Below are 43,355 nucleotides of genomic sequence, written 5' to 3'. Positions count from 1 at the left end.
GTGGCGTCCGCGGCTCTGGCTTTCTCCGGGGCGCTTTTCCTCGCCCCGTCCGCCCAGGCGGTTCACGAGCTCAACCTCATCGAGCTCGACGGCAATGCGGTCACCAACAACGCGGCCTTCGACGACTGGGACTCGGTCTGCAAGGCCGTCACCATCACCAACGACACGACGAGCTCCATCCCGGACCAGTGCGCGAGCGCGGGCGGCCTGCTGGCCAGCAACACCGCTGTCGCCTGGGCCAACGACGGAGCGCAGAACGCCACCATCTTCACCGGCGGCGGCTCCAAGGACCCGCTGACCCTCACCGGATGGCAGTGGAAGGACCAGGCCGGCGGACTGCCGGACAAGGACAACCTSCAGGACGCCTTCGCGGCCCGCTACTCCATCCCCAAGAACACGACGACCTGTCCAGCGCCGTCCACCGCAGCCAACTGTGAGGTCCTGTTCTTCGGGTCCGACCGCTTCGACAACAGCGGCGACGCCCAGCAAGGCTTCTGGTTCTTCCAGAACAAGGTCACGCTCGACCCGGYCACCGGCAAGTTCGTCGGCGTCCACAAGAACGGCGACCTGCTCATCCTCAGCGACTTCAGCAACGGCGGCCAGGTCTCCACGATCAACATCTACAAGTGGACCGGCACCGACGCCACGGGTGGCCTCACCTTCCTGACCGGCGGGTCGGCCTCCAAGTGCGGCGGAGGCGCCAACGACGCCTTCTGCGGCATCGTCAACGCTGCCAACGGCACCACGTCGCCATGGTCATTCACGGACAAGAGCGGCAACAGCACCTACCTCAACGGCGAGTTCTACGAGGGCGGCGTCAACCTGAGCGACCCGTCGATCAACCTCGGCGGCGAGTGCTTCTCGAGCTTCACGGCAGAGACACGGTCCTCCACGTCGACCACCGCGACCCTCAAGGACTTCGTCCTGGGCCAGTTCGCCCTCTGCAGCGCGTCCATGACTGGCAGAAGGGGGCCGAGGCCACCGTCACGNTGGCCCAGGACGAAGTCCTTGAGGGTCGCGGTGGTCAACCTGAGCGACCCGTCGATCAACCTCGGCGGCGAGTGCTTCTCGAGCTTCACGGCAGAGACACGGTCCTCCACGTCGACCACCGCGACCCTCAAGGACTTCGTCCTGGGCCAGTTCGCCCTCTGCAGCGCGTCCATGACGACGACACCGAGCGCTGACGAGACCGCAGCCGGTGCCGTCTCGCCCGGCACGCCGGTCACCGACAAGGCCGTCGTGTCGTTCAAGGGATCCACCGTGCTCCCCACCGGAAACGTCACGTTCTACCTGTGTGGCCCGATCGCGAGCGGCAACTGCGTCGCCCCGGCAGGCACCCAGGTCGGATCGCCCGTTCCGCTCGCCGCAGCCTCCCCGCCGGTCGCGGGACAGGTGCAGGCAGTGTCGTCCGCCGTCAACACGCCCGGAAGCCCCCTGCAACCAGGCAGATACTGCTTCAGGGCGAGCTACCCGGGTGACGCGAACTACCCCGATGCCCTGACCGAGACCAACTCGGCGCAGGAGTGCTTCGTCGTGAGGACCATCCCCACGACGACGGTCACGACGCCGACGGACGGGTCAGGCACGGCCATCCCCAACCCCACCACGACGGGCGTCGCACTCGGAACGACGTTGTTCGACAAGGCCGTCGTGACCGGGACCAGCGCCGGTGGCACGCCGACCGGCAACGTCAACTTCTTCGTCTGCAACCCGAACCAGCTGACTGGCGGCGTCTGCGCCGCGAACACGGGCACCGCGGTCACGGGCAACCCGAAGGCGCTGTCTCCCGTGGCTCTGAGCAACCCGCCCGCAGCCTCCGCACTCTCGGGTGGCGTTCTGGCGAACATCGCTGGAGTGTGGTGCTTCCGCGCCAACTACGTGCCGTCCGGATCGACGTATGACCCGTCCAACGACACCGGAAGTGCCACTGAGTGCGTCAAGGTGAACCCTGACAGCACGACCACCGTGACGACCCCGCAGGTGTCCGGATCGCCCATCTCGGGCACCGTCCCCGTCGGAACCTCCGTCACGGACCACGCAGTCGTGACCGGAACCGCGGCCGGTGGGTCCCCCACCGGTACCGTCGACTTCTTCGTCTGCAGCCCGAGCCAGCTCGACGCCAACCAGCTGTGCAGCACCGGCGGCTCGTCCGCAGGCGCTGGCAAGGCGCTGACGGCCGGGGCGGGCAACACCGCGACGGCGGACTCCGACGCGGTCAACGCCAACGTGGTCGGCAAGTGGTGCTTCCGCGCCGAGTACAAGTCGAACACGGTCAACTACACGAACTCGAGTGACTCGAGGGCCAACGAGTGCTTCACGGTGACGGACACGACGTCTGCCACCTCGGCACAGACCTGGCTCCCGAACGACTCCGCGACGATCACCTCGCTCGGCGGAACCGCACTCAAGGGTTCGATCGCCTTCACGCTCTACGACAGCGACGACTGCACCGGTTCGGTGCTGCGCTCGGCAGAGACCATCGCGGTCGACGACGCGTCACCTGTGACGAAGTCGACGAGCAACACGACGGTCTCGGTCACGACGTCGAAGACGGTCTCGTGGAAGGTCGAGTTCACGAGCACCAACGCGCTCGTGGGCAACAGCACCCACTGTGAGAAGACGGCCCTGACCATCACCAACTGAGTGATAGCGGTGCCCGGGAGCAGTCGCTCCCGGGCACCGTGTCCGGCTTCGTCCGGGGCTCAGCCCTCGACGTGGAAGGACGTCGTGGCCAAGGTGGGGAACTTGTTGTGACCCGCCGAGTAGTACAACGTCGCCGTGCAGTCGGCGGCCCCGCCCGTCCAGTAGTCCGACCGGAGTGTGAAGTCTCGCGCCCACGGCCAGGGGTAGTCGGGGAAGAACCCTGCGGACGACCAGTAGACCTCGGTTCCATCCTGGTAGCAGTACAGCTTGACCATCGGACGGTCCGTGACGGTGGTCGACACCGTGAACGTCACCTGGTCGCCGTAGTTGACCACGGGGTCGTCGACGTTCACGGGGACCATGGTCACGCTCGAGGACCGGCTCTGGCCACCCCGCTCGGCCAATGGTCCTGCGCCCGCCGTGCTCGGGGCGACGAGGACAAGACCGGCAGCTGCTGTGACGGCGAGTAAGGCGCTCGCGGCGCGGCGGTGACGTCGGACAGTGGTGGTGGAGGCCATGTAGTGGTTCCCTTTCGTGGGCCCGACCCGTGGGTCTGGGCATGGACGGCTCCCCTGCGACCGACACCTCCGCGGCGGAGGCCCGCCGAACGCTAGCCGGAGGCTGCGGGGTCTCGCAAGATTCCCCACACATCGGACGTCATGCATGCGTCTCTGACGTTCCGGGCATATGACACCGCTTTCGCGAGATGCGTATCGGGGCACCGGGTCTCGCCTCTGGAGCACGACGCGGGCCGATCAGGACCGCAGTCGTCTCAGACCCGAGCCGGGGGGTAGGGCACCACCACCCAGGAAAGAAGCACCACCATGAAGGTCATCAAGTCAGCCCTCACCACCCTCTTCGCCCTCGTCGTGGCCCTCGTCATGGCGAGCCCGGCCTCGGCCGTCGCGGCGAAGTTCCACTCCGTCAGTGCCTCGGTGTCCAACTCGGGCGCGCTGGTCGTGAGCTTCGACGAGCGGGGGCTCGGCAACGGCAACATCGACTACACGCTCGCCGCCGACTCGAGCGCGGTGTACGCCTGCATCAACGGCGGCGGGAACCACCCGCAGGCCGCCAACAAGGAGACCGTGAACGGCGACGTCTCGGCCGCCGGCAGCTTCGAGTCGAGGAACGGCCGCGTCCAGGCGAGCCTGTCCGCCGGCCCGATCTCGGCCGGCAGCTTCACCTGCCCCGGCGGTCAGCGTCTCGTCCTCGCCGCGGTCACCTACAGCAACATCGTGCTGACCGACACGACGAACGGCACGAGCGTGTCCGTCAACAGCATTACGCGCGTCTTCTTCGCCGTCTGAGCCTTTCCGGGCGGGCACGGCCCGACGAGCGCGCTCGTCGGGCCGTGTGCTCCGGGCAACAGGGGCCCGAGCAGCCGTATGCCGCACCGCCACCCTCCCCCGGCACCGCGGCATAGGCCCCGGGGGTGATCCGCATGGTCAGTGCTGATGCTCGAGCAGGTCCTGACGACCGGACCCCAGCACCGTGAGCGGCAGCAGGGTCTTGCCCGTGGGCCCGATCTCGATCTCGGTGCCCATCTGCGGGCAGACGCCGCAGTCGAAGCACGGCGTCCAGCGGCAGTCGTCGACCTCGGTCTCGTCGAGGGAGTCCTGCCAGTCCTCCCAGAGCCAGTCCTTGTCGAGACCGGAGTCGAGGTGGTCCCAGGGCAGCACCTCGGACTCGCCGCGCTCGCGCGTGGTGTACCAGGCGAGGTCGACCGGCACGTCGGCGAAGGCCTCGTCGGCACAGCGCATCCAGCGCTCGTAGGAGAAGTGCTCGCTCCAGCCGTCGAAGCGGCCGCCGTCGCGCCACACGGCCTCGATGACCTTGCCGACGCGGCGGTCACCGCGTGAGAGGAGCCCCTCCACGATGCCGGGCTGGCCGTCGTGGTAGCGGAAGCCGATGGACGAGCCGTAGCGCTTGTCGGCGCGGATCGCCTCACGGAGCTTGGCCAGGCGCGCGTCGGTCTCCTCGACACCGAGCTGCGAGGCCCACTGGAACGGCGTGTGCGGCTTGGGCACGAAGCCGCCGATCGAGACGGTGCAGCGGATGTCGCGGCGACCCGAGACCTGCCGCCCGGTCTCGATGACCTTCTTGGCGAGCTCGGCGATCTGGAGCACGTCCTCGTCGGTCTCGGTGGGCAGCCCGCACATGAAGTAGAGCTTGACCTGCCTCCAGCCGGCGCCGTAGGCCGCGGCGACGGTCTGGATGAGGTCCTCCTCGGACACCATCTTGTTGATGACCTTGCGGATGCGCTCGGAGCCGCCCTCGGGCGCGAACGTCAGGCCCGAGCGTCGACCGTTGCGGGTCAGCTCGTTGGCGAGGTCGATGTTGAAGGCGTCGACGCGGGTCGACGGCAGCGAGAGACCCGTCTGGGTGCCCTCGTAGCGGTCGGCGAGACCCTTGGTCAGGTCGGCGATCTCGGAGTGGTCGGCCGAGCTCAGCGAGAGCAGCCCCACCTCCTCGAATCCCGTTGCGGCCAGGCCGCGCTCGACCATCTCACCGATGCCGGTGATCGACCGTTCGCGCACCGGACGCGTGATCATGCCGGCCTGGCAGAAGCGGCAGCCGCGCGTGCAGCCGCGGAAGATCTCGACCGACATGCGCTCGTGCACCGACTCGGCGAGCGGCACGAGGGGCTGCTTGGGGTAGGGCCACGCGTCGAGGTCCATGACGGTGTGCTTGGCCACGCGCCACGGCACACCCGCGGCGTCGGCCGCCGGCGCCACGCGCTGGATGCGCCCGTCGGGCAGGTAGGAGACCTCGTAGAAGGCCGGGACGTAGACGCCGCCGGTGCGAGCGAGGCGCAGCAGCACCTCGCGGCGACCACCGGGACGGCCCTGGGCCTTCCACTCCCCCACGATGTCGGTGACCGTGAGGACGGCCTGCTCACCGTCGCCGACGATGGCGGCGTCGATGAAGGACGCGACCGGCTCGGGGTTGAAGGCCGCATGGCCGCCCGCGATGACGATCGGGTCGTCGAGGCCGCGGTCGACCGCGTGCAGCGGGATGCCGGCGAGGTCGAGAGCGGTGAGCATGTTGGTGTAGCCGAGCTCGGTCGAGAAGCTGAGTCCGAAGAGGTCGAAGTCGCGCACCGAACGGTGGGCGTCCACGGTGAACTGCGGCAGGTCCGCCTCCCGCAGCTGCGCCTCCATGTCGGGCCACACGGCATACGTGCGCTCGGCAAGAGCGTCCGCCCGCTCGTTGAGGACCTCGTAGAGGATCATGACGCCCTGGTTGGGGACGCCGACCTCGTACGCGTCGGGGTACATGAGCGCCCACCGCGTGGTCAGCTCCTCGCCGTCGGGGCCGTGGCCGCCGACGTGCCAGTCCTTGACCGTGGAGTTGAGCTCGCCGCCGACGTACTGGATGGGCTTGTTGACCCGCTCCAGCAGGGGCTCGAGGGCGTTGAACAGGGACTCTCCGGGCATCCCGCCATGGTACGTGTGGTCGGGCGGACACCGAAACACGACCAACCGGGCCCCCTCGCCGAAGCGCCGGACACCGGCAGGCCCCCGCCCTAGTCTGGGTGGGCGGAGGTGGGATGGTGGCGACGGTGCCGACGGCGATCCACGTGGAGGTGCTGCCCGCGCGACTGGGCGACTGCCTGCTCGTCGAGTGCCCCCGCCCAGACGGCACGACGTGGCGGATGCTCGTGGACGGGGGCCCTCCGGACACGTGGCCGCTCCTCGAGGCGCGGCTGCGCCGCCTCGACCCGGATGACCGCCACATCGACGTCGCGGTCATCACGCACATCGACAGCGACCACATCGGCGGCATGCTGCCGTTCCTCGCGAGCGACCTGGCCGCGGACGTCCGAGACTTCTGGTTCAACGGGCGCACGCACCTTCCGGTGACCGGGCCCGGCCGGCCACGGAGCGTCGACCAGGGCGAGAGCCTCGTCGCCGCGCTCCGCGGCCCCGACGAGGATCCGCTGGCCGGCGGTCCCTCGGCGCTGCAGTCACGTCGCCGAGCCCTGCCGTGGAACGTCGCGTTCGGTGGCGGGCCCGTCGACACGGGCGCGGCGGGCGGCTTCGTCGAGGTTGCGGTGCCGGGTGGACCGACCGTCACGGTGCTCTCCCCGACGACGAAGCGCCTCATGCGGCTGGCCGACTCGTGGTCGAGGAGCCTGCGCGACGCGCTGGGCGACCACGCCCGCGAGGTGGCGCTCGACGTGCCCGAGCCTCTCGCCGACCTGCAGCACCTGGCCGACGAGCGGACGCCTCGGGACACGTCGGTGCCCAACGGGAGCAGCATCGCCCTGCTCGTCGAGCACCGCGGGGCGAGCGTCGTGCTCGGGGCGGACGCCTTCGGGAGCGTCCTCACCGCGGCCTTGCAGGGTGTGGCCCGCGCCCGCGGGGGTGAGACCCTCACCGTCGACGCGCTGAAGCTGCCTCACCACGGGAGCGACGCCAACGTCGTCGCGGCGCTGCTCGAGGTGGCGCCGGCCAGTCACTACCTCGTCTCGACCAACGGTGATGTCTTCCACCACCCGGACGACGCCGCCATGGCCCGGGTCGTGCTCGGCGCCCCGGCCGGGCCGACCCTGTGGTTCAACTACCGCACCCCACGGACCGAGCGGTGGGCCGACCCGAGGCTCGTCCAAGCGCACGGGCACCGCGTCGCCTTCCCCGAGCCGGGGCACGCCGGCGCCGGGGCGGTCATCGACCTCCCGGCCCGGCGCTGAGCCCCGGGCGTCAGGACCCGTCGTACATCGCGTCGAGCTCGGCGCGGTGCTTCTCGGTGACGGCCTTGCGGCGCAGCTTCATGCTCGGCGTGAGGTCGCCCTCCTCGACCGTGAGGTCCTTGTCGAGGATGGTGAACTTCTTGATCGTCTCCCAGCGGTTGAGGCCGTCGTTGAGCTGGTCGACGTAGCGCTGGACGAGGGCGTGCGCCTGCGGCGAGGCCACCACCTCGGCGTACGACTTGCCGTCGAGCCCGACGGTCGGCGCCCAGCCGACGATGGCGTCGGGGTCGAGGGTCACGAGTGCCGTCGCGTAGTTGTGGCCGGCCCCGTGCACGAGGAACTGGCTGACAAAGGGGCACAGGCCCTTGAACCGCGCCTCGATCTCTGCCGGGGCGATGTACTTGCCGCCCGAGGTCTTGAAGACGTCCTTCTTGCGGTCGGTGACGTAGAGGAAGCCGCGCTCGTCGATGCGCCCGATGTCGCCGGTGTGGAACCACCCGTCCTCGGTGAGCACCTCGGCCGTCGCCTCGGGGTTGTTGTGGTAGCCGCGCATGACGCCGGGTCCCTTGACGAGGATCTCGCCGTCCTCGTCGGCGATGCGGACCTCCGTGCCGGGCAGCGGCCAGCCGACGGAGCCGTAGTGGTACGCGCCGTGCTCGGGCGCGTTGACCGTCGTGCCCGACGACGTCTCGGTGAGGCCGTAGCCCTCCTGGACGAGCAGGCCCACCGACCCGAACCAGCGCGCGACCTCGGCGTTGAGCGGCGCCGAGCCGCTGATCATGAAGCGGACCCGGCCGCCGAAGCGCTCCTGCACCTTGTGCAGCACGAGCTTCGTCGCGAGCGCGTGCCGCCGCGTAAGGGACGCCGAGGGCTGGTCTCCGCGGGCCCGGACGTCGCGCATCTCGCCACCGACCTTGAGGGCCCAGTCGATGAGCTTCTTCTTGACGCCCTTCTCCCCCGCGAACATCAGGGCGATGCGCCCGTGCGCCTTCTCGAAGATGCGCGGCGGGCCGGCCATGAAGGTCGGTTTGATGACGGCCATGTTCTCGACGATCTTGTCGACACGGCCGTCGACGGCGGTCGGGAAGCCGATCTGGAGCCCCGTCGCGACGAGCATCTTGCCGAAGACGTGCGAGAGCGGCAGCCAGAGGAACTGCAGGTCGTCCCCGGTGAAGGTGCCGATGGCGTCGATGACGGCGCCCTCGTAGACGACGCTGTCCTGGACGAGGCGCACGCCCTTGGGGCGGCCGGTCGTGCCGGACGTGTAGATGACGACGGCGAGGGACTCAGGCGTGAGCTGGTCGATGCGCGAGTCGACGAGGTCCGGCGTCGCCGCCAGCCACTCGCGACCACGCTCGGCGAGCTGGTCGGTGGTGATGACCCACCCGTCCTCGCTGCCCGGTCCCGTCAGGGCGATGACCTGCCGGACCCCGGGCACCTCCGAGCGGACGTGCTGGAGCTTGGCGACCTGCTCCTCGTTCTCGGCGAAGACGATGCCGCTGCCCGAGTCGGTGAGGATGTAGGCGACGTCCTCGGCGATCGTCGTGGGGTAGACCGTCGTCGTCGCGCCCCCGGCGCAGATGACGGCGAGGTCGGCGAGGATCCACTCGACGCGCGTCGTCGAGGCGATGGCGACGCGGTCCTCCAGCTGCACCCCGAGGCTGACGAGTCCGGCGGCCCACTGCTCGACGACCTCGTGGGTCTGCCTCCACGTCAGGGTGGTGAGCTCGCTCGACCCCTCCGCGAAGTAGAGGTAGGCCGGCGCGTCGGGCGTGGCCCGGACCCGGCTGCGGAAGAGCGCGCCCACGCTGGGGGCGCGGCCGTCGAGGATGTTCTGGTCGACGTCCCGGTCGGCGAGTGCCTGGAGGGGCATGTGGACTCCTTTGTCACTGCGGTTGCCCGTCATCGGCGTCTGCGGGCGACCGCGCCATGCCGGGATGATGTCAACAATCGACCCGCCAGTCACGCATCCGTCGGCGTCGTCGGCGAAACGTGACCCGTCGGTAACCGGACTCGGGGGTCACCCGCGCGCGGGCTCACCCCCACAGGGCGCGGGCCGTCACGTGGCGTCCGCCTCGCCGCTGCGAGGCGGACGCCACGTTGCCGACGAGGCCGATCGCGATCCACGAGGCGATGAGGGACGAGCCGCCGCTCGACACGAAGGGCAGCGGCAGGCCCGTCACCGGCATGAGGCCGAGGTTCATCCCGATGTTCTCGAAGGCCTGCACCCCGAGCCAGACGGCGACGCCGATCGCGACGAGGCGGCCGAACGCGTCGGCACGGCGTGCCACGACGACGCACCGCACGACGATGAAGCCGATGAGCACGACGAGCCCCGCCGCCCCGAGGAAGCCGAGCTCCTCCCCCGCCACGGAGAAGACGAAGTCGGTCTCCTGGAACGGGATGAAGCCGCCCTGGGTCTGGCGACCCTCGAAGAGACCCTGTCCACCGAGGCCGCCCGAGCCGATCGCGATGCGCACCTGACGCGTCTGGTAGCCGATGCCCTGCGGGTCGAGCGAGGGGTCGAGGAAGGCCCGCAACCGGTTGCGCTGGTAGCCCGAGAGGACGGGCGTCACAAACGCCGCGCCGACGGTGGCCGCGCCGACGACGACGACGCCGAGCGTCCACAGGGCGGGGGCTCCGGCGGCGGCGATGATGACGACCGACATCGCGACGAGCACGAGGGCGGACCCGAGGTCGGGCTGCGCCAGCACGAGCACGACGGGGATGCCGGCCACGACCCACGCGAGCGCCACGTCCCGGTGACGCTGGCGCAGCCCGCGCTCGGCCCGCTCGGCGAGGAGCATGGCCAGGCCGATCGCCAGGGCCACCTTCATGAGCTCCGAGGGCTGCAGGCTCATCCCTCCGGGCAGCCGGATCCAGGAGCGCGACCCGTTGACCGTCGACCCGAGCGGCGAGACGACCGCCGCCAGACCGAGCACGGCGAGCACGTAGACGACGGGCGCGGCCGCGCGGACGACCCGCACGTCGAGCCGCGTCACCACCGCAGCGCAGGCGATGCCGACGCCGAGCGCGACGAGCTGCTTGAGCGCCGCGGTGCCGCCCACGGACGCGCGGGTCGCGGACCACACGAGGACGACTCCGACGACCGACAGGCCGAAGGCGCCGATGAGCAGCCCGAGGTCCACGCGCAGCCACGACGGACCGCCATCGCGCAGCCCCGACGAGGCTCGCAGGGACGGCCGGCCACGAGCGCTCCGCGGAGGCGTCGGCCGCAGCAGCGGCCCGGCTACGACGGGACGATCGCCGAGAGGATCTCGCGACACCGGACCACGTCCTGGGCCATCTGCTCGACGAGCGTGTCGATCGACTCGAACTTCAGGGTCGGGCGCAGGTGCGAGACGAACTCCACCGCGACGCGCTCACCGTAGAGGTCGAGGTCGGTGCGGTCGAGCACGTAGGCCTCGACGCGGCGCTGGTGACCGTCGAACGTCGGGTTGGTGCCCACCGAGAGGGCTGCGGGGAGCGTGCGGTCAGGCGCACCCTCGTGGAGGTCGAGACGGACGAGCCACCCGGCATACACCCCGTCGGCCGGCACGAGGCCCTCGTGGTCCTGCGAGAGGTTGGCCGTGGGGTAGCCGAGCTCGCGGCCGCGGTGGTCACCGTGCACGACGGTGCCGGTGACCCGGTGGGGGCGACCGAGGATCTGGGCGGCGTGGTCGACGTTGCCGGCGAGCAGCTCGGACCGCAGCTGCGTCGAGCTCCAGCGGGCGCCCTCGTCGGCGCCCTCGCCGATGTCGTCGAGGGCGATGACCTCGAACCCGTGCGACGCGCCGAGCTCGCGCAGCGTGCCGACGTCACCGGAGTTGCGCACGCCGAAGCGGGTGTCCTTGCCCACGACGACGGCGCACGCACCGAGGGCGTCGACGAACGTGCCGCGGACGAACTCCTCGGGGGTCTGCTGCGCGAACTCGCGCGTGAACTCGATGACGAGCACGGCCCCCAGACCGACCGAGGCGAGCGCGTCGAGGCGCTGCTCGAGCGACATGACGACCGCCGGAGCGCGGTCGGGGTAGAGCACGGCGATCGGATGCGGCTCGAAGGTGACGGCGACGGGGATCGCGTCGCGGTCGGCGGCCTCGCGCACGACACGCGTCAGGACCTCGCGGTGGCCGCGGTGCACCCCGTCGAAGTTGCCGAGGGTGACGACGGTGGGCCCGAGGTCGGCCGGGATGTCGTCGAGTCCGTACCAGCGCTGCACGGCGACCACTGTAGTGGCCGTGCCGGAGCGGACGTCCGAGGGCTCGGGCACGAGGCTCAGGCCCCCGCCCCGGTCGCGGCGAAGACCACCTTGGCCCGGGCCGTCGGACGCGTCTCGTCGAGCACGGCAACGAGGCGCCCGTCCGGGTCGATCGCGGCCACGGCGTCAGCGCCGGCCACGGCGCTCGGGATGCGCTGGCCGTAGCCGAGGGCGACGGCCTCCTCGGCGGTCACCTCGTGCACGGGCAGCTGCGCCCGCGCCGCCTCGGCGATGGGGAGCAGGGGTATGCCGTCGGGCCCGTCGGCCTCCGACGTGGCCGTGAGGTCGTCGAGCGACGCGGCATCGTCGAGCCCGAAGCGGCCCACGCGCGTACGCCGGAGCGCCGTCAGGTGCCCGCCGACGCCGAGCGCCTCGCCGAGGTCGCGGGCGAGCGCGCGGACGTAGGTGCCCGACGAGACGTCGACCTCGACCTCGACGTCGACGACGTCGATGGGCGGACCGACCTCGACCGTCGCGGTGCCGGGACGCACGGAGAGCATGTCGAAGCGGCTCACCGTGACCGGCCGCGCGGGCAGGTCGACCGTGTCGCCCTGCCGGACGCGGGTGTAGCTGCGTACGCCCTTGACCTTGATGGCGCTGACGGCGCTCGGCACCTGCTGGATCTCCCCGGTCAGGGCGGCGACGGCGGCCGGCAGCGCGGCCTCCAGGGCCAGCACGTCCTCGACGCCGAGCGCCTGGGTGGTCTCACCCTCGGCGTCGTCGGTGAGGGTGGCCATCCCGAGACGGATCGTGGCGGCATACGACTTGTCGCAGCCGACGAGGAAGGTGAGCAGCTTCGTGCCCCGATCGACGCCGAGCACGAGGACACCGGTCGCCATGGGGTCGAGCGTGCCGGCGTGCCCGACCCGGCGGGTGCCGCAGAGCCGGCGGGCGCGCGCCACGACGTCATGGCTCGTCCAGCCGGCCGGCTTGTCGACGACGAGCAGGCCACCCGAGCGGTCGGTCATCGGGCGTCGACGTCCGCGTCCACCTCGGCGTCCACGGTGTCGTCGCTGGCGTCGTCCTCGGAGCGGTCGACCGGCTTGCGGTAGGGGTCGGCGTCGCCGGCCGGCGTGGCGTTCGCCGCGGCGCGCGCCAGCTCCTCGTCGCGAGCACGGGTCTGGGCCACCAGGTCCTCGAGGTGGGCAGCACCCTCGGGCAGCGCGTCGGCGATGAACTCGATCGACGGGGTCAGGCGGATGCCGATGCCCTTGCCGACGGCCGAGCGGATACGGCCCTTGTTGGCCTCGAGCACCTCGGCCGTGGCCTGGCGGTCCTCGTTGCTGCCGAAGACGGTGTAGAAGACGGAGGCCTGCTGGAGGTCGCCGGTGACGCGGGCGTCGGTGATGGTGACGAACCCGAGGCGTTCGTCCTTGAGCCGGAACTCGAGGTACTCGGCGACGATGACCTTGATCCGGTCGGCGATCTTGCGGGCGCGGGCGGGGTCAGCCATGACTACCTCTGCTTTCGTGTGCGTGCGGTCGGACCAGCCGACGTGGTGATCACCCTAGTAGCGGCGCGGGGACGCTGCGCATTCCCGTCCGGGCGTCCGCGGGTCGGGTGGGACCCCGCAGACGGCGACGGCGCCGACCCCCGTGGGGGGCCGGCGCCGTCGCACCTGTCGAGCTCAGGCGCGCGGCTTCTCGCGCATCTCGAACGTCTCGATGACGTCGTCGATCTCGATGTTGTTGAAGTTGCCGAGGTTGATACCGCACTCGAAGCCCTCGCGGACCTCGGTGACGTCGTCCTTGAAACGACGCAGACCGGTGATCTCGATGCCCTCGCCGATGACGGTGCCGTCGCGGATGATCCGCGCACGGGTCCCGCGCTTGATCTCGCCGGAGCGCACGAGCGAACCCGCGACGTTGCCGAACTTGCTCGACTTGAAGACCTCGCGGACCTCGGCCGTGCCCAGCTGGACCTCTTCGTACTCCGGCTTGAGCATGCCCTTGAGCGCTGCCTCGACGTCGTCGATCGCCTGGTAGATGACCGAGTAGAAGCGCATGTCGACGCCCTCCCGGTCGGCCAGCTCGGCGACACGCTCCGCGGGGCGGACGTTGAAGCCGATGATGATCGCGTTGTCGACCGTCGCGAGGTTGACGTCGTTCTGCGTGATGGCACCCACACCGCGGTGGATGATCCGCAGGTCGACCTCGTCGCCCACGTCGATCTTGAGCAGCGCGTCCTCGAGCGCCTCGACCGAACCCGACACGTCACCCTTGAGGATGAGGTTGAGGGTGTCGACCTTGCCCGCGGCGAGAGCCTCGTTGAGGTCCTCGAGCGAGATGCGCTTGCGGCGCTTGGCGAGGCTCGCCGCACGCGACGCCGCCTCACGACGCTCGGCGATCTGACGGGCCGTGCGGTCGTCGGGGGCCACGAGGAACGTGTCACCGGCGCCGGGGACCGACGTCAGACCGAGCACCATGACGGGCCGCGAGGGTCCGGCCTGCTCGACGTTGTTGCCGTGCTCGTCGAGCATGGCACGCACGCGGCCGTGACCGCTGCCGGCCACGATCGAGTCACCGACGCTGAGCGTTCCCGACTGGACGAGGACGGTCGCGACCGGGCCGCGGCCCTTGTCGAGGTGCGCCTCGATGGCGACACCACGGGCGTCCTTGTCGGGGTTGGCGCGCAGGTCGAGGGCCGCGTCGGCGGTGAGCAGGACGGCCTCGAGGAGCCCGTCGATGTTCGTGCCGTTCTTGGCCGAGACGTCGACGAACATCGTGTCGCCGCCGTACTCCTCCGCGATGAGGTTGTACTCGGTCAGCTGCTGGCGGATCTTCGCCGGGTTGGCGTCCGGCTTGTCCACCTTGTTGACGGCCACGACGATCGGCACGTTGGCCGCCTGGGCGTGGTTGAGCGCCTCGATGGTCTGCGGCATGACGCCGTCGTCGGCGGCGACGACGAGGATCGCGATGTCCGTCACCGACGCACCACGGGCACGCATGGCCGTGAAGGCCTCGTGACCGGGGGTGTCGATGAACGTGATGGCGCGCTTCTCGCCCTCGTGCGTCGTGGCGACCTGGTAGGCACCGATGTGCTGGGTGATGCCACCGGCCTCGCCCTCGGCGACCTCCTCGGAGCGGATCGCGTCGAGGAGCTTCGTCTTGCCGTGGTCGACGTGGCCCATGACGGTCACGACCGGCGGACGCGCCTCGAGGTCCTCGTCCTCCTCGGCCTCGAGCTCGGCGTCGAGGTCGATGTTGAACGAGCCGAGCAGCTCGCGCTCCTCGTCCTCGGGCGACACGACCTCGATCTCGTAGCCGAGCTCGGCGCCGAGCACCTTGAAGGTCTCCTCGTCGAGGGACTGCGTGGCCGTGGCCATCTCGCCGAGGTGGAAAAGCACGGTGACGAGCGACGCCGGGTTGGCGTTGATCTTGTCGGCGAAGTCGGTCAGTGAGGCACCACGACGGACGCGGATGGTCGTCTTGCCGTCACCACGGGGGACGCTGACGCCACCCAGGCTCGGGGCCTGCATCTGCTCGAACTCCTGGCGCTTCGCGCGCTTGGACTTGCGGCCTCGGACCGGGCGACCGCCGCCACGACCGAAGGCACCAGCCGTCGAGCCACGACCGCCGCCGCCACCGCGGGGACCGCCGAAGCCGCCGGGACGACCGCCGCCGGGGGCGCCGCCGGGGCCACCACCGAAGCCGCCACGGCCACCGCCGCCACCCGGGCCACCACGGCCGGGGCCGCCGGCCGGGCGCTGGCCCGGACGGCCGACGGTGCTGCGCTCGGGCATCATGCCCGGGCTGGGACGCGGACCACCGGGACGCGGGGCGCCACCGGGAGCACCGGGACGACCGCCCGCTGCGGGGGCACCGGGACGCGGGGCGCCACCGGGAGCACCGGGACGCTGGCCGCCCTGACCACCCTGACCACCCTGGCGCTGCTGCGGACGCGGCATGCCCTGGCTGGGGCTGAACGGGTTGTTGCCCGGACGCGGGCCGGCGTCGCCACCGGGACGCGGGGCGCGGGACTGGCCCATGCCCTGGCTCGGGGCGAACGGGTTGTTGCCCGGACGCGGCTGACCCGGACGGGGAGCCGGACGCGGGGAGGCCGGGACGCCGGAGGTCTGCTGACCACCGTCACGGCTGGACTGCACGCGCGCCGGGGCCGACGCCGCGGGAGCGGCGGGGGCCGGAGCAGCCGGGGCCGGAGCCTTCGGTGCCGGGGCGGCGGGCGCGGGAGCTGCCTTGGCGGGCGCCGGAGCGGCCTCCCGGGCGGCAGGTGCTGCGGGAGCAGCCGGGGCGGGGGCCGCCGGCGCTGCGGCTGCGGGGGCGGCCGGCGCGGGGGCCGACGGCGCCGGAGCAGCCTTCTGGGGCGCGGCGGGGGCCGCGCTGGTGGGGGCGGCCTTGGGGGCCGCCGGCTTCTTGTCTCCGCTGGACGAGCCTTCCCGGGGGAAGGTCTCGATGATCTTGCGGACGACGGGGGGCTCGATGGTCGACGATGCCGACCGGACGAACTCTCCCTGGCTCTTCAAGTGTGCGAGCAGTGTCTTGCTCTCGACTCCGAGCTCCTTTGCGAGCTCGTAGACCCGGACCTTAGCCACATCTCTCCTGTTCCTGGTCCGGCCTGAACAGGGAGTGGCCGAACCGTGGGTTATTGCTGGGGCTTGCTCATCGCTGAGTACTCATCGGGTGCTCATAGCGTTTTCAACCCGCCTTGTGGTTCGTTGACTGATCTCTGACTGATCCGGTGCTCCCCCGTCGTGGGCGGGCACCGGTGCGTGCTACTCGTGCTGGACCCCGAGCTGTCGTGCCACCGCGCTCACGTCGAGCGCCGCCTGCAGTCGCAGGGCACGCCCGAACGCCTTGCGGCGCACTGCCAGCTCGAAGCATTCGGGCGTCGGGTGCAACCACGCACCACGTCCCGGCATCCGGTGTCTCGGGTCGGGACGGAGCGTGACCGGGGAGGTGTCCCCAGCGTCTCTGTCCGTCGCCGCGACCACTCGCAGCAGGGCCGACCAGCTATCCATTCCTCGACATCCCACACAGGTGCGGGACGGCTCAGCACGGAGTCCAGTCCGGTCGGCCACAGACAAGTCTACCGCGTTCGCGCCGCTCCCCGCTCCACGGGGTGCGCCGGGCCGGGCGCTCAGCGCCCGTCAGGCGCCACCTCGACACCGCCCCCCGTCGCACCGGAGGCCTCGGGCGCCTCGGTGTCCGGGCGGATGTCGATGCGCCATCCGGTGAGCTTGGCGGCGAGGCGGGCGTTCTGCCCCTCCTTGCCGATCGCGAGGCTCAGCTGGTAGTCCGGGACGACGACGCGAGCCGTGCGCGCCGACGCGTCGACGATCTCGACGGACTGCACGCGGGCCGGCGACAGCGCGGCCGCCACGAAGGTCGCCGGGTCGTCGGCGTAGTCGACGATGTCGATCTTCTCGCCGCGCAGCTCGGTCATGACGGCCCGCACGCGCGCCCCCATCGGGCCGATGCACGCGCCCTTGGCGTTGACGCCGGAGACCCGGCTGTGGACCGCGATCTTCGTGCGGTGCCCGGCCTCGCGGGCCAGGGCGGCGATCTCGACGGTGCCGTCGGCGATCTCGGGCACCTCGAACTTGAAGAGCGTGCGCACGAGGTTGGGGTGGGTGCGGCTCAGACCGACCTGCGGGCCCTTGGGTCCGCGCTTGACGCTGACGACGAAGCAGCGCAGGCGCTCGCCGTGGACGTAGCGCTCGCCCGGTACCTGCTCGGCCAGGGGCAGGATGCCCTCGACCGTGCCGAAGTCGACGAGGACGTTCCGGGGGTCCTGGCTCTGCTGGATGATGCCGGAGATGACGTCGCCCTCGCGGCCCTTGAAGTCGCCGAGGATGGCCTCGTCCTCGAGGTCGCGCAGTCGCTGGACGATGACCTGACGTGCCGTCGAGGCGGCGATGCGGCCGAAGCCCACCGGGGTGTCGTCGAACTCGGGGCCGGGCTCGCCACGCTGCGGACGCTCACCCTCCTCGGTGACCGGCAGGAGGTCGCCCTCCTCCCGGGCCCACACGATGACGTGGCCCGTCTTGCGGTCCAGCTCGACCCGCGCGATGCGCTGGCTGCCGTCGGTGCGGTGGTAGGCGACGAGGAGCGCCTGCTCGATCGCCGGGATGAGCACGTCGAGGCTGATGTCGCGCTCCCGTTCGAGGGCGCGCAGGGCTGCGAGGTCGATGTCCATCAGTGGTCCCCTTCCAGGGCGGACGTCTCGTCCGGGTCGTGGGTGTCGTCATGGGCGTCGTCGGTGCCGCCGGAGCCGTCGTGAGGCTCGTCGTGAGCCTCGTCGTGCGCGTCGTCGGCCGTCTCGACCCGCTTGAACTCGACCTGCACGGTGCCCCGCTGGACGGTGTCGAGGTCGAGCGTCACGTGGCGCGCCGGTGTCTTCTTCGTGGCGGCGACCTCGAGGATGAGGGAGTCCGAGCCCACCGCGGTGAGGCGCCCGGTGTCGGTGCCGCCCTGGTGGACGACCTCGACGAGGCGGCCGACCTGACGGCGGAGCTGGTCGCGCGAGGCGAGCGGCCGGCCCACCCCCGGCGAGGACACCTCGAGCACGTAGGGCGCCTGCCCCATGACGTCGCTGGCGTCGAGCTCATCGCTCACGGCACGCGTGGCGTCGGCGACGGCGTCGAGGGACAGCGGCGGGACGGCGCTCGTGGTGTCGGCGACGTCGAGGTCGGCGATGTCGGAGTCGACGAGCACGCGCACGAGACGGCGCTTGCCGGCAGGAGACACGGAGACGTCCTCGACGACGAGCCCGAGGGGCGCGAGCACCGGCTCGAGCGTCGCTCTGATCTCCTGCACCGTGCTCATCAGTCGACGCCTCCTGCTCTTCTCGAATGTCCGGTGCCCACACCCCGAGGGGGCGCGACGGGCACCGCGTGCCCACCACTCTATCGGCGCCGGGGGGTCGTCGCAGACCGCCGCCCGCGTGCGAAGATCTCGGCATGGACGGCGACACCCGTGGGCTCGGGTCACGGGTGATGGACGGTCTCGGCCGTCCCCCACGCCGTCTCCTCGTGCTCGGCGGCGGCGCTGCGGCCCTCGCGCTGCTCGTCGACCGCGGCCTGCGCCTCGACGTCCCGCCACCGCCCCCGCCCGTGCCGACGCGCCGTCCCGCTCCCGACGAGGCACTGCTGCTCTCGGCCGTGGCCGACCTCGAGCGGGTCGTCGCGGCCGAGACGTCGGTCCTCGCGGGCGACGACGGCGGCGCCCTGGTGCGCCGCCTCCGCACGGTCAACCGGGAGCAGCTGCGCGTGCTGCGCGGCCGCCTGACGAACGCCGGCGTCCCGAGAAGCGTCATCGACGCCGCCGTGGCCGCCGGCCCGACGCCGTCGGCGGGTGCACGTGCCACCGGCACCCCGGCACCCACGGGCCCCGGCACCAGCACGGCAGCCGCCAGGCCCGTCCGCACCCGCAAGGCGCTCGCCGCCCTCCTCGACTCGCTCGGGCCCGACGACTGGGCCGCCCTCACGACGGCGACCACCGACACCCGCGAGCTGCTCGCCGCGGCCTACGGCCAGCGCCTCGCCGGAGCCGTGCTCCTCGGCCGGGAGGTCGCCGTGTCGTCGCCGAGCCCCGCGCGGCCCGAGGTCGTCGCGCGGACCGAGCCCCTCGTCTATGCGTTCGAGGTCGTCGCCGCGCAGAGCTCGGGCGACCAGCGGTCGACGGCCGAGGAGACGCTCGCGGCCCTGGTCCGGCTCCAGATCTCCGTGTCCGGGACCAGCTCGACGACCCCCGCCGGCTGGGCGCTGCCCTTCCCGGTCACCACACCCGACGCGGCCCTCCGGCTCGCGACCGAGACCCTCTCGTCCGCCGTGGATGCGGGCACCGAGGTGGCGGGTCCGCAGCCGAACGCCGCCTCGCTCGAGGACGTCGCGCGCTGGAGCGCCAACGTCCAGGCCCTCGCCGTCGACTGGGACGTGCCCCTGACCGCCTTCCCGGGAGCCACCGCATGAGCTACGACCCGATGTACGACCTCATCCCGGCGCTCTTCGCCCACGAGGTGAGTGGCTACGAGCCCGACGGCTACGTCTCCGGGGAGGACTGGATCGACGCGCTCCCGGGGCTCATCACCGACCTGTTCGCGGAGTGGGAGCTCGAGCCCGTCGGCCGCGCGACCAACGGCGTGTGCGCGGTGGCCATCCCGGTGCGGCTGCTGGGCTCGGGCCGCGACGTCGTCGGCGTGAGTGGCGACGGCGTCCTCAAGATCACCTGGCCCCACCCCGAGGCCGCCACCGAGCACCTCGCGCTGCAGACGTGGAACGGCCACGGCGCGGTGCGCCTCGTCCGGGCCGACCCCGCCCGCTTCGCCCTGCTGCTCGAGCGCCTGCACACGCGCGACCTCACCCGCGTCGACGTCGACGAGGCCTGCGGTGTCATCGGTGACCTGCTCGGCGTGCTGCGCCGGCCGCCGCACCCGCGCGTCCCCAGCCTCACGGCATACGCCCTCCGTCAGGCGGAGGAGCTGAGGGCGGCACCGGCCGTGCTGCCGCGGCGCTACCTCGACCAGGCCTCCACCCTTGCCAGGGAGCTCGTCGACCGGGCGCCGGCTGAGGACCGGCTGCTGCACACCGACCTGCACTACACGAACGTGCTCGCTGCCTACCGCTCGCCGTGGCTCGCCATCGACCCCAAGCCGATGGCCGGCGACCCGGCCTTCGAGGTGGCACCGGCCCTGTGGAACCGGGCCGACGAGCTCGGGACCGGCTCGGAGGTCCGCTGGTCGCTGCGGCGGCGGCTCGAGATCATCTGCGAGCGGGCCGGCCTCGACGAGGGGCGCGCCCGCGCGTGGACGATCGTCCGCGAGGCCGACAACGCCCTCGACGCGGCCGAGTCGCTCGCGAACGGTCCGGCCGACGACGCCTGGGCGCACGACCGGATCAGCCTCGCGGTGACGATCATCAAGGCGATGAACGACTGACCGCAGGGCTGGCGCGCGGCTGGCGCGACGCTCCGATCAAATCGTTTCGACTCGGGGGTGCTTGAAGCCTTAACCTTGTCGCGCTCCCCCACCTTCGTTGTCGAAAGGCACTCGCATGCCTCGCCTTGCCATGCCCACCTCCCGCGACCAGCGCTCGGCCCCGCCGACTCCTGCTCGCGAGATCGCGCGCATCGCCGTGCCGGTGAGCATGGAGTTCGTCCTCATGCTGGTGCTCAACTTCGTCAACCAGATCGTCGTCGGCAGCCTCGGCGCCACCGCCATCGCCGCGGTGGGCTTCTCCAACAGCCTCACCTTCATCCTCGCCGTCACGCTCGGCTGCCTCGGCACGTCGGTGAGCATCCTCGTCGCACGGGCCCACGGCGCCGGCCGCCGCGACGCACTCGACCACACCGTGACCGCCGCGCTGCTCGTCGCCGTGGGGCTGGGCACCGTGGTCTCGCTCGTGCCGTGGTTCTTCGCCGACCACCTCATGGCGCTCGTCGGCGCCTCCCCGTCGGTCGCCGCCGCAGGCACCGACTACTTCCGCCTCACCGTCCTCGCGACCCTGCCGGTCATGCTCAGCGCGATCCTGGCGGGCGTCCTCCGCTCGGCCGGGCGGCCGACGAGCCCGATGATCGCGACGATGGTCACCGTCGTCGCGAACTCGGCGATCGCATACTCCCTCGTCGTCGGCCTCGGGCCGCTCCCCTCGCTCGGGGTCGCGGGGGCCGGATGGGCCACGCTCGTCACGGCCGTCGTGAAGTCGCTCATCCTGCTGTGGATGGCCTACGGCCGACGCGGGGTCGTCGGCTGGAGCCTGCCCGACAGCCTGCGCCAGTGGCGAGCCGTCATCGTGCCGCTCTTCGTCCTCGCGCTCCCGCTCGGCATCACCGAGCTCTTCTGGACGGTCGGGACCTTCCTCTACAACGTCGTCTTCCAGCAGCTCGGCGACGAGGCCCTGGCGGCCGCCCAGATCGTCACGACGCTCGAGGGTGTCTTCGTCGTCGGCAGCATCGGCCTGATGAGCGCCACGACGACACTCGTCGGCCGCTCGGTCGGTCGCGGCGACGTCGACGACGCGATGGCCTGGGTGCGGCGGCTGACGCGCGCCGGCATCGGAACCGCGGCGGTCTTCGGGGTCCTCTTCGGCGCCTCGGTCCTGCTCCTCGACGTCCTCTTCGGCGAGGCCGGCCGCGACGTGCGCACCATGGCCGGTGTCGGCATCCTCGTCAACGCGGCCTTCCAGGTGGTCAAGGTCCGCAACATGATCGTCGGCGCAGGCGTGCTGCCCAGCGCGAACGACGTGCGCGGCGTCATCATGGGCGACGTCGTGGGCGCCTTCGTCGTCGGCCTGCCGCTCGCCGTCCTCCTCGGCCTGCACACGCCGCTCGGCTACGTCGGCATCTTCGTCGCCCGCATCCTGGAGGAGCTGGCCAAGCTCGCGATCTTCACGTGGCGCGCACGCCGCATCCGGTGGGAGCGGCTCGTCACGCGGCTCGAGGCCGTGCCCGCCTGAGGCGCGCCTCGTCCGGTCGTGGTGCCTCGCCTAGCGTGAGGGGATGACCAACCGCCTCGACCACGCGACGAGCCCCTACCTGCTGCAGCACCGCGACAACCCGGTGCACTGGCAGGAGTGGGGCGAGGCAGCCTTCTCGGAGGCACGCGAGCGCAACGTGCCCGTCCTGCTGTCGGTCGGCTACGCGGCGTGCCACTGGTGCCACGTCATGGCCCACGAGTCGTTCGAGGACGAGACCGTCGCGGCGGCGCTCAACGACCGCTTCGTCGCGGTCAAGGTCGACCGCGAGGAGCGGCCCGACATCGACGCCGCCTACATGTCGGCGGTGACCGCGACGACGGGCCACGGCGGCTGGCCGATGACGGTCTTCCTCACCCCCGAGGGCGAGCCCTTCTTCTGCGGGACCTACTTCGCGCGCGACCACTTCCTGCGCGTGCTGGCCGCGCTCGACGAGGCGTGGCGCACGCGCGAGGACGAGGTGCGCGCGTCGGGCACGCACATCGCCACCAGCCTCGCCGAGGCCCTCCAGCCACCGACGCCGTATGCCGTCGAGCCGGCGGCGCTGTCGTCCGCGGTCGGGCTGCTGGCCCGCCAGTTCGACCATGTCGCAGGCGGATTCGGAGGCGCGCCGAAGTTCCCGCCGTCGATGGTGCTCGAGTTCCTGCTCCGCCACCACGCGCGCACGGGCGACGCCCCCTCGCGCGACATGGCCTGTCGCACGCTGGAGGCGATGTCGCGCAGTGGGATGTACGACCAGCTCGCCGGAGGCTTCGCCCGGTATGCCGTCGACGCGGGGTGGGTCGTGCCGCACTTCGAGAAGATGCTCTACGACAACGCGCTCCTGCTCCGGGCCTGCACGACGTGGTGGAAGGTGACCCGCGACCCGCTGGCCGAGCGCATCGTCCGCGAGACCGCCGACTTCGTCGTGCGCGACCTCGGCACCGCCGCCGGCGGCTTCGCGTCGTCCCTCGACGCCGACGCGGCGGGTGTCGAGGGGCTGACCTACGCCTGGACGCCGGAGCAGCTCCGGGAGGTCCTCGGCGACGACGGTCCCGTCGCGGCAGAGCTGCTGTGCGTGACGGCGGAGGGGACGTTCGAGCACGGCACCTCCACCCTGCAGCTGCCGACCGACCCGGGCGACCCCGACTGGTTCGCCGAGGTGCGCCGCCGGCTGCTCGCCGCCCGCGCCGAGCGTCCTCAGCCCGGACGCGACGACAAGGTCGTCACGTCGTGGAACGGTCTCGCGATCGCCGCACTTTCGGGTGCCGGCGCTGCCTTCGACCGCCCGGACTGGGTCGAGGCGGCCGGCCGGTGCGCCGGCCACGTCCTCGACGTCCACCTCGTCGACGGCGAGCTGCGGCGCGCGTCACGCCTCGGCGTGGTCGGGGCCGCCCGGGCCGTCGCCGACGACCACGGCAACCTGGCGGAGGGGCTGCTCGTGCTGCACCAGGTCACGGGCGGTCTGCCCTGGCTCGACGCGGCTCGCGAGGTGCTGGACGCTGCCCGCGACTTCGCGGCCGACGACGGCGGCTTCCACGACACCGCCCGGGACGCCGAGCCGCTCTACCTGCGTCCGCGCAGCGCCGCCGACAATGCCGAACCCTCCGGACAGTCCGCCCTGGCCGGTGCGCTCGTGACGCTCGGCGCGGTCACCGGTGACGCGGCGGCCCTCGACGCGGGCGCCCGCGCGACCGCCGCGGGCCTGGGACTGGCGGTGCGCGAGCCGCGCTTCGGCGGGTGGTCGCTCGCGGCCGCCGAGGCGCTGGTCGCGGGCCCGCTGCAGGTCGCCGTCGCCGGGTCGGGTCCCGAGGCAGATGCGCTCGAGACCGCCGCTCGGCGCTCGCCGAGCCCGGGGCTGGTCGTCGTCCGCGGCGAACCGGACGCTCCCGGCCGGCCTCTGCTGGCCGAGCGCCCTCTGGTCGGGGGGCGCGCGGCGGCCTATGTCTGCCGTGGGATGGTCTGCGAGCTGCCCACGACCGACCCCGAAGAGCTGGCGGCACAGCTGGGTGGAGCGAGCGCCGACGGCGGGCGGTGACGCGACGGCGGGCGGTGACGCGACGCCCTGGGGCGACGCACCGAGGGCGACGCGCCGAGGGCGACGCGCCGAGGGCGACGCGCTGAGGGGACGAACCGCCCAACAATCTCATCTGGCAGGCCAAACCCGCGCATTCTGCGACAATCACCGCATGATGGGCTCAGCGCGCACCGCGGTCGTCGTCGAGGACGACGACGACATCCGTGAGCTCATCACGCACAGCCTGACCATGCAGGGCTTCGAGGTCTCGGCCGCGTCGTCGGGCCAGGCGGGCCTCGAGCTCGTCGTCGCCACCGATCCCGACCTTGTGACGCTCGACCTCGGACTGCCCGATCTCGACGGGATCGAGGTGTGCCGGCGGGTGCGCGACGTGAGCCAGGCCTACGTCGTCATGATCAGCGCGCGCACCGACGAGATCGACCGCCTGATGGGCCTCGAGATCGGCGCCGACGACTACCTCACCAAGCCGTTCAGCCCCCGCGAGCTGCAGGCCCGCGTCAACGCGATGTTCCGCCGACCGCGGACCGTCGGTGCGACCGGTTCCGACGAGTCACCGGCCGCGGACGCCAACGGCTCGTCGTCGACCGCCGGCGGATCGCCCCGCGACGGCGCGACACCCGACGGCGCGACGCCCGAGCTCGTGCGCCACGGCCGCATCGCCGTCGACCCCGAGGGCCGCGTCGCCACGGTCGACGACCGTGAGGTCGACCTGACGCGCACCGAGTTCGACCTGCTCTCGACCCTCGTCAGCGCACCCCGCCGCGTGTGGTCCCGCGCCGTCCTGCTCGACAGCCTCTGGGGCCCCGGCTGGTCCGAGGAGCACCTCGTCGAGGTGCACGTCGGCAACCTCCGTCGCAAGCTGAGTCGCCTCGGCCCCGACGGGATGCGTGCCCCGATCCGCACCGTTCGAGGCGTCGGCTACCGCATGGAGGAGCCGGACGCGTTCTGACGCCCACCGGCGCGACCGGGTCCGGCGGGCCGGTCCTCACTGCCGGACGGCGGGTCGAGCGCGCCGTGCGGGCCGACCGTGCCGTCTCCCGTCACGAGATGGGGGCTGGGGCCCTGGGCGTCAGGCGAAGGCGGCTGGAGCGGCACGCTCGAGGTGTGACCGAAGGGCGTCGCGCGCGGCGGGCGCGAGGCCCAGCATCGAGTCCCCTCGTTCGCGCGCCAGATCGGGCTCACCACGACGGACCGCGTCGATGACGCAGAGCACGGCCGACTCGAGCCGCACGAGGCCAACGGTGGCCGACGAGACGCGCAGGCTGAGCAGCACGTCCATGGCGTCGACCTCGTCGCGGCGTTCGAGGGCGGACGCGGCGCGGGTCAGACGCGTATCGAGCATCCGCAGATAGGTCTGCGCGATCGAGCGTGCGAGGTCGTCGCTCTCGAGCTCGGACGCCAGGCGGGTCAGGGCCGAGGGATCGAGCTCGTCGACCGTGAGTCCGGGACAGACCGGGCCCACGACCCCGTCAGAGGCCACGGCCGGCCCCGAGAGTGCACGGGGCCGCGTTCACGACGTGAGCCCGTGGACGTCCGGCCGCGCGCCGGATCGGGGCGGGCCGGCCTCCCACCAGGCGGCCCGCCCCGATCCGGTCTCCTCCCCCGATGACGTCCTCGAGTGGGCCCGCCGTCCGGGGAGGTGGCCGCGACCGCGCACCGTCACTGCAGGGTCAGTGCTGGTGCTGCTCGTCATGGCGCTCCTCCCCGGATCGGCGGGCACTCGCCCGAAGGTCTCTCTGTCAGCGGGCCGGTCCCACCCACCGTTCCTGCTGATGGGGACGACTCTGCCGCGCCAACTGCAAGGCCGAACGCCGTGCCACGCATGGTTTCCGCAAGAAAGCCACAAGGCCCTCCCGGTTCGGGAGGGCCCGCGGCTTTTGTCCTCGGCCGGGCGCGCGGCGCGCCGGCCCGGGCAGCGCGGTCAGAGAGCCGTCGACAGGTAGTCGGTCGCACTCGTGGCGAAGGCCTCGCCCGTCAGCTCGGAACCGACGAACAGGGCGGTGGCCCAGATGTCGGCCCAGAGCAGGGTCGGGCCGGTCACCGTCACCGACCCCGGACGTCCCACGAGCTTCCCCGTCGCGGGGTCGTACAGGTGCGCCCCACGCGCCGCCGTGCCCGAGGTCGCCACGGCCCCGCGCGTCAGCGTCAGGGTGCTCGCGATGCGCTGTCGGTCGAGGGGGTCCTCGACGCCGACGCGCCACGTGATCGCCCGTGGACCGTCGGTCGGCATGTCGGGATGTGCGCCGATGAGCAGGTCGCCGCCGGCGTTGATGCAGAAGGAGATCCCCTCGAGTCCCGACAGCGGCACCGAGGCGCGGTCGACAGCCCACCCCTTGACGAGGCCGGTCGGGTCGAACGCGAGGTCGCCGTCACCGGTGGGCAGCAGGGTGGTGAACGCCCCACGGGTGAGGACCTCGGCCTCCTGCCCGATGCGCAGTGCCTCCTCGACGAGGGGGCTGCACTGCGCGACGTCGACCTCCTCGCGCCGGAGCCTCATGAGGTCGGAGTCCTCGCGGTAGGTCGAGAAGATCGAGTCCATCTCGCGCAGGATCCGGAAGGCCCCGGCCACGGCCTCCTGCGCGGCAGGGCCGTCGACGTCGGCGCCGCGCAGGTGGAGGGAGATCGGCATGCCCATGATCTGCTCCACCCAGGCGCGCCTCGCGGGCGCGGGGGTCGGTGCGGTCTCGATCGGGCTGGTCTGGCGGGGACGGGTCACGGTTCGCTCCTTGCTCGCCTGTCTCAAGAGTGCCTCACAGGTTGGCCTGGTCGATGGCTGACTGCAGGGACTGCGTGTAGCCGTCCCACGTGTAGGTGGCCCCGGACACGACGTCGATCTGTGCCGACTGCGCGCTCACCGTCTCCTGGTTGTAGACCGGGACGGCGGCCGAGTTGATCATCTGGTCGCGCCGGTCGTTCCACGGGACCTGGAGCACCTCGGCGGCCGTGATCTTGCCGGCCTTGACGGTGATCTGGACCTGGACGTTGCCGTAACGGGTCATGACCGCGTCACCGGCGTAGGTCTTGGCTGCCGACGACGTGCTGGTCGACCCTGACGAGCCCGACGACCCGCTCGAGCCGCTGGTGTCGGACGACGTCGTTCCCGAGTCGGTCGTGGCGTCGTCGGTCGGCTCCTGGCCGGACGAGTCGGTCGAGGAGGCGGACGAGGACCCGGACGTCGAGCCGGTGCTGTCGGACGTCTTGCTGCTCGTCGTCACCTGCCGGGTCTCGGCCACGACGGCGGACGAGCTGCGGGACGTGCTGTAGCTGAAGAGGAGGACGAGCACGGTCAGGGTGCTCATGGCCCAGAGGACGGTGCGGCGCATGGGGGGCTCGATTCGGTTCGGTCGGTTCGCGCAGGTCGCGGGGTCGGGGGGCGGATGCCCGCGCGGACTCAGTAGGTGAAGCGCTCGTGGTGCACGGCGTCGTCGGGCACCCCGGCCTCGTGGGCGGCGGTGATGACGGTGTCCATCCAGGCGGGGTTGCCGCACACGTAGACGTCACGCTCGGCGATGTCGGGGACGATCCGGGTCAGGGCCTCGGCGTCGGTGAGGTGTCCCACGTCGACGGGGAGCCAGCTGGCGCGCTCACGGTTGCGGTGCCCCACGACGGCGACGACCCGTCCGCCCTTGGCGCGGGCGAGGTCGAGCAGCTCGTCGCCGAGGACGATGTCGGCCTGGCTTCCGACGCGGTAGATCACGACGACGCCGTCGGGCGAGGCGGGCAGCGCCTCGAGGATGGCGCGCAGCGGCGTGATGCCGATTCCGGCGCCGATGAGCACGGCCTTCTCGCTCGTGCGGACACCGGCGTGCAGGCGGCCGTAGGGGCCCTCGACGAGGACCTTGGTGCCCGGGCGCAGCGTCGCGAGGCGCGCGCTCGAGGTGCCGACGGCCTCGGCCGTGATCCGGAGCGAGCGACCGTCGGGCGCGGCGGACAGGGAGTACGGGTTGCCGCGGGTCCAGCCCGCACCGTCGAGGAAGCGCCACTGGAAGAACTGTCCGGCGCGGACGGGCAGGCGGTCGAGGCGGCGACCCGTCATGACGACCGAGGTCACGGTCGGCGACTCTTCGACGACCTGGGCGACGACGAGACGGTGGCGGCTCGAGCGGTAGGCCGGCAGCCCCACCCGGTAGACGAGGACGGCGACGAGGGCGAAGGCGTACAGACCCCACCAGAAGACCGTCGCGACGACGTTCGTGTTGAAGTCCGCCCCGGTCCAGAGCTGGTGCGGTAGGGCGAGCCCCGCGCCGAGATAGGCGTAGAGGTGCAGCAGGTGCCACGACTCGTAGCGCAGCTTCGCCCGGGCCTTCTTCACGGAGGTGACGACGACCATGACGAGCGCGATGGTGCCGGCGAGTGCGAGCAGCATGCCTGGCGAGTGCAGCACAAAGTCGACGAAGGTGGCGATGACGCCCAGGTCGGTGCCGGCGTTGTAGCCGACCGTGATGAGGACGATGTGGGCGAGCATGAGGTTGAACGACGTGAAGCCGACGAGCCGGTGCACGCGGGCGAGCTCGTCCTGTCCCCAGGCCTGCTCGACGAGCGGGATGCGAGCCATGAGCAGGACCTGGAGGAGCATCAGCACCGACGCGAGCAACCCGCTGAGACGGCCGAGGTTGGTGAGGCTCTCGGTGAGCGAGCCGAACGCGGCCAGCCCTCCTCCGACGACCCACAGGGCCACGACGAAGAGCGTGACGCCCCAGGCGAACACGGCGGATGCGTCCCGCCACCAGCGCGGCGTCGGGGCGAGGGCCTGGCGCCGCGACGCGGCCGGCACCGAGAGGTCACGGCTCTCGGGGAGGGCGAGTGAGGGCATGTCACACACATTTGTGGCGGACCCTGTGCGTGCGCTGTGCCGACGGGGTGTCAGCCGTATGAGTCGCCGGCCCCCCGGACCGTGCTCTCGTGGCGCCATCGGGACAGGTCCGTCGGGCCCGGCTCGACGCCGAGCCGCTGCCGCAGCCGGGCGGTGTCGAGGACGCGGCTGACCGCGAGGTGCGAGACGGCGTACGCCGTCAGCAGCGGAGGCGTGGACGCCCGGGTGAGCCGGGCGGTCGCCTCAAGGGCGAGTGCTGCGGTCCAGGCGACCGCCGGTCCCGTGAGGAGGGGTCGCTCGGTCCAGCCGTTCGCCGCCGCGACACCCGCCGCGACCTCGATCAGCGGGAGGGCTCGGGCGTCCGCGACATTGAGGACCTCTGTGCCGCATACGGATTCGCACGCTGCGGTGGCGGCTTCGGCAACCAGTCGGACGTCCGTGAGGTGGACGAGCGTGTCGCTGCTCCCAGGGCAGACCAGCCGCCCGTGCCGACGTGCGCGCTCGAGCCGCGGCAGGAGCGTGGGGTCATCGGGACCGTGGACGGCGTGCGGGCGCAGCACGACGCTGCCGATGCGCGCGAGGACGACCTGCTCCTGCGCTCCCTTGGCGCGCGAGTAGGCCGACAGCGGCCGCGTCGTCACCGGGACGTCCTCGGTGAAGACGTGGCGCGGGCGGCTGGGAGCCCGGAGGGGGTAGACGCTGCACGACGAGACGAGCACGACCTTGGCCCGGGGCCAGGTGTCGAGGACGGCGCGGGTGCCGTCCACGGTGACGGCCTCGTGGACGGCCCAGGGGTCCCACTCGTCGACGTGCGCCGCTGCGTGGACCACGGCGTCGACCGGCGGCGGGTCGGCCAGCACGCCGGTCGTGAGGTCCCACCGACGGTGCTCGAGCCCCGGGCGCAGGGCGACCGGCCGGCGGCTCAGGCCGAGCACCTCGTGTCCCTGGGCGAGCAGCCGGTCCACGACCGCACCACCCACGAAACCGCTGGCCCCCGTCACCGCGACCCTCATGGCGCCGTGCCCACCCGGCCGTCAGTGACGAGCGCCCGCAGCGCCTCCAGGTCGAGGGCCCCGGAGCGGCCGCGACGGGGCACCGACTCGACGACGACGACGTCGTCGGGGCGCCAGGCCTCGTCGGCGAGCGCCGGCCAGGCACGGTGGACGAGGCGGCTGGCCTCGCGTGCCAGTCGCTCGGTGACGCCTCGCACGGGGACGACGGCGAGCACGACGCGTTCGTCGCCCGTGACCGGGTGGGGCACCCCGACGAGCGCGCAGTCCCGGACGTGCTCCGAGAGCCGCTCGAGCAGGAGCGGCTCGACGAGCTCGGGGTAGATGTTGGTCTGGCCGCGGATGATCATGTTCTTGGCCCGCCCGGCGAGCAGGAGCGTGCCGTCAGGCAGGAGCTCGCCCAGGTCGCCGGTGCGCACCTCGTCGTCGGGCCGCTCCCCCGCGAGACGGTGCCGTGCCTGCGGGGCACGCACGACGATCTCGCCGACCCCATCGGAACCCGGGGCGTCGATGCGCACCAATACGCCGGGCAGCGGGCGACCCAGGCTCGTGCGAGCGATCGGTGACGCGAGCACCTCGGCGCCGGTGGCGACGGCCACGGGCAGCGCCTCGGTGAGCCCGTAGAGGGCGCGCACGTCCACGCCGGGCGCGAGGCGGGCCAGACGTCGCACCGTGGCCGGCAGCACGGGAGCCCCACCCATGGCGACGTGCCGGACGGACGGCGGCAGTCCGTGGGTGGCTGCCGCGAGCACCTTGGCCGGGACGGCGTACGCGTGGGTCGCAGACTCCCACCCGGCCTGGCGCAGCCACGCTGCCGGTGACGCCGTCACCGGTGGGAGCGACCAGACCGCCCCGGCCACGAGACTGGGCAGGCCGATCATCAGCTGGTCGGTGTGCACGACGGCGCCCGCGTCGAGCCCGAGGGCCGACACGGCGGCGTGGACCCCCGCCGACAGCGATGCCAGGGTGTGGACCACGGCACGCGGCGCCGCGGTCGAGCCCGACGTGAAGACGACGAGCGCATCTCGTGCGGGGTCACCCACCCCAGGCGCGGTCGAGGACCGTGTCAGGTGCTCCCAGCGGGTCGCCGAGCGCGGCACCCCAGGCAGCCGCGGGCCGGTGACGACGTGCACGAGGCCGGGCGCCGAGAGGTCGGGCAGCTGGAGGCCCGACGTGGCGGGCAGACGGGCGAGCACGGTCGAGAAGGGGCGTCGAGTGGCGGCGTGGACGACGGTGTCGGCGACCGCGGCGCGGACCGGCGCGGTCCGACGACGCACGTCGAGCAGGGCCTGCCCGGCACCGGGGTCGGCCACGACGACGACTCCCCCGGCGAGGACGACCCCGAGGGCCGCGGCCACGGCACGCGGCGAGGGGCGGACGGCGAGCAGGACCCCGTCGCCCCGCACGAGCCCGTGGGTCGTGAGGTGCGCGGCCACGGCCGTGAGATCGGTGCCGAGCTCGCCGTACGTCACCGACCGGCCCCGGTGGTCGCGGACGGAGACGCGGTGCGGCTCGGCGGCCGCCCTCGCCAGGAGCGTCGTGACGAGGTCGGCCTCGCCCGTCATGCCGCCTGCCCGCCGTTCGTGGCCAGGTCCGACCGGCCGCTGCGCACCGTCAGGTGGGCGTATCTCGGCACGAGGACGCGTCTGGCGGCGCGACGCGACGTGACCACGAGCCCCTGCTCGCCCGCCACGTCGAGGAGCATCGCCGTCATGGCCCGCAGCTCGGCCAGCGCGAGCGGCGCACCGAGGCAGAAGTGCGAGCCGGCCCCGAACCACAGGTGGCGCAGGTCGCCGGTGGCGGGGCGTCCCGGCTCGAAGCCCCCGACCCGTCGCGTCGCCCACCACAGCAGCACGACGACGCGCTCGTCGGCCCGGAGCCGGAGCCCTCCGACGTCGGTCGAGCGGACGCATCGGCGCAGGGTCGCGAGGCTCGGCGTCGTCATGCGCAGGCCCTCCGCCACGGCCTCATCGACGTCGCACGTGACGGCTGCCCGGGGCTCGAGCAGGCCTGCGTCGGCGAGCTGGCCGGCGATCCGGGGCAGCGCGCTGCTCACCGTGCCCGTGCCGGTGAGGAAGAGCGCGGCCGCGAGCGAGCGCGCCTCGTCGATTGAGGCGCCCTGCCGGGCCAGCCGTCCCATGACGGTGTCGGGCGACGCTGCGTCGTGGGCGGACTCGGCGGCGTCCTGCACGACGGCGAGCGCTGCGCGGGCCCGTTGCACCGCCGCGTCGTCGATGGTGCGTGTGCGCCACGTCACCATCGACTCGACGGCGTCGCTCGCCGCGAGGAGCACCGACGGCGGAGTGCTCGGGTCGAGCCCGACGACCACCCCGATCACGGCGGCGGACACCTCGCGCGCCAGCCCCACGAGGTCGACGTGCTCACCGGCCCTCAGCCGGTCGGCCGCTCGCGACACGCGGGGACCCGCCGCGGCGTCGCAGACCTCGCGCACCACGCGGGGCGAGAAGAGGTCTGCGAGCGAGCGCCGCAGGGTGCGGTGGTCGTCGCCCTCCATGTTGAGCAGCACCCGGTCACCGAGGACCGGCGTCCAGAGCGCGCCCGACGAGCCGGGGCCGTTCTTCGCGAACGCGTGCGTGTCGGTGAGCACCTGCCGTGCCACGTGCGGGTCGGCCACGAGCACGCCGACGCCGGGCACGCGTACGACACCACTCCGGGACACGGCGGCGTCGACGAGGCGCGCGACCACCGGGTGGGCCGAACGGACCAGCCGGGACTCCCAGCGGCTGCCCGGGTCGGTCAGGGCGAGCGCCCTCACGCGACGACCCGGACGTCGACGACGTCGGGGCGGTGGCCGTGGTCGAGGTACCACCGCAGGGTGTTGCGCAGGCCGTAGGCACGCAGGCGTCGCACCGAGGCGTGCACCACGAGGTCGCGGTGGTGCTCGACCCGGGTGCTGACGCGGCGCACCCGGTTGACGAGCTCGCGGTCCTCGTGGACCTCCTCGATGGCAGTCCTCGGGAAGCCGCCGCTGGCCACGTACGCCGCGGCGCTGACGCCGATGTTGCAGCCCGGGCTCATCCGGTAGGGCCCCTGCAGCTCGGGCGACCGGTTGCTCGGACGGAAGCGCCCGAACGTCTGGCAGATCCCGATGACGCCCGGGAGGACGACGCGCTCCCACGGGTGGAGGCGCACCTCGTCGGTGCGCGCCCGCATCGGTCCCGTGACGAGGTCGGCGCCGGCCGCGAAGGCGCGCCGACCGACGGCCGTCCACTCGCGGACGGGCAGCGTGTCGGCGTCGGTGCGCAGCACGTGCGTCGCCCCGTGCGCGATCGCGTGGCGCACGCCGGTGTCGGAGGCCGCGCCGGTCCCCTTGCGCGCCTCGGAGACGATCGTCACGCCGAGATCGTATGCCGCACAGGCCCTTTCGACTTCGGCGACCGTGCCGTCGGTGCTGGCGTTGTCGACGACGACCAGGCGGAAGTCGCGGTCACGCTGCGCGGCGAGGGCGGCGATCGTGCGTGCGATGCCGCCCTGCTCGTTGAAGGCGGGGACGACGACCCAGAGCCGGACGCCGCCGGCCCCGAGCGGCGCGAGAGGGGTCACCATCGCACCGCCATCGTGCCGACGCTGATGCCCCCGGCCAGGCCCACGAGGAGCACCGGCCGGCCCGGCTCGGCCAGGCCGCGCCGCTCGATCTGCTGCCACTGCAGCGGAAGGGTGGCCGAGGCGCAGTTGCCGTGGTCGGGAAGCGTCTCGACGACGAGGTCCCGGCGCAGCCCCAGGCGTGCGGCGAAGACGTCGAGGTAGGGCATCGCGACCTGGTGGACGGCGACGGCGACGAAGTCCTCCACGCCGAGACCGTCGGACTTGAGCGCACGGTCGATCTCCTCGACGTCGACGCTGTCGAAGGCCTGGCGCAGCCGCGCCCCGTCCATGACGAAGTAGCCCTTGTCGACGTCGCGGGGGTGCCGGGTGCCTCCGGCGGGCAGCTGTCCGACCGACCAGTGCCGCGACTCGGCCGTGAACCAGCGGTGCAGGATCTCGCCCCGCGCACCCGGTGCGGCCCGCTCGACGAGGGCAGCGGCGCCCGCGTCGCTCATCGTGTAGCCGGGCACCGACTCGACGAACTGTCGGGCGTCGCGCACGCTCCACCGGGCTGCGCGCGAGGGCATCTCGCCCGTGACGACGAGCACGCGTTCGTACTGCTCCATGGCGATGAGGGCCTCGGCGACCTGGACGCCGTTGAGCCAGGAGTTGCACGCGTTCTTGACGTCCATGACCGGGCACCGGGCGCCGAGCAGGTCGGCGACGATGTGTGCGGTCGCGGGCTCGACCAGGTCCTGCGACGCGGAGGCGAAGACGATCAGGTCGACGTCGGCGACGTCGAGACCGAGCGACGCCAATGACGTGCGGGCCGCCCGCGCCGCCAGGTCGGAGGCCTGGACGTCGGGACCGGCGTGGTAGATGCGACGCACTCCCGTCAGGCGTCCGAGCACCCCCACGGGAGGCACGAAACCCTCGCTCGAGAGGACGATCCGAGCCTCGACCTCCTCGACGGTGAGGGCGTGCTCGGCGACGTGGGCGCTGACGCCGGCGATCCGGCTGGACAGGCGACTGGACATGCGACCGCGGCCCTCCCTGGCTCGGCGACTCGGCCCCTCCGGAGCCGTGCGGGCAGTTTACGGTGAGCGCATGGCACCCGCGCTGAGCCGACGTACTCAGGCCCGCGACCCCGACCCCGGCGCGTCCGGCCCGGGTGTCGCCGGCCTCGGTGTCGCCGGTCCCGCTCGTGCCGGGAACCGGGCGGCCGCTCGCCACGAGCGTCGCGTCATCCGGTCGGCCGACCCCCGACTGGGGCTGCTCGTCGCCGCCGCGCGCGTCGGGCCCGGGATCGTCCGAGTGCCGCGCCTCGGGTGGGTCGTGCGTGACCCCGTGCTCATCCGTCAGGTGCTCGTTGACCACCGCTCGACCTCACTGCTCGGGGAGGGTGGCGTCGGCCACCTCTGGTCGCAGGTCCTGGGCGACTGGGTCGAGAACCTCTTCGACGGCCGCGGCCACCACTCCCTGCGCACCCGGGCTCGTGACCTCTTCACCGACGCCGCGGCCCACGACCTCGTCGCGGCGGCGGCCGGTCCGGTGACCGAGCCGGCCCGGCGGCACCTGCGCGAGGGCGACGCCGTCGACGTCGCCGACCTCGCCAGGGTCGTCGTCGGACGGCTCGTCGTCGCGATGCTCGGCATCGACGCAGCGACGTTCGCGCGCGAGGCCGCGGCGGCGGGCCTCGACGACGACGGCTGGGGCGCCTACCGTCTCGTCTTCGCCCGTGGAGAGGAGCTCGCCGCGCTGGCCCTCGGCACGCAGTCCGACACGACCCTGTCCCCCGGCACCGTGCGCCGCGCCGAGGACATCCTCGGCGGTCTCACCGCAGGGGTCGCGGCGGCATACCGATCCTCCGCTGGCACCACGGTGCTCGGTCGCTGCCGAGAGCTCGGGGTCACCGAGGAGGAGGCGACGGGCCTGGCGTCCCTGCTGCTCGTCGCCGGCACGGAGACGGCGGCGAGCGCGATCGCCCGGACGACAGCGCTGCTCGCCGACACCGGGCAAGCGGCCCGGGTCGCCGCCGCGACGGGCACGGAGCGGGACGCCCTGCTCGACGTCGCCGTCCGCGAGGGGCTGCGGGTGACGACGCCGGCCCCGGTCATCGGTCGGCATGTCACGAGGGACGTCACCGTCGGCGGTCGCACCCTGAGGGCGGGCGACCGGGTGCTCGCCCTGACGTACGTGGCCAACACCGCACCGGGAGCGTTCGACCTCGACCGGCCCTACCTGCCCGACAACCGGCACCTGTGGTTCGGGGCGGGGCGGCACCTCTGCCTCGGGGCGCCGGTCGCCCGGGCCGAGCTGCGGGCCGTCCTGGCCGCCCTCGCCGAGGTCGGCCCGTGGACGGTCGTCGACCGCGAGGCGGCCCGCGGCGTCCTCATCCCCACCTACCGCCGCCTCCTCGTGACGCGGGCGTGACGCCGGCCTGACGCCGGCGTGACGCCGGCGTGACGCCCGCGACCCCGGGTCCCGTCAGGGCCACCAGCCGAGGAGGCTGCCGCCGATCTTGACGATGAACGCGCTGACGATGACGACGAAGACGACCCGCACGAAGCCGCTCCCCTTCGCCACCGCCGTCCGGGCCCCGGCGTAGCCGCCGAGCAGGTTGAAACCCGCGATGACGACGCCGACCTTGAAGAGCACGAGGCCCATCGGCAGGAAGACCGTGAGCGCCCCGAGGTTCGTCGCGAAGTTCGCGATCTTCGCCTTGGCGCTCGCCTCGAGGAAGTTGTAGCCGAGCAGACCGACGAGGGCGAACACGAGGAAGCTGCCGGTGCCCGGGCCGAGCGCGCCGTCGTAGACCCCGATGGTGAATCCCGTCAGCATCGCGAGCACGGTGTGCTTGGCGCCGTGGAAGCGACGGATCGACTCCTTCCCGAGGTCGGGCTTGAAGAGCGTGTAGGCCCCGACGAGCACGAGGAGCACGAGGATGATGGGGTTGAACGCGGACTTGGGGATGTGCAGCCCGATGAGCGCGCCGCCGATCGACCCGACGTAGGCGACACCCGCCATCGGCAGGGCGGTGCGCAGGTCGGGGCGCACGCGCCGGTAGAAGGTGACCGAGCTCGTCGCGGTGCCGAAGATCGAGCCGAACTTGTTCGTCGCGAGCAGCTGCGCCGGCGACGCGCCGGGGAGACCGATGAGGAGCGCCGGCAGCTGCACGAGGCCGCCCCCGCCGACGACGGCGTCAATCCATCCCGCGACGAAGGCGGCGGCCCCGAGGAAGGCGAGGGTCGTGAGGGTCGGGTCGCTCACGCGTCCGCACCGTCGGCGCGGGCGTTCCAGGACTCGACGATGGTGAGCACGTCGCCGATCTCGTGCGCCACGGCGTCGGGCGTCGCGTCGTGGGAGACCTGCTGGTCGAGCGGGATGCTCGAGTGCGGCACCCAGATGGCGCGCATGCCGACCTGCTGCGGACCGTGGACGTCCTCGTAGGACCGGTCTCCGACGTAGGCGCACTCCCCCGGCCGGAGGCCCGCCTCACGGGCGGCATGGGCGAAGATCTCGGGCTGCGGCTTCACCCACGGCGTCTCGCTGGAGTAGACGTCGACGTCGACGAGGTCGAGCACGCCGTCCCGCTCGAAGATCGACCGGTGGTAGTCGCGGTCCCACAGGGTGTTGGACAGCACGCCCACGCGGATCCCCCTGTCTCGCAGCCCTTCCCAGAGAGGACGGATACCCGGCGCCGTGATCGTGTGGGGCTCCCAGAGGGCGCGGTATGCCGTGAGCGCCTCGTCGGCGCCCGGGTGCCCCTCCGCGACGCCCACCGACTCGAGCAGCTCGTGCAGGCGCGCGCTGCCGCCGCCGGTGCGGCCGCGCTTCCACGCCGCGTCCTCTGCGGCGCAGATCGCAGCGACGAACGCGGCGTGCGCGTCGCCCGTGTGACCGAGCCCGGCGGCATACGCCCCCCACGTGGCGTGGAAGTCCACCTCGTGCCAGGGGGTGATGGTGCCGCCCCAGTCGAAGAGGACCGCCCGCACGGGCAGGTCGGCCGGGCTCACGAGCGCTCGACCTCCGCGGTGACCTCGGCGGTCAGGGCGGCGACGGCGTCGTCGACGGCGACGTCGCGACGCTCGCCGGTGCGACGGTCCTTGATCTCGACCGTGCCGTCGGCGAGGCCGCGACCGATGACGAGGATCGTCGGGATGCCGATGAGCTCGGAGTCCTTGAACTTCACGCCGGGGCTGACGCCCTTGCGGTCGTCGACGAGGACGGTCAGGCCCTGCACCTCGAGCTCGCGGGCGATCTCCTCGGCCTTGACGAAGAGGGACTCGTCCTTGCCGGCGGCGACGATGTGGACGTCGGCCGGTGCGAGCTCGCGCGGCCAGATGATCCCCGCCTCGTCGTTGTTGCCCTCGACGACGCAGGCCACGGCCCGCGAGACACCGACGCCGTAGGAGCCCATGACGACCGTGACGAGCTTGCCGTTCTGGTCGAGCACCTTGAGCTCGAGCGCCTCGGCGTACTTCGTGCCGAGCTGGAAGACGTGGCCCATCTCGATGCCACGCGCGCCCGAGAGCGTGTGGTCGCAGTTCGGGCAGGGGTCGCCGAAGCGCACCTCGGCGGCCTCGATGGTGCCGTCGGCGGCGAAGTCGCGGCCGGCGACGAGGTCGATGACGTGCTGGCCGGCGACGTTGGCACCGGTGACCCATCGCGTGCCCTCGGCGACCCGCGGGTCGAGCAGGTAGCGGATGCCGGTCGTGCCCTCGAGCCCGAGCGCGCCGGGGCCGATGTAGCCCTTGACGAGGCCGGGGTGGGCGGCGAAGTCGGCCTCGGTGAAGGCGTCGACCTCGGCCGGCTCGACCTGGGCGCCGAGACGCTTCTCGTCGACCTCGCGGTCACCGGGCACGCCGATGGCGAGCGGTTCGCGGGTGCCGTCGGGCTGGACGAGCGTCACGACGACGTTCTTGAGCGTGTCGCCGGCGGCCCACGGGCGGTCCTCGCGCGGGAAGCGCTCGTTGAGGTGCGCCACGAGCGTCTCGATCGTCGGGGTGTCGGGCGTGTCCTCGGCGTGCGCGGCCGGCACGCCGTCCCAGCCGAGGGGGTCGGGCGCCGGCACGCGCACGGCCTCGACGTTGGCGGCATACCCACAGCTCGTGCAGTGGACGTAGGTGTCCTCGCCGACGTCGGCCGTCGCGAGGAACTCCTCGCTCTTGCTGCCGCCCATGGCACCGGCCATCGCCTCGACGATGACGTAGTGGAAGCCGAGGCGGTCGAAGATCCGGATGTAGGCCTCGCGGTGGAGCTGGTAGCTCTTGTCGAGACCGGCGACGTCGACGTCGAAGGAGTAGCTGTCCTTCATGACGAACTCGCGGCCTCGGAGCACCCCGGCGCGCGGACGTGCCTCGTCGCGGTACTTCGTCTGGATCTGGTAGATCGAGAGCGGCAGGTCCTTGTACGAGCTGTAGAGGTCCTTGACCGTGAGGGTGAACATCTCCTCGTGGGTCGGCCCCAGCAGGTGGTCGGCCCCCTTGCGGTCCTGGAGCCGGAAGATGTTGTCGCCGTACTCGGTCCAGCGCCCGGTCGCCTCGAAGGGCTCCTTGGGCAGCAGCGCCGGGAAGAGCAGCTCCTGGGCACCGATGGCGTCCATCTCCTCGCGGACGATCTTCTCGACATTGCGCAGCACGCGCAGGCCGAGGGGCAGCCACGTGTAGACCCCGGGGCTCACCCGACGCACGTAGCCCGCCCGGACGAGCAGCCGGTGGCTCGGGACCTCTGCGTCCGCCGGGTCCTCGCGAAGGGTTCGCAGGAACAGGGACGACATGTGCAGGGCCACCGGGACTCCTCGTGTGGTGCAGGATGCATCGAGCGCCGCCGCGGGGGCGCGCACGGGTGCGGAACCCCGGCAGGATATCGGCCGCCCGGGATGCGCCGTTGGCCCGTGTCCTGTCCACTTCCCGTCCGGACCGGACAGGAAGCGGTCACGGACTTGACCCGCGAGTAGCGCCGCGTGTTCAGTGAGCCTGCCGGATCAGCGGTGCGCTCGAACTCGTCCAGACATCGTGACGTCCTTGTGACAACACGCCGGGGTGTTCGGCCACGCGCCGGTGAACGGTGAGCAACAATCGGGGAGGGCGTCCGCGCCTCACGAAACACCACAAAGGAGTGTTGACGACCAGATGAGCGACCCCTCCATCCCGGCTCCTGGATCATCGGCTGCAGACAGCACCGGCGCCGCGGCGGGCCCCGCCGACACGCCCGGCAGCGTCATCCTCGAGATGCGGGACATCACCAAGGAGTTCCCGGGAGTCAAGGCGCTCTCGAACGTCTCGATGGCCGTCCGCCGAGGTGAGGTCCACGCGATCTGCGGAGAGAACGGCGCCGGCAAGTCCACCCTCATGAAGGTGCTCTCCGGGGTGCACCCCGCGGGCACCTACGACGGTGAGATCCACTTCGAGGGCCAGGTGTGCGAGTTCAACAACATCCGCGACAGCGAGCACGCCGGCATCGTCATCATCCACCAGGAGCTCGCCCTCATCCCGGAGATGTCGATCGCCGAGAACATCTTCCTCGGCAACGAGACGGCCAAGAGCGGTGTCATCAACTGGCTCTCCACCCGGGCCAAGGCGCGCGAGCTGCTCGCCCGCGTCGGCCTCGAGGAGGAGCCGGACACCAAGATCCGCGACATCGGCGTCGGCAAGCAGCAGCTCGTCGAGATCGCCAAGGCGCTCTCCAAGGACGTCAAGCTGCTCATCCTCGACGAGCCGACCGCCGCGCTCAACGCGGGCGACTCACAGCACCTGCTCGACCTCATCGCGGGCCTGCGCTCCAAGGGCGTCACCTGCATCATGATCAGCCACAAGCTCAACGAGATCGAGCAGATCGCCGACTCCATCACCATCATCCGCGACGGCAAGTCGATCGAGACGCTGCGCGTCAAGGAGGACGGGGTCGACGAGAACCGCATCATCCGCGGCATGGTCGGTCGTGACCTCGAGTCCCGCTTCCCCGACCACACGCCCGAGATCGGTGAGGTCTTCTTCGAGGTGAAGAACTGGACGGTGCGCCACCCGAGCGTGCCCGACCGCCTCGTGGCCAAGCACAGCGACTTCTTCGTGCGTCGCGGCGAGATCGTCGGCTTCGCCGGCCTCATGGGTGCCGGGCGCACCGAGCTGATGCGCAGCCTCTTCGGCCGCTCCTACGGCACCTACGTCGAGGGCACCATCGTCAAGGACGGCAAGGAGATCCGGCTGCGGTCCGTCGCCGACGCCATCGACGCCGGTCTCGCCTACGTCACGGAGGACCGCAAGACCCTCGGTCTCAACCTCCTGGACGACATCAAGCGGACCACGGTCTCGGCCCGGCTCCAGCGCATCACCCGCGGCTTCGTCGTCGACGAGCGCGAGGAGTACAACTACGCGGAGTCCTACCGGAAGTCCTTGCGCACCAAGGCTCCCAACGTGGACGAAGGGGTCGCGAAGCTCTCTGGCGGCAACCAGCAGAAGGTCGTGCTCGCGAAGTGGCTCTTCACCGAGCCCGACCTGCTCATCCTCGACGAGCCGACGCGCGGCATCGACGTCGGCGCCAAGTTCGAGATCTACGGGATCATCCAGCGCATGGCCTCGGAGGGCAAGGGCGTCATCCTCGTCTCCTCCGAGCTCCCCGAGCTGATCGGCCTGTCCGACCGCATCTACACGATCGCCGAGGGCGCCGTCACGGGCGTGCTGTCGCGCGAAGAGGCCGACCAGGAGTCCCTGATGCGCCTCATGACGCGACGGACCCACGGCGGCTCCCAGGCGACGACGCGCGAGAGCGCGTGACCCGCGCGCCGGCACCCACCCCTCCCCCATCCACACCCGACACAGCCAGGACTGCACCCATGGACAAGGTCAAGAAGATCTTCGGTGGCGACACCCGTCAGCTCGGCATGATCTTCGCCCTCGTGGCGCTGATCATCTTCTTCCAGATCTGGACCGACGGGCTCACGCTCACGCCGGACAACGTCATCAACATCTTCCAGCAGAACTCCTACATCCTCGTGCTCGCCATCGGCATGGTGCTCGTCATCATCGCCGGCCACATCGACCTCTCCGTCGGCTCCGTCGCGGCGTTCGTCGGCATCTGCGTGGCCATCGCGATGCGTGACTGGGGCCTCAGCTGGTGGATGGGCATCCTGTTCGGACTCGCCATCGGCGCTCTCGTCGGTGCGTGGCAGGGCATGTGGACGGCATACGTCGGCATCCCCGCCTTCATCGTGACGCTCTCGGGCATGCTCCTCTTCCGCGGCGCCAACCAGTACGTCGGCAAGTCCAACTCGGTGCCGGTCTCCGAGGACTTCCAGGTCATCGGCGGTGGCTACCTCCCCGAGGTCGGCCCCGACACCGGCTACAACAACCTCACGGTCCTCATCGGCCTGCTCCTCGCGATCGGGATCGTCGTCGGTAGCCTCCGCAGCCGCCGCGCCCTCGTCAAGCTCGGTGCGGACGTCGAGGAGGCATGGGTCATGTGGGTGCGCCTCGGGCTCATCTGCGCCGCCATCATCGGGGCGACGCTCCTCTTCGGCTCGGGCCGACCCGGCACGTCGTTCCCGATCTCCGGCATCATCCTTGCGGTGCTCGTGCTGGTCTACGGCTTCATCTCCAACCGCACCGTCATCGGCCGCCACATCTACGCCGTGGGTGGCAACCGCCACGCGGCCGAACTCTCCGGCGTGAAGAGCAAGAAGGTCAACTTCCTCGTCATGATGAACATGTCGATCCTGGCGGCCCTCGCCGGCATGATCTTCGTGGCCCGGTCCACCGCGTCGGGCCCGTCCGACGGTGTCGGGTGGGAGCTCGACGCCATCGCGGCCGTCTTCATCGGCGGCGCTGCCGTCACCGGTGGCGTCGGCACCGTCGTCGGCTCCATCGTCGGAGGTCTCGTCATGGCCGTGCTCAACAACGGTCTGCAGCTCAAGGGAATCGGCGCGGACGCGACCCAGATGATCAAGGGCCTCGTGCTCCTCGTCGCCGTGGCCTTCGACGTCTACAACAAGTCGCAGGGCCGGGTGTCGCTCCTCGGCATGCTGACCCGCAACTTCCGACGCGGCGGGAGCGACGACGACTCCTCCGCCCTGCCCCCGCCGTCCGCGGCGACCGAGACGACCCCGGTCAGCGAGACCATCCGCCAGTCCAGCTGAGCCACGGGCTCAGCTCACGAGACGCGGTCCCGGGCGCCGCCCGAGGCCGAGAAGAATCCGCGCTCCGCCCGGACGCGATGAGAGGAAAGAGAGCACATGCGTACCTTCACCAAGGTGCTGGGCGTCACGGCTGTGGCCGCCCTTGTTCTGACCGGTTGCGGTCGGAACAGCGACACCGGCACGACGCCGGGCGCATCCGGTGGTTCCGCCGCGGCGGGCTTCCCCGCCAACGCCGTCATCGGTGTCGCCCTGCCGCAGAAGACGTCGGAGAACTGGGTGCTCGCCGAGCAGCTGTTCAAGGACGGCCTGTCCGCCGCCGGCTTCCAGGGCGACGTGCAGTTCGCCAACGGTGGCGTGTCGGAGCAGCAGAACCAGATCTCGGCCATGGTCACCAAGGGCGCCAAGGTCATCGTCGTCGGCGCCATCGACGGCTCGCAGCTGGGCACCCAGCTCAAGGCCGCCAAGGACGCCGGTGCCATGGTCATCGCGTACGACCGCCTCGTGAAGAACACCCCGGCGGTCGACTACTACGTGGCCTACGACAACTTCAAGGTCGGCGAGCTGCAGGGCCAGGCCCTGCTCGACGGCATGGCCAAGAAGAAGCCGAACGGCCCGTACAACATCGAGCTGTTCGCCGGATCGCCCGACGACGCCAACGCCCAGGTCTTCTTCGACGGCGCCATGAAGGTGCTCCAGCCGAAGATCGACGACGGCACCCTGAAGGTCGTCTCCGGCCAGAAGGACTTCAACCAGGTCGTGACCCAGGGCTGGAAGGCCGAGAACGCCCAGAAGCGCATGGACACGCTCCTC

Annotated in this window: 35 protein-coding genes (1 of these 35 only partly in view); 12 read left to right on the top strand and 23 right to left on the bottom strand. The window is 71.9% G+C overall.

The features are described 5' to 3' along the window. Nucleotides 1-990: 990 nt before the first annotated feature. The coding region (locus tag ASD90_RS24240) for a hypothetical protein (RefSeq protein ID WP_235506444.1) at nucleotides 991-2,643 on the top strand (1,653 nt) is incomplete at its 5' end. 59 nt (nucleotides 2,644-2,702) lie between these two features. Here the strand turns inward: ASD90_RS24240 and ASD90_RS08765 are convergent. Beyond that, nucleotides 2,703-2,996, bottom strand: coding sequence for a hypothetical protein (locus tag ASD90_RS08765; RefSeq protein WP_157623063.1), 294 nt, complete (start codon nucleotides 2,994-2,996; stop codon nucleotides 2,703-2,705). Nucleotides 2,997-3,467: 471 nt separating this feature from the next. Between ASD90_RS08765 and ASD90_RS08760 the strand changes: the two genes are divergently transcribed. Next, the gene (locus ASD90_RS08760; protein WP_200958556.1) at nucleotides 3,468-3,950 is read left to right on the top strand and encodes a hypothetical protein; all 483 of its coding nucleotides are present in this window, start codon (nucleotides 3,468-3,470) and stop codon (nucleotides 3,948-3,950) included. Between the two features lie 138 nt (nucleotides 3,951-4,088). Here ASD90_RS08760 and ASD90_RS08755 read toward each other — a convergent pair whose 3' ends face one another. Then, nucleotides 4,089-6,080 carry a TIGR03960 family B12-binding radical SAM protein gene (locus ASD90_RS08755; RefSeq protein ID WP_056754081.1) on the bottom strand — a complete coding sequence of 664 codons (1,992 nt, stop codon included), beginning with the start codon at nucleotides 6,078-6,080 and terminating at the stop codon, nucleotides 4,089-4,091. 116 nt (nucleotides 6,081-6,196) lie between these two features. On the opposite strand from ASD90_RS08755, the gene ASD90_RS08750 reads away from it, so the two are divergent. Further along, complete coding sequence (locus ASD90_RS08750; protein ID WP_162260183.1) at nucleotides 6,197-7,336, top strand: MBL fold metallo-hydrolase; 1,140 nt, start codon at nucleotides 6,197-6,199, stop codon at nucleotides 7,334-7,336. A 10-nt stretch (nucleotides 7,337-7,346) separates the two neighbouring features. Here the strand turns inward: ASD90_RS08750 and ASD90_RS08745 are convergent, their stop codons facing one another. From ASD90_RS08745 to rimP, 9 genes are all read right to left on the bottom strand, one after another. Then, nucleotides 7,347-9,209, bottom strand: coding sequence for a long-chain fatty acid--CoA ligase (locus ASD90_RS08745; protein ID WP_056754076.1), 1,863 nt, complete (start codon nucleotides 9,207-9,209; stop codon nucleotides 7,347-7,349). Nucleotides 9,210-9,372: 163 nt separating this feature from the next. Then, complete coding sequence (gene rodA / locus ASD90_RS08740; RefSeq protein ID WP_082588548.1) at nucleotides 9,373-10,623, bottom strand: rod shape-determining protein RodA; 1,251 nt, start codon at nucleotides 10,621-10,623, stop codon at nucleotides 9,373-9,375. Further along, nucleotides 10,587-11,558, bottom strand: coding sequence for a bifunctional riboflavin kinase/FAD synthetase (locus ASD90_RS08735; RefSeq protein WP_056754740.1), 972 nt, complete (start codon nucleotides 11,556-11,558; stop codon nucleotides 10,587-10,589). The genes rodA and ASD90_RS08735 overlap by 37 nt, the downstream gene beginning before the upstream one ends. A 56-nt stretch (nucleotides 11,559-11,614) precedes the next feature. After that, nucleotides 11,615-12,565 (bottom strand): tRNA pseudouridine(55) synthase TruB, encoded by a 951-nt coding sequence (gene truB / locus ASD90_RS08730; protein WP_056754073.1) that lies wholly within the window; start codon nucleotides 12,563-12,565, stop codon nucleotides 11,615-11,617. Continuing rightward, nucleotides 12,562-13,050, bottom strand: a complete 489-nt coding sequence (gene rbfA, locus ASD90_RS08725) for a 30S ribosome-binding factor RbfA (RefSeq protein ID WP_056754070.1) — start codon at nucleotides 13,048-13,050, stop codon at nucleotides 12,562-12,564. Before rbfA ends, truB begins: the two co-directional genes overlap by 4 nt. Before the next feature lie 174 nt (nucleotides 13,051-13,224). Then, nucleotides 13,225-16,149: a translation initiation factor IF-2 gene (gene infB / locus ASD90_RS08720; protein WP_056754068.1), complete on the bottom strand. Its 2,925-nt coding sequence runs from the start codon at nucleotides 16,147-16,149 to the stop codon at nucleotides 13,225-13,227. A gap of 180 nt (nucleotides 16,150-16,329) precedes the next feature. Continuing rightward, complete coding sequence (locus ASD90_RS08715) at nucleotides 16,330-16,590, bottom strand: YlxR family protein (protein WP_255358550.1); 261 nt, start codon at nucleotides 16,588-16,590, stop codon at nucleotides 16,330-16,332. A 104-nt stretch (nucleotides 16,591-16,694) separates the two neighbouring features. Beyond that, the gene (nusA, locus tag ASD90_RS08710; RefSeq protein WP_056754061.1) at nucleotides 16,695-17,753 is read right to left on the bottom strand and encodes a transcription termination factor NusA; all 1,059 of its coding nucleotides are present in this window, start codon (nucleotides 17,751-17,753) and stop codon (nucleotides 16,695-16,697) included. Next, nucleotides 17,753-18,382, bottom strand: a complete 630-nt coding sequence (gene rimP / locus ASD90_RS08705) for a ribosome maturation factor RimP (protein ID WP_056754059.1) — start codon at nucleotides 18,380-18,382, stop codon at nucleotides 17,753-17,755. Before rimP ends, nusA begins: the two co-directional genes overlap by 1 nt. A 134-nt stretch (nucleotides 18,383-18,516) precedes the next feature. On the opposite strand from rimP, the gene ASD90_RS08700 reads away from it, so the two are divergent. The 5 genes from ASD90_RS08700 to ASD90_RS08680 all read left to right on the top strand — a co-directional run bounded on the left by ASD90_RS08700 (nucleotide 18,517) and on the right by ASD90_RS08680 (nucleotide 24,992). Further along, the gene (locus tag ASD90_RS08700) at nucleotides 18,517-19,527 is read left to right on the top strand and encodes a DUF4439 domain-containing protein (RefSeq protein WP_157623061.1); all 1,011 of its coding nucleotides are present in this window, start codon (nucleotides 18,517-18,519) and stop codon (nucleotides 19,525-19,527) included. After that, on the top strand, nucleotides 19,524-20,492 hold the full coding sequence (locus ASD90_RS08695) for an aminoglycoside phosphotransferase family protein (protein ID WP_056754054.1): 969 nt from the start codon (nucleotides 19,524-19,526) through the stop codon (nucleotides 20,490-20,492). Before ASD90_RS08700 ends, ASD90_RS08695 begins: the two co-directional genes overlap by 4 nt. Nucleotides 20,493-20,622: 130 nt before the next feature. Next, nucleotides 20,623-22,008, top strand: coding sequence for an MATE family efflux transporter (locus ASD90_RS08690; protein WP_056754050.1), 1,386 nt, complete (start codon nucleotides 20,623-20,625; stop codon nucleotides 22,006-22,008). Nucleotides 22,009-22,051: 43 nt separating this feature from the next. Then, entirely contained in the window at nucleotides 22,052-24,043 is a 1,992-nt protein-coding gene (locus ASD90_RS08685; protein ID WP_056754048.1) for a thioredoxin domain-containing protein, read from the top strand. Nucleotides 24,044-24,194: 151 nt separating this feature from the next. Continuing rightward, a complete protein-coding gene (locus ASD90_RS08680) occupies nucleotides 24,195-24,992 on the top strand; it encodes a response regulator transcription factor (protein WP_056754045.1) in 798 nt (265 codons plus the stop codon). A gap of 120 nt (nucleotides 24,993-25,112) precedes the next feature. Here the strand turns inward: ASD90_RS08680 and ASD90_RS08675 are convergent, their stop codons facing one another. The 9 genes from ASD90_RS08675 to ASD90_RS08635 all read right to left on the bottom strand — a co-directional run bounded on the left by ASD90_RS08675 (nucleotide 25,113) and on the right by ASD90_RS08635 (nucleotide 34,449). Further along, nucleotides 25,113-25,523, bottom strand: a complete 411-nt coding sequence (locus ASD90_RS08675) for a hypothetical protein (RefSeq protein ID WP_056754042.1) — start codon at nucleotides 25,521-25,523, stop codon at nucleotides 25,113-25,115. A gap of 441 nt (nucleotides 25,524-25,964) precedes the next feature. After that, nucleotides 25,965-26,759 carry an FAD:protein FMN transferase gene (locus ASD90_RS08670; RefSeq protein ID WP_056754039.1) on the bottom strand — a complete coding sequence of 265 codons (795 nt, stop codon included), beginning with the start codon at nucleotides 26,757-26,759 and terminating at the stop codon, nucleotides 25,965-25,967. A gap of 34 nt (nucleotides 26,760-26,793) precedes the next feature. Next, nucleotides 26,794-27,366: an FMN-binding protein gene (locus tag ASD90_RS08665; RefSeq protein WP_056754035.1), complete on the bottom strand. Its 573-nt coding sequence runs from the start codon at nucleotides 27,364-27,366 to the stop codon at nucleotides 26,794-26,796. A 68-nt stretch (nucleotides 27,367-27,434) separates the two neighbouring features. Further along, entirely contained in the window at nucleotides 27,435-28,856 is a 1,422-nt protein-coding gene (locus ASD90_RS08660; protein WP_157623059.1) for a ferric reductase-like transmembrane domain-containing protein, read from the bottom strand. A 50-nt stretch (nucleotides 28,857-28,906) separates the two neighbouring features. Further along, entirely contained in the window at nucleotides 28,907-29,869 is a 963-nt protein-coding gene (locus ASD90_RS08655; RefSeq protein ID WP_082588546.1) for an NAD(P)-dependent oxidoreductase, read from the bottom strand. Further along, nucleotides 29,866-31,431, bottom strand: coding sequence for a class I adenylate-forming enzyme family protein (locus ASD90_RS08650; RefSeq protein ID WP_056754030.1), 1,566 nt, complete (start codon nucleotides 31,429-31,431; stop codon nucleotides 29,866-29,868). Before ASD90_RS08650 ends, ASD90_RS08655 begins: the two co-directional genes overlap by 4 nt. Continuing rightward, nucleotides 31,428-32,642, bottom strand: a complete 1,215-nt coding sequence (locus ASD90_RS08645; RefSeq protein WP_157623057.1) for a cytochrome P450 — start codon at nucleotides 32,640-32,642, stop codon at nucleotides 31,428-31,430. Before ASD90_RS08645 ends, ASD90_RS08650 begins: the two co-directional genes overlap by 4 nt. Continuing rightward, on the bottom strand, nucleotides 32,639-33,433 hold the full coding sequence (locus ASD90_RS08640) for a glycosyltransferase (protein ID WP_056754027.1): 795 nt from the start codon (nucleotides 33,431-33,433) through the stop codon (nucleotides 32,639-32,641). The genes ASD90_RS08645 and ASD90_RS08640 overlap by 4 nt, the downstream gene beginning before the upstream one ends. Beyond that, nucleotides 33,427-34,449 carry a 3-oxoacyl-ACP synthase III family protein gene (locus ASD90_RS08635; protein ID WP_056754024.1) on the bottom strand — a complete coding sequence of 341 codons (1,023 nt, stop codon included), beginning with the start codon at nucleotides 34,447-34,449 and terminating at the stop codon, nucleotides 33,427-33,429. Before ASD90_RS08635 ends, ASD90_RS08640 begins: the two co-directional genes overlap by 7 nt. A 70-nt stretch (nucleotides 34,450-34,519) precedes the next feature. Between ASD90_RS08635 and ASD90_RS08630 the strand changes: the two genes are divergently transcribed. After that, on the top strand, nucleotides 34,520-35,845 hold the full coding sequence (locus tag ASD90_RS08630) for a cytochrome P450 (RefSeq protein WP_056754020.1): 1,326 nt from the start codon (nucleotides 34,520-34,522) through the stop codon (nucleotides 35,843-35,845). Between the two features lie 54 nt (nucleotides 35,846-35,899). Here the strand turns inward: ASD90_RS08630 and ASD90_RS08625 are convergent, their stop codons facing one another. From ASD90_RS08625 to ASD90_RS08615, 3 genes are read right to left on the bottom strand one after another with little or no spacing between them, the layout of a single operon-like run. Next, on the bottom strand, nucleotides 35,900-36,682 hold the full coding sequence (locus ASD90_RS08625; protein ID WP_056754018.1) for a TSUP family transporter: 783 nt from the start codon (nucleotides 36,680-36,682) through the stop codon (nucleotides 35,900-35,902). Continuing rightward, a complete protein-coding gene (locus tag ASD90_RS08620; RefSeq protein WP_056754015.1) occupies nucleotides 36,679-37,428 on the bottom strand; it encodes an HAD family hydrolase in 750 nt (249 codons plus the stop codon). The genes ASD90_RS08625 and ASD90_RS08620 overlap by 4 nt, the downstream gene beginning before the upstream one ends. After that, nucleotides 37,425-39,203, bottom strand: coding sequence for a proline--tRNA ligase (locus ASD90_RS08615; RefSeq protein WP_056754011.1), 1,779 nt, complete (start codon nucleotides 39,201-39,203; stop codon nucleotides 37,425-37,427). Before ASD90_RS08615 ends, ASD90_RS08620 begins: the two co-directional genes overlap by 4 nt. Before the next feature lie 442 nt (nucleotides 39,204-39,645). Between ASD90_RS08615 and mmsA the strand changes: the two genes are divergently transcribed. The 3 genes from mmsA to ASD90_RS08600 form a co-directional block, all read left to right on the top strand. After that, nucleotides 39,646-41,187 (top strand): multiple monosaccharide ABC transporter ATP-binding protein, encoded by a 1,542-nt coding sequence (gene mmsA, locus ASD90_RS08610; protein WP_056754732.1) that lies wholly within the window; start codon nucleotides 39,646-39,648, stop codon nucleotides 41,185-41,187. A gap of 59 nt (nucleotides 41,188-41,246) precedes the next feature. Then, the gene (mmsB, locus tag ASD90_RS08605; protein ID WP_056754008.1) at nucleotides 41,247-42,545 is read left to right on the top strand and encodes a multiple monosaccharide ABC transporter permease; all 1,299 of its coding nucleotides are present in this window, start codon (nucleotides 41,247-41,249) and stop codon (nucleotides 42,543-42,545) included. 96 nt (nucleotides 42,546-42,641) lie between these two features. Further along, nucleotides 42,642-43,355: the 5' portion of a sugar-binding protein gene (locus tag ASD90_RS08600; protein WP_056754005.1), read on the top strand. The gene runs 387 nt beyond the window's last position; the window shows 714 of its 1,101 coding nt (coding positions 1-714); the start codon lies at nucleotides 42,642-42,644; the stop codon falls past the right edge of the window.

Origin of the sequence: Terrabacter sp. Root181, from assembly GCF_001428505.1 — a bacterium.
Taxonomy (GTDB): Bacteria; Actinomycetota; Actinomycetes; order Actinomycetales; family Dermatophilaceae; genus Terrabacter.
The sequence above is the reverse complement of the archived record's forward strand: the minus strand, read 5'-3'. Positions and strand labels throughout refer to the sequence as shown.

What these genes read in the sequence shown, in the direction of transcription:
- ASD90_RS08760 (WP_200958556.1), top strand. Translation starts at nt 3,468, where the DNA reads ATGAAGGTCATCAAGTCAGCCCTCACCACCCTCTTCGCCCTCGTCGTG.
- ASD90_RS08755 (WP_056754081.1), bottom strand. Translation starts at nt 6,080, where the DNA reads ATGCCCGGAGAGTCCCTGTTCAACGCCCTCGAGCCCCTGCTGGAGCGG.
- ASD90_RS08745 (WP_056754076.1), bottom strand. Translation starts at nt 9,209, where the DNA reads ATGCCCCTCCAGGCACTCGCCGACCGGGACGTCGACCAGAACATCCTC.
- truB (WP_056754073.1), bottom strand. Translation starts at nt 12,565, where the DNA reads ATGACCGACCGCTCGGGTGGCCTGCTCGTCGTCGACAAGCCGGCCGGC.
- rbfA (WP_056754070.1), bottom strand. Translation starts at nt 13,050, where the DNA reads ATGGCTGACCCCGCCCGCGCCCGCAAGATCGCCGACCGGATCAAGGTC.
- nusA (WP_056754061.1), bottom strand. Translation starts at nt 17,753, where the DNA reads ATGGACATCGACCTCGCAGCCCTGCGCGCCCTCGAACGGGAGCGCGAC.
- rimP (WP_056754059.1), bottom strand. Translation starts at nt 18,382, where the DNA reads ATGAGCACGGTGCAGGAGATCAGAGCGACGCTCGAGCCGGTGCTCGCG.
- ASD90_RS08700 (WP_157623061.1), top strand. Translation starts at nt 18,517, where the DNA reads ATGGACGGCGACACCCGTGGGCTCGGGTCACGGGTGATGGACGGTCTC.
- ASD90_RS08695 (WP_056754054.1), top strand. Translation starts at nt 19,524, where the DNA reads ATGAGCTACGACCCGATGTACGACCTCATCCCGGCGCTCTTCGCCCAC.
- ASD90_RS08690 (WP_056754050.1), top strand. Translation starts at nt 20,623, where the DNA reads ATGCCCACCTCCCGCGACCAGCGCTCGGCCCCGCCGACTCCTGCTCGC.
- ASD90_RS08685 (WP_056754048.1), top strand. Translation starts at nt 22,052, where the DNA reads ATGACCAACCGCCTCGACCACGCGACGAGCCCCTACCTGCTGCAGCAC.
- ASD90_RS08680 (WP_056754045.1), top strand. Translation starts at nt 24,195, where the DNA reads ATGATGGGCTCAGCGCGCACCGCGGTCGTCGTCGAGGACGACGACGAC.
- ASD90_RS08665 (WP_056754035.1), bottom strand. Translation starts at nt 27,366, where the DNA reads ATGCGCCGCACCGTCCTCTGGGCCATGAGCACCCTGACCGTGCTCGTC.
- ASD90_RS08660 (WP_157623059.1), bottom strand. Translation starts at nt 28,856, where the DNA reads ATGCCCTCACTCGCCCTCCCCGAGAGCCGTGACCTCTCGGTGCCGGCC.
- ASD90_RS08655 (WP_082588546.1), bottom strand. Translation starts at nt 29,869, where the DNA reads ATGAGGGTCGCGGTGACGGGGGCCAGCGGTTTCGTGGGTGGTGCGGTC.
- ASD90_RS08650 (WP_056754030.1), bottom strand. Translation starts at nt 31,431, where the DNA reads ATGACGGGCGAGGCCGACCTCGTCACGACGCTCCTGGCGAGGGCGGCC.
- ASD90_RS08640 (WP_056754027.1), bottom strand. Translation starts at nt 33,433, where the DNA reads ATGGTGACCCCTCTCGCGCCGCTCGGGGCCGGCGGCGTCCGGCTCTGG.
- ASD90_RS08635 (WP_056754024.1), bottom strand. Translation starts at nt 34,449, where the DNA reads ATGTCCAGTCGCCTGTCCAGCCGGATCGCCGGCGTCAGCGCCCACGTC.
- ASD90_RS08630 (WP_056754020.1), top strand. Translation starts at nt 34,520, where the DNA reads ATGGCACCCGCGCTGAGCCGACGTACTCAGGCCCGCGACCCCGACCCC.
- mmsA (WP_056754732.1), top strand. Translation starts at nt 39,646, where the DNA reads ATGCGGGACATCACCAAGGAGTTCCCGGGAGTCAAGGCGCTCTCGAAC.
- mmsB (WP_056754008.1), top strand. Translation starts at nt 41,247, where the DNA reads ATGGACAAGGTCAAGAAGATCTTCGGTGGCGACACCCGTCAGCTCGGC.